This is a genomic window from Lutispora thermophila DSM 19022, assembly GCF_900142105.1.
Classification (GTDB): Bacteria; Bacillota; Clostridia; order Lutisporales; family Lutisporaceae; genus Lutispora; species Lutispora thermophila.
The window spans coordinates 232,404-290,074 of the sequence record NZ_FQZS01000003.1 but is presented as its reverse complement, the minus strand read 5'-3'; the positions used below and the strand labels follow the sequence as shown (position 1 = coordinate 290,074).

Annotated in this window: 56 protein-coding genes and 1 other annotated feature (2 of these 57 cut by a window edge); of the genes, 8 read left to right on the top strand and 48 right to left on the bottom strand. The window is 36.0% G+C overall.

Annotation, left to right across the window (positions count from 1 at the left end; all coding sequences use genetic code 11):
* The 4 genes from BUB48_RS01430 to BUB48_RS01415 all read right to left on the bottom strand — a co-directional run.
* On the bottom strand, positions 1 to 230 hold the 5' end (the start) of the coding sequence (locus BUB48_RS01430) for a MarR family winged helix-turn-helix transcriptional regulator (protein ID WP_073023734.1). 244 nt of this gene lie to the left of the window's left edge; the window shows 230 of its 474 coding nt (coding positions 1–230); its start codon is at positions 228 to 230; the stop codon falls past the left edge of the window.
* A 165-nt stretch (positions 231 to 395) separates the two neighbouring features.
* On the bottom strand, positions 396 to 1,379 hold the full coding sequence (locus BUB48_RS01425) for a M42 family metallopeptidase (RefSeq protein ID WP_073023732.1): 984 nt from the start codon (positions 1,377 to 1,379) through the stop codon (positions 396 to 398).
* Entirely contained in the window at positions 1,372 to 2,400 is a 1,029-nt protein-coding gene (locus BUB48_RS01420) for a M42 family metallopeptidase (RefSeq protein ID WP_073023730.1), read from the bottom strand. The genes BUB48_RS01425 and BUB48_RS01420 overlap by 8 nt, the downstream gene beginning before the upstream one ends.
* Entirely contained in the window at positions 2,391 to 3,440 is a 1,050-nt protein-coding gene (locus tag BUB48_RS01415; RefSeq protein ID WP_073023728.1) for a M42 family metallopeptidase, read from the bottom strand. Before BUB48_RS01415 ends, BUB48_RS01420 begins: the two co-directional genes overlap by 10 nt.
* A gap of 408 nt (positions 3,441 to 3,848) precedes the next feature.
* Between BUB48_RS01415 and BUB48_RS01410 the strand changes: the two genes are divergently transcribed.
* A complete protein-coding gene (locus tag BUB48_RS01410; protein WP_073023726.1) occupies positions 3,849 to 4,310 on the top strand; it encodes a superoxide dismutase family protein in 462 nt (153 codons plus the stop codon).
* A 155-nt stretch (positions 4,311 to 4,465) separates the two neighbouring features.
* On the opposite strand, the gene BUB48_RS01405 is transcribed toward BUB48_RS01410, so the two are convergent.
* The 9 genes from BUB48_RS01405 to BUB48_RS01365 form a co-directional block, all read right to left on the bottom strand.
* A complete protein-coding gene (locus BUB48_RS01405) occupies positions 4,466 to 5,416 on the bottom strand; it encodes a DUF4352 domain-containing protein (RefSeq protein WP_073023724.1) in 951 nt (316 codons plus the stop codon).
* Between the two features lie 294 nt (positions 5,417 to 5,710).
* Complete coding sequence (locus tag BUB48_RS01400; RefSeq protein ID WP_073023722.1) at positions 5,711 to 7,045, bottom strand: TldD/PmbA family protein; 1,335 nt, start codon at positions 7,043 to 7,045, stop codon at positions 5,711 to 5,713.
* A gap of 2 nt (positions 7,046 to 7,047) precedes the next feature.
* Positions 7,048 to 8,433: a TldD/PmbA family protein gene (locus BUB48_RS01395; protein WP_073023720.1), complete on the bottom strand. Its 1,386-nt coding sequence runs from the start codon at positions 8,431 to 8,433 to the stop codon at positions 7,048 to 7,050.
* Positions 8,434 to 8,469: 36 nt separating this feature from the next.
* Positions 8,470 to 9,426, bottom strand: a complete 957-nt coding sequence (locus BUB48_RS01390; protein WP_073023718.1) for an ABC transporter ATP-binding protein — start codon at positions 9,424 to 9,426, stop codon at positions 8,470 to 8,472.
* Complete coding sequence (locus tag BUB48_RS01385; RefSeq protein WP_073023716.1) at positions 9,419 to 10,447, bottom strand: ABC transporter ATP-binding protein; 1,029 nt, start codon at positions 10,445 to 10,447, stop codon at positions 9,419 to 9,421. Before BUB48_RS01385 ends, BUB48_RS01390 begins: the two co-directional genes overlap by 8 nt.
* 14 nt (positions 10,448 to 10,461) lie before the next feature.
* A complete protein-coding gene (locus BUB48_RS01380) occupies positions 10,462 to 11,382 on the bottom strand; it encodes an ABC transporter permease (RefSeq protein WP_073023714.1) in 921 nt (306 codons plus the stop codon).
* A gap of 15 nt (positions 11,383 to 11,397) precedes the next feature.
* Positions 11,398 to 12,333, bottom strand: a complete 936-nt coding sequence (locus tag BUB48_RS01375) for an ABC transporter permease (protein ID WP_073023712.1) — start codon at positions 12,331 to 12,333, stop codon at positions 11,398 to 11,400.
* A gap of 72 nt (positions 12,334 to 12,405) precedes the next feature.
* Positions 12,406 to 14,100, bottom strand: coding sequence for a peptide ABC transporter substrate-binding protein (locus BUB48_RS01370; protein ID WP_073023710.1), 1,695 nt, complete (start codon positions 14,098 to 14,100; stop codon positions 12,406 to 12,408).
* Between the two features lie 296 nt (positions 14,101 to 14,396).
* Positions 14,397 to 15,626: a S41 family peptidase gene (locus BUB48_RS01365; protein WP_073023708.1), complete on the bottom strand. Its 1,230-nt coding sequence runs from the start codon at positions 15,624 to 15,626 to the stop codon at positions 14,397 to 14,399.
* Between the two features lie 205 nt (positions 15,627 to 15,831).
* On the opposite strand from BUB48_RS01365, the gene BUB48_RS01360 reads away from it, so the two are divergent.
* Positions 15,832 to 16,887, top strand: coding sequence for an ArsR/SmtB family transcription factor (locus BUB48_RS01360; RefSeq protein WP_073023706.1), 1,056 nt, complete (start codon positions 15,832 to 15,834; stop codon positions 16,885 to 16,887).
* 298 nt (positions 16,888 to 17,185) lie between these two features.
* Here the strand turns inward: BUB48_RS01360 and BUB48_RS01355 are convergent, their stop codons facing one another.
* From BUB48_RS01355 to BUB48_RS01340, 5 genes are all read right to left on the bottom strand, one after another.
* Entirely contained in the window at positions 17,186 to 17,839 is a 654-nt protein-coding gene (locus BUB48_RS01355) for a flavin reductase family protein (protein ID WP_073023704.1), read from the bottom strand.
* Positions 17,840 to 17,886: 47 nt separating this feature from the next.
* On the bottom strand, positions 17,887 to 18,744 hold the full coding sequence (locus BUB48_RS01350; protein ID WP_073023702.1) for a helix-turn-helix domain-containing protein: 858 nt from the start codon (positions 18,742 to 18,744) through the stop codon (positions 17,887 to 17,889).
* A gap of 43 nt (positions 18,745 to 18,787) precedes the next feature.
* The gene (locus BUB48_RS01345; protein WP_073023700.1) at positions 18,788 to 19,489 is read right to left on the bottom strand and encodes a hypothetical protein; all 702 of its coding nucleotides are present in this window, start codon (positions 19,487 to 19,489) and stop codon (positions 18,788 to 18,790) included.
* A 16-nt stretch (positions 19,490 to 19,505) separates the two neighbouring features.
* Complete coding sequence (locus BUB48_RS17910; RefSeq protein WP_175548320.1) at positions 19,506 to 19,658, bottom strand: hypothetical protein; 153 nt, start codon at positions 19,656 to 19,658, stop codon at positions 19,506 to 19,508.
* Between the two features lie 82 nt (positions 19,659 to 19,740).
* The gene (locus tag BUB48_RS01340) at positions 19,741 to 20,646 is read right to left on the bottom strand and encodes an EamA family transporter (RefSeq protein WP_073023698.1); all 906 of its coding nucleotides are present in this window, start codon (positions 20,644 to 20,646) and stop codon (positions 19,741 to 19,743) included.
* A gap of 244 nt (positions 20,647 to 20,890) precedes the next feature.
* Between BUB48_RS01340 and BUB48_RS01335 the strand changes: the two genes are divergently transcribed.
* Positions 20,891 to 21,136, top strand: a complete 246-nt coding sequence (locus BUB48_RS01335; protein WP_073023696.1) for a hypothetical protein — start codon at positions 20,891 to 20,893, stop codon at positions 21,134 to 21,136.
* Between the two features lie 333 nt (positions 21,137 to 21,469).
* Here BUB48_RS01335 and BUB48_RS01330 read toward each other — a convergent pair whose 3' ends face one another.
* From BUB48_RS01330 to BUB48_RS18760, 4 genes are all read right to left on the bottom strand, one after another.
* A complete protein-coding gene (locus tag BUB48_RS01330) occupies positions 21,470 to 21,751 on the bottom strand; it encodes a hypothetical protein (protein WP_073023694.1) in 282 nt (93 codons plus the stop codon).
* A gap of 215 nt (positions 21,752 to 21,966) precedes the next feature.
* Entirely contained in the window at positions 21,967 to 22,128 is a 162-nt protein-coding gene (locus BUB48_RS18405) for a hypothetical protein (protein WP_242944136.1), read from the bottom strand.
* Positions 22,129 to 22,205: 77 nt separating this feature from the next.
* The gene (gene ftsH, locus BUB48_RS01320) at positions 22,206 to 24,035 is read right to left on the bottom strand and encodes an ATP-dependent zinc metalloprotease FtsH (RefSeq protein WP_073023692.1); all 1,830 of its coding nucleotides are present in this window, start codon (positions 24,033 to 24,035) and stop codon (positions 22,206 to 22,208) included.
* Between the two features lie 12 nt (positions 24,036 to 24,047).
* The gene (locus BUB48_RS18760) at positions 24,048 to 24,545 is read right to left on the bottom strand and encodes a TetR/AcrR family transcriptional regulator (RefSeq protein ID WP_278308933.1); all 498 of its coding nucleotides are present in this window, start codon (positions 24,543 to 24,545) and stop codon (positions 24,048 to 24,050) included.
* A 205-nt stretch (positions 24,546 to 24,750) separates the two neighbouring features.
* Between BUB48_RS18760 and BUB48_RS01310 the strand changes: the two genes are divergently transcribed.
* Positions 24,751 to 26,115, top strand: a complete 1,365-nt coding sequence (locus tag BUB48_RS01310; protein ID WP_073023688.1) for an MATE family efflux transporter — start codon at positions 24,751 to 24,753, stop codon at positions 26,113 to 26,115.
* Between the two features lie 35 nt (positions 26,116 to 26,150).
* On the opposite strand, the gene BUB48_RS01305 is transcribed toward BUB48_RS01310, so the two are convergent.
* From BUB48_RS01305 to BUB48_RS01235, 15 genes are all read right to left on the bottom strand, one after another.
* Entirely contained in the window at positions 26,151 to 26,966 is an 816-nt protein-coding gene (locus BUB48_RS01305; protein ID WP_084524294.1) for a glycosyltransferase family 8 protein, read from the bottom strand.
* Between the two features lie 45 nt (positions 26,967 to 27,011).
* Positions 27,012 to 28,547 carry a cardiolipin synthase gene (gene cls / locus BUB48_RS01300; RefSeq protein ID WP_073023686.1) on the bottom strand — a complete coding sequence of 512 codons (1,536 nt, stop codon included), beginning with the start codon at positions 28,545 to 28,547 and terminating at the stop codon, positions 27,012 to 27,014.
* Positions 28,548 to 28,642: 95 nt separating this feature from the next.
* On the bottom strand, positions 28,643 to 29,455 hold the full coding sequence (gene zupT / locus BUB48_RS01295) for a zinc transporter ZupT (protein ID WP_073023683.1): 813 nt from the start codon (positions 29,453 to 29,455) through the stop codon (positions 28,643 to 28,645).
* 112 nt (positions 29,456 to 29,567) lie between these two features.
* Positions 29,568 to 30,566, bottom strand: a complete 999-nt coding sequence (gene trpS, locus BUB48_RS01290) for a tryptophan--tRNA ligase (protein WP_073023681.1) — start codon at positions 30,564 to 30,566, stop codon at positions 29,568 to 29,570.
* A gap of 49 nt (positions 30,567 to 30,615) precedes the next feature.
* Positions 30,616 to 30,863, bottom strand: a binding site (T-box leader).
* Positions 30,864 to 30,952: 89 nt separating this feature from the next.
* Positions 30,953 to 31,711, bottom strand: a complete 759-nt coding sequence (locus BUB48_RS01285) for a YwaF family protein (protein WP_073023679.1) — start codon at positions 31,709 to 31,711, stop codon at positions 30,953 to 30,955.
* Between the two features lie 33 nt (positions 31,712 to 31,744).
* Positions 31,745 to 33,418: a Na/Pi cotransporter family protein gene (locus tag BUB48_RS01280; RefSeq protein ID WP_073023677.1), complete on the bottom strand. Its 1,674-nt coding sequence runs from the start codon at positions 33,416 to 33,418 to the stop codon at positions 31,745 to 31,747.
* Between the two features lie 77 nt (positions 33,419 to 33,495).
* Positions 33,496 to 34,101: a class I SAM-dependent methyltransferase gene (locus tag BUB48_RS01275; RefSeq protein ID WP_073023675.1), complete on the bottom strand. Its 606-nt coding sequence runs from the start codon at positions 34,099 to 34,101 to the stop codon at positions 33,496 to 33,498.
* A 33-nt stretch (positions 34,102 to 34,134) separates the two neighbouring features.
* Entirely contained in the window at positions 34,135 to 35,442 is a 1,308-nt protein-coding gene (locus BUB48_RS01270; RefSeq protein WP_073023673.1) for a patatin-like phospholipase family protein, read from the bottom strand.
* Between the two features lie 32 nt (positions 35,443 to 35,474).
* Positions 35,475 to 36,401 (bottom strand): DMT family transporter, encoded by a 927-nt coding sequence (locus BUB48_RS01265; protein ID WP_073023671.1) that lies wholly within the window; start codon positions 36,399 to 36,401, stop codon positions 35,475 to 35,477.
* Positions 36,402 to 36,503: 102 nt separating this feature from the next.
* Positions 36,504 to 36,785 carry a DUF503 domain-containing protein gene (locus BUB48_RS01260; protein ID WP_073023669.1) on the bottom strand — a complete coding sequence of 94 codons (282 nt, stop codon included), beginning with the start codon at positions 36,783 to 36,785 and terminating at the stop codon, positions 36,504 to 36,506.
* Positions 36,786 to 36,880: 95 nt separating this feature from the next.
* Positions 36,881 to 37,258 (bottom strand): CoA-binding protein, encoded by a 378-nt coding sequence (locus tag BUB48_RS01255; protein ID WP_073023667.1) that lies wholly within the window; start codon positions 37,256 to 37,258, stop codon positions 36,881 to 36,883.
* The gene (locus BUB48_RS01250; protein WP_073023665.1) at positions 37,251 to 37,520 is read right to left on the bottom strand and encodes a GIY-YIG nuclease family protein; all 270 of its coding nucleotides are present in this window, start codon (positions 37,518 to 37,520) and stop codon (positions 37,251 to 37,253) included. The genes BUB48_RS01255 and BUB48_RS01250 overlap by 8 nt, the downstream gene beginning before the upstream one ends.
* 200 nt (positions 37,521 to 37,720) lie before the next feature.
* Complete coding sequence (locus BUB48_RS01245) at positions 37,721 to 39,409, bottom strand: glycosyl hydrolase family 18 protein (RefSeq protein ID WP_084524292.1); 1,689 nt, start codon at positions 39,407 to 39,409, stop codon at positions 37,721 to 37,723.
* A 346-nt stretch (positions 39,410 to 39,755) separates the two neighbouring features.
* Positions 39,756 to 41,036: an amidohydrolase gene (locus BUB48_RS01240; protein ID WP_073023663.1), complete on the bottom strand. Its 1,281-nt coding sequence runs from the start codon at positions 41,034 to 41,036 to the stop codon at positions 39,756 to 39,758.
* Positions 41,037 to 42,287: an adenosylhomocysteinase gene (locus tag BUB48_RS01235; RefSeq protein ID WP_073023661.1), complete on the bottom strand. Its 1,251-nt coding sequence runs from the start codon at positions 42,285 to 42,287 to the stop codon at positions 41,037 to 41,039. It lies immediately after the preceding gene.
* 179 nt (positions 42,288 to 42,466) lie between these two features.
* Here BUB48_RS01235 and BUB48_RS01230 point away from each other — a divergent pair, with 179 nt between their 5' ends.
* The 4 genes from BUB48_RS01230 to BUB48_RS01215 all read left to right on the top strand — a co-directional run bounded on the left by BUB48_RS01230 (position 42,467) and on the right by BUB48_RS01215 (position 46,354).
* On the top strand, positions 42,467 to 43,000 hold the full coding sequence (locus BUB48_RS01230) for a chromate transporter (protein WP_073023659.1): 534 nt from the start codon (positions 42,467 to 42,469) through the stop codon (positions 42,998 to 43,000).
* The gene (locus tag BUB48_RS01225; protein WP_073023657.1) at positions 43,000 to 43,536 is read left to right on the top strand and encodes a chromate transporter; all 537 of its coding nucleotides are present in this window, start codon (positions 43,000 to 43,002) and stop codon (positions 43,534 to 43,536) included. Before BUB48_RS01230 ends, BUB48_RS01225 begins: the two co-directional genes overlap by 1 nt.
* 767 nt (positions 43,537 to 44,303) lie before the next feature.
* Entirely contained in the window at positions 44,304 to 45,263 is a 960-nt protein-coding gene (locus BUB48_RS01220; protein ID WP_073023655.1) for an acyl-CoA dehydratase activase-related protein, read from the top strand.
* Positions 45,260 to 46,354, top strand: coding sequence for a hypothetical protein (locus BUB48_RS01215; RefSeq protein ID WP_073023653.1), 1,095 nt, complete (start codon positions 45,260 to 45,262; stop codon positions 46,352 to 46,354). Before BUB48_RS01220 ends, BUB48_RS01215 begins: the two co-directional genes overlap by 4 nt.
* Positions 46,355 to 46,491: 137 nt before the next feature.
* Here the strand turns inward: BUB48_RS01215 and BUB48_RS01210 are convergent, their stop codons facing one another.
* The 11 genes from BUB48_RS01210 to BUB48_RS01160 all read right to left on the bottom strand — a co-directional run.
* Positions 46,492 to 46,791, bottom strand: a complete 300-nt coding sequence (locus BUB48_RS01210; RefSeq protein ID WP_073023651.1) for an AtuA-related protein — start codon at positions 46,789 to 46,791, stop codon at positions 46,492 to 46,494.
* 4 nt (positions 46,792 to 46,795) lie between these two features.
* Positions 46,796 to 48,145 carry an acyclic terpene utilization AtuA family protein gene (locus BUB48_RS01205; RefSeq protein ID WP_073023649.1) on the bottom strand — a complete coding sequence of 450 codons (1,350 nt, stop codon included), beginning with the start codon at positions 48,143 to 48,145 and terminating at the stop codon, positions 46,796 to 46,798.
* A 21-nt stretch (positions 48,146 to 48,166) separates the two neighbouring features.
* Entirely contained in the window at positions 48,167 to 49,462 is a 1,296-nt protein-coding gene (locus BUB48_RS01200; protein ID WP_073023647.1) for a CitMHS family transporter, read from the bottom strand.
* 248 nt (positions 49,463 to 49,710) lie between these two features.
* Entirely contained in the window at positions 49,711 to 51,093 is a 1,383-nt protein-coding gene (locus BUB48_RS01195) for a sigma-54 interaction domain-containing protein (RefSeq protein ID WP_242944135.1), read from the bottom strand.
* Positions 51,094 to 51,215: 122 nt separating this feature from the next.
* Positions 51,216 to 51,806 carry a hypothetical protein gene (locus tag BUB48_RS01190; RefSeq protein WP_073023643.1) on the bottom strand — a complete coding sequence of 197 codons (591 nt, stop codon included), beginning with the start codon at positions 51,804 to 51,806 and terminating at the stop codon, positions 51,216 to 51,218.
* A gap of 197 nt (positions 51,807 to 52,003) precedes the next feature.
* Positions 52,004 to 53,755, bottom strand: a complete 1,752-nt coding sequence (locus BUB48_RS01185) for a 5'-nucleotidase C-terminal domain-containing protein (protein WP_073023641.1) — start codon at positions 53,753 to 53,755, stop codon at positions 52,004 to 52,006.
* Between the two features lie 172 nt (positions 53,756 to 53,927).
* Positions 53,928 to 54,626, bottom strand: coding sequence for a PrsW family glutamic-type intramembrane protease (locus BUB48_RS01180; protein ID WP_073023639.1), 699 nt, complete (start codon positions 54,624 to 54,626; stop codon positions 53,928 to 53,930).
* A 21-nt stretch (positions 54,627 to 54,647) separates the two neighbouring features.
* Entirely contained in the window at positions 54,648 to 55,709 is a 1,062-nt protein-coding gene (locus BUB48_RS01175) for a CapA family protein (RefSeq protein WP_175548319.1), read from the bottom strand.
* A gap of 13 nt (positions 55,710 to 55,722) precedes the next feature.
* A complete protein-coding gene (locus BUB48_RS01170) occupies positions 55,723 to 56,004 on the bottom strand; it encodes a YkvA family protein (protein ID WP_073023636.1) in 282 nt (93 codons plus the stop codon).
* A 17-nt stretch (positions 56,005 to 56,021) separates the two neighbouring features.
* Entirely contained in the window at positions 56,022 to 57,239 is a 1,218-nt protein-coding gene (locus BUB48_RS01165; protein ID WP_073023634.1) for a 2,3-bisphosphoglycerate-independent phosphoglycerate mutase, read from the bottom strand.
* A gap of 84 nt (positions 57,240 to 57,323) precedes the next feature.
* A protein-coding gene (locus BUB48_RS01160; protein ID WP_073023632.1) for a manganese efflux pump MntP crosses the window boundary here: on the bottom strand, positions 57,324 to 57,671 show its 3' portion. It continues 237 nt past the right edge of the window; only the last 348 of its 585 coding nucleotides appear in the window; its start codon lies beyond the right edge, outside the window; it ends in the stop codon at positions 57,324 to 57,326.

Below are 57,671 nucleotides of genomic sequence, written 5' to 3'. Positions count from 1 at the left end.
GAATCAATCAATGTTGTGAGGCTTCCTTTTTGCATGTCCATTGCTTTTCCAAGGGAAGATGGCATTACTCTGCCCTTTTTTTGAATAATAAAAAGAGCTTTTTGCTGGCTTTTGTTTAAACTGGGCTCTATACCATAATCCTTATGATATATGCATCCTATGGTCTGATGATATAGAGGCATGAATTCAAACAAAGAATTAAAAAGCTCCTTAAATATAGTTTTATCCATAATTGCCTCCATAGAAAGTATTGCTTCCCATCCTTAGGACCTGCCTTGGATGGTTGCATTCCTCTACTGTAGAAAAATATATTTTCCTACACATAAAAATAGTTAGAATTCTTACTATTAGAATTCTAACTATTTTTATTCCTGCTGTCAATACTTTTCGATATGTTATTTTTCAAGTACTTTTACCAATAATTGTATTGAGTTTTCTACATCCTTTACTGATACCATTTCTGATGGAGAGTGAACATATCGGCATGGTACCGATATAACTCCAGAGGGTACTCCGGATTTTGTCAGATGAATTGCTCCTGAATCTGTACCTCCACCTTCCAATATTTCAAGCTGGTATGGAATATTGTTTTCCTGAGCTGTCTCTATCATAAGTTTCTTTACTGTTGGATGCGCCAATACACTGTTGTCCTTAATCTTTATAGCAGTACCTTTACCCATCTTTACTTCCATAGTCTTAGCTTTAGGAGTATCTCCTGTCAGAGTAACATCCAATGCTATACCCATATCAGGATCTACACCGTAGGCAGCAGTCTTGGCTCCTCTCAAGCCTACTTCTTCTTGCACTGTAAATACAAAGTATACTTCATTGGGACTGTTTTTGAGAGCTTTTAATGCTTCAATGGCAACATAGCAACCTATTCTGTCATCCAGAGCCTTGGACATGATATAGTCCCCATCCTGAACAAAAGGTGCATAGAAGCAAGCCACATCTCCTACATTTACTTTCTTCATGGCTTCTTCTTTTGAATAGGCACCGATATCTATAAACATTTTACTCAATGTAAGATCCTTCATGTTGTCAATTTTCTCCACGCCTACAACACCCATGGTGCCATCAGCAAACATTACTCTTTGATATAGTGCAGTATATGGTGAAACTCCTCCTATATTTGTGAAGCGAATGAAACCGTTGTCGTCTATATTGGTAACCATGATTCCTATTTCATCCATATGACTGGCTACCATAATCTTTTTACCGTTGCCCTTTTTTACTGCTATTAGATTTCCCAGGGCATCTACTTTTATCTCATCTGCATAGCCTTTTATTTCTTCCCTGATAACTTCCCTTATGGCTTCTTCGTTGCCGGATGGGCCAAAGGTTTCCAATAATCTTTTCAATAAATCTTTATTAATCACGGATGTATTCCCCCTCTTTTATATCTTCCAGGAATAGTTTTACTATTTTCTTAAGTCCCTCAAAATCATCCTTGCTCATTACGCAAGATGGCGAATGAATATATCTGCACGGTACAGAAATTGCTGTACAGGGTATTCCTTCTCTTGTGGTATGTATTGCTCCTGCGTCATTTCCGCCTGATGAGGGCAATCTATATTGAATATCTACTCCGTTTTTGACAGCGATGTCATATATTCTTTTAGCCAAGTTCTTAGGGAATATGGTTCTGGAATCCATAAGGGATATGGCAGGACCAGCCCCCAACTTTGTTATATAGGATTGCTCAGGCACGTTGGATACATCTGAGCATAAAGTTCCTTCAAGAACTAACGCAATGTCTGGATTAACTTTGTATGCAGCTACTGTTGCACCTCTTAATCCAATTTCTTCTTGAACTGTAAAAACAGCCACTACAGTAACATCATAATTATGTTTTAAAGTTTCTATCAATGCTGCGCATCCGGCTCTGTCATCCAATGCTTTTGCTTTTATCAGATTATTTCCGAATTCCACATATTCACTGTCAAAAGCTATATAATCTCCCGGCTTCACCAGCTTTTCCGTATCTTCCTTTGACTTGGCACCGATGTCTATATACAGCTGCTTTGTTCTTAATGGAGTCTCCCTTTCGCCCTTTTCCTGCAAATGTATTGCTTTGGCACCTATGACACCCTGTATTTTATTTTTTCCCACCAGCACTGGTTTGGATACCAATATTCTTTCATCCAATCCTCCTGCCTGTTCAAATCTTATAAATCCTCCATCATCTATGGACTTTACCATGAGCCCTACTTCGTCCATGTGAGCAGCTATCATAACCTTTGGGTATCCAGGCTTGCCATTTTTAGTTGCTATCACATTTCCTAATCTATCAACCTTTATATCGTCAACATATGGTTTTATTTCTTCCAATATTATTTGCCTTACTTCACCTTCGCCACCGGGCATACCGCAAGCATCAGTTAATCTTTTTAATAGCATAGCATTTCCTCCAAATCCTCGCCATTTAAGCTGACTATGAAATATGCCAAAAGCTTTCCGGCGTTTTTAATATCACTAATTTGGACAGTTTCTACGGAGGTATGCATATACCTTAGAGGTATGGATATCAAGCCTGTGGAAACTCCACCTCTGGTAACCTGCATTCCCCACGCATCTGTGCCTGTAGCTCCAGGATATATATCCTGCTGATAAGGTATGTTGTATTCCTTTGCTACCTTCACCAATCTTTCATAGACCTTTGGATGAATATTGGCACCAAAACCGATGCAAGGCCCTTTGCCTAAATCAGCAGTTTCATCTTTTGGCAGTTCTGGAGTGGACCCAAAACCTACATCTATAGCAATTCCTATATCGGGAGATATCTCAAATGTGGCAGGAATTGCACCTCTGTATCCAACTTCCTCCTGAACTGTAGCGACAGCGTAAACATCACAATCATGTTTCATATGGCTCAATTCTTTCAAGCATTCATACATGACTGCAACACCAGCCCTGTCATCCAAAGCTTTACCAGCCACCATATCATTCTGCAAGTTCAGCAACTTGCGCCTTATTGTGATTGAGTCTCCAATTGAAACATACTTTTCAACTTCTTCCTTTGGAAGACCTACATCTATCAGCATGTCTTCCATCTTAACGGATTTTTCCCTTTCACTGGCTTCAAGAATGTGGGGTGGCTTGCTGCCTATGACTCCAAATAAGTCCTTTTTTCCATGTATGATGACTTCTTGAGTCAGCAAGGTTCTTTGATCTACTCCCCCTACATTTGTAAATTGAATAAATCCCTTATCGTCAATTTTCTTTACCATCAAGCCTATTTCATCCATATGAGCTGCCAGCATAATCTTCTTTGGGTTATCAGCCTTTCCCTTTTTTATTGCATATAGGCTGCCCATTTTATCAATTTTTATCTCATCTGAATAGGGTAGAAAGTACTTTTCCACGACTTTCGCTGCTTCATGCTCGAAGCCTGTAACGCCATGGGCTTCTACCAGTTCTTTAAGCAAACTCCTAAGCAAAACATCTCCCTCTTTCTCTGTGTAATATGGTAATAAATCCCCACATATTTAATGTTAATATAATTTGATGATAATAGCAAAAGCTATTTGCAAAATTTTAAAAAATTATTCTAATATATAATTCTCGAAAACCATAATAGCGATATACTTACCACTTCCCGAACTTTTTAGCTCATCGTATACCAAATCTGCATAGTCAAAATCCTTAAGCATATTATATGCTTACCCGGGAGTCAAATTAACATTAAATTTCATGTAAGCCATTTATTTACCTCCCATCTTATCAATTTGTCAAAACTTATTCTAAAAGCTATATTTTTTATTCCTTCTTATTTATCTATTGTTCACACCACTATTATTCTGCATATTATGACTATATATCAGTATTTTTAAGAGGTGAACAAAATTATGGCAACTGCTTCAGCCATCATCAGAGGCGGACCTTTAGCACCAGCCTTGTCAGGTATGGTGTATTTCACAGATGTTCAGGGTGGTGTACAGGTATGTGTATCTGTAAGAGGGCTTCCCAATTACAAGCCTGCTATGGGAAATGAAGCTCCTATAGGTCCCCATGGCTTTCATATACACCTGTACGGAAATTGCGAGATCGGAGATCCTGATGATCCTTTTAAGGCAGCAGGAGATCATTGGAACCCGGATAACCAGCCCCATGGCAATCATGCTGGAGACTTTCCCGTAGTTTTCTCCAACCACGGAAGAGCTTTGATGTGTTTTTTCACTGATAGATTCAAGGTAAGAGATATAATTGGAAAATCAGTTATCATACACCAGAGTCCTGATGATTACCGAAGCCAGCCATCGGGAAACGCAGGAAAGAGATTGGCTTGCGGTATTATACAACCAATATAGGGCTGTATCCTTACTTTTCTGGACACAAGCAACCTTAAACTATCCTTATAATGAAACAAGTGTAAATGATTCACCATTTTAAGGTGCTGCATTTACACTTGTTAGCATCAAATGATTCTATATTTCAAGCTTATAGTCTTATTTATACTTATATACTAAAGGTTTATATCTACATACTCTTTTAGTTCTTTCATTGTCCATGGTTTTATTTCCAATTTGAACTTTCGTTCTCCTTCTTTTACTCTAAATGAAATTTCTCCACTTATTTCCTTTTGGGGTTTTAAGATGCCATTTATACCATTCTCCTCTGGGAGCACTATGTTGTATGCCTGATTATTCGCATCAACTAATTTAAATACCATATGTGAAGTCATTTGCTCTTCTTTTGAACCATTATTTTTCACAGACAAGTTAATATTTAAAAAGCAATATCCTTCACCTGCATCCCCTAAATTATTTCCCCTGGATACAGATACTTCTTTGATATCAAAAACCAAATTATTTATTGCTATATTAATCGCTGAGCCCGAGTCGCTTTCTTTTGCAATTTGCCCCTTATTGTCATTGGATTTGCCCACTGTTTCAATATCCAGCATTCCTTTTTTCTGGCTCATCCTTGGAGGTTCAATACATAATTCAAATTTATTAATTTTTTTCGGAACCTCAAACCAAACCGTTCCTTCTTTGCTTTCACCTGCTGAAAGCAATCCATTAATACTATCCGTTCCTTCAGGTAAAACAATATTATATATATTTCTCTTGTCATCATATAGCTTAAACATCATTTTAGATGTCAATTGCTCCTGTTTAACACCATCATTAGTGACTTTTAAGTTTATGCAAACCAGCTTATTTCCTTCTGAAGCTGTTTTAAATTTATTGCTCTTACTTTCACTTACACCGTTGATTGTAAATACCAAATTATTTGTCTTTGTGCTTTTCATATATACTATTATATTTGAAGTTTTATCATATTCCATAAATTCTTCGGCATTTGTAATATTACTTCCAGCCAATATTATGCTGCATGCAACAACAGTTAATATAAAATATTTGACAGCCACCTTTTTACACATACATGATCTTGCATATTTTATAATATCCATTATGCTTTGAATCCTCCTTCTATGATTGCCAAGTTACTTGACAAGCTTCATTTTGCTTCAAAATTTTATCAGGTTTAAACATACTTTACCAGGCTATATTAATATTATATATTACTTTTACAAAATTTACAACCTAAGGTAGTTCTTCGCAACATAAAGTATTAGACATTATAAGCACCTTTACTTTTGATTAACCTGCATAGGCATATTCATAAAATTTAATTCATAATAAAAATTAGAACTTAAGTGTTTTGAATTCTTAATATAAACAAACTAAGCCAGCATAAGCCTAGCTTAGTTCCCTGATACTGTTAATCTATCTATCATCATTGATGGAGAGCCGAAATAATAAATACCAGGTGTTGAAAATCTCACATCGTCTCCTAAAGCCTGAATTTCTTTTATCATATCATAGAAATTTCCTGCTATAGTAATTTGATTTACAGGTTTTATGACTTTTCCATGTTCTATCAAAAATCCATTGGAGTATAAAGAAAAATCTCCTGATATAGTATTGATCCCTGCATGCAACCCCTGTATATCAGTTATCAATAAACCTTTTTCCAGGGACATTATCATTTCTTCTAAAGAATAACTGCCTTTCTCTATATACATATTAATAGGCAGGACTCCTATAGAAGACTTATGGGAAATTCTAAAACCGTTGCCGGTAGAATTAACACCTTCTTTTTCTGCTGTTTTATTGTTGTGAAGAACGGTCTTCAAAACTCCGTTTTTGACAATATATTTAGTAAAAGTAGGCGTACCTTCATCATCAAAAGTTCTATATGAAAAACCTTTATCCATCAATGGATCCTCAATGATGTCTAATAAATCTGAACCTACCTTTTTACCTACCTTGCCCTTCATCAAAGATAGGTTTTCCTGAATCACATCTGCTAAGAACACCGGACACATGGTACTAAATAAGTTTGCTGCTACATTGTTTCTAAGGATTATTTTATAGTCCCCCGAAGGAATTGAACAGGCATCAAGCATATTTATTGCATCTCGAACAGCCTCATTTATCAAATCATTTTTATATTCTTGTGATAAATCATCTATAACCCTATGAATGTAGCCTGTTTGAGTATCCTCACCATTCTTAGCAACTACAGATAAATTTATAATGCCTGCGCCATAACTATCCTTTAATTCAAGTCCCTTTGTATTTTTAATATAAATGGATCTTTCATATTCCTCATAATCGCAATCTTCTACCAAATAGACCCTTTCATCCATAGAATAGGCCAGCTCTTCTATAGATTTCAAAAAAGCTATCTTCCTGTCTTCTTCATATAGTTTCAACCTATTGATTCTACTTTTCCTTTTTATTTCCACTGGTGCTGAAAGTTTTTCTGTATGTTCCCTTTCATTGCATTCGGCATATTGTATAAGATTAAATAACAAATCATCTATAGAATCATCTGCCAATCTTTCAGTATATGAATAGCCCATTTTGCCATTGTGAATACCTCTTAATGACAGAACCTCTTCCTTGGAAAGATTATAATTTTCAAGCTCTCCCTTATATACTTTAAATTTAGTAGAGCACTTTTCTGCCATATATACTTCCATTTCCTCAATTCCTAGTTCTTTTCCCCTGCTGAATAATTTATCTATGTCCATTATTAAGCCTCCCTTCCACCTACTGTCATAGATTTAACTCTGATAGTCGGCTGGCCTGCACCTATGAAAATTGCGCCGCTGCTTGCAAAACAATAGCCTTGGTCTATCTTCAAATTGTTAGCCACCATGTCTATATCCATCAATATCTTGCTTCCATTGCCAATAAGGGTAGCTCCTTTTACCGGTTTTGTAATTTTCCCATTTTCTATCAAATAGGCCTCGGAAAGGGAAAAGTTAAAATCACCGGTTGCAGGATTTACGGAACCAGCATTTATCTGTTTAGCAAATAATCCCTTCTCAGTATTTGCTATTATTTCCTCTTTAGTATTATTTCCACTGTCTATATAGGTATTAGTCATTCTTGAAGTAGGAGCAAATCTGTAAGATTGTCTCCTGCCCGAAGCAGTAGATTCTATCCCCATTCTTCTTCCATTCAATTTGTCCACCATATAAGATTTTAAAACCCCATTTTCTATGAGAACATTTTTCTGAGTTTTCTTTCCTTCATCATCAACACCCAAAGACCCCCAGAAGTTTGGAATAGAACCATCGTCTATCAAAGTTACCACATCTGATGCAATCTTTTGACCTAATTTATTAGAAAAGACGGATACCCCTTTTGCCACAGATGATGCTTCAAGGCTATGACCACAAGCTTCATGAAACATCAATCCTCCGAAACCATTATCTATCACCACCGGCATTACTCCAACCGGTGAATAATCAGCATAAACCATGGTTTTGGCAATTCTGGCTGCTTCCCTGGCATATTCCTCTATATCGATTGTATCATAGAATTCAAAACCCATTAAAGCACCTGGCCCTACATAACCCGTTTCCAATTGCCCTCCATATTCTGCTACTGCCATTATCAACATCCTGGTTCTAACTCTTTTATCTTCTACATATACCCCTTCAGTGTTAGCAATCAACACGTTTTGTTCTTGATCTATATAGTTTACCTGCACCTGAGTTATTTCTCGTCCATAATTTTTTGCCCCTTGAGTAGCTATTTTCATCAGCTCAAGTTTTTTTGACAATTCAATATTTCTGGGAAGTATGCTAAACTTATGAATATAAGGTCTTGTGGGATTATCAAATTTTAAAACCATATCTCTTTTGCTTTTCTTAAGAACCATAGTAGCCTTTATAGTCATTTTTATTAAATTATCTTTTGACAGATCATTGGTATAAACGTATATGCTATTAAGCCCATCAAATATCCTTATACCTATACCAAAATCCCTACCGCTCATACCTTTTTCAATGTGACCACCAATAGTGGATATTTCTGTAGTGTAATTGTCTTCCAGAAATATTTCTCCAAAATCTCCGCCATTGGAAATGACTGCATTAAATATATCTTCTATGATGTTCTTATCTAACATCCAACTCCTCCTTAAAATTCTAACCTCCATCAATCTCTAACATTGATGGCAGGCTACAAAGTGGTTTTTTTCTACTTCTTTTAACTGTGGACTAACATTTTTGCATTTATCAGTTGCTTGAACACACCTTTTGAAAAACTTACAACCTTCTGGCGGATTTATAGGACTTGGTACTTCCCCTTCCAATTTAATTCTTTTTCTTTCATCTTCTATCTTAGGATCAGGAATTGGTATAGCTGATATTAAAGCTTTTGTATAAGGATGCAATGGTTTTTGGTATATATTAAAACTTGGAGCCAGTTCTACCATAGAGCCCAAATACATAACTCCCACCCGGTCTGAAATGTGCTTAACCATAGATAGATCATGGGATATGAATAGATATGTAAGCCCAATTTCCTTTTGTAATCTTACTAATAGATTAACAATCTGAGCTTGGATAGACACATCTAATGCCGATATAGGCTCATCACATACTATGAATTGAGGTTCTACTGCCAGTGCTCTTGCTATGCCGACTCTTTGTCTTTGCCCACCAGAAAGCTCGTGTGGAAACCTGGAAGCATGCTCTTGGTTCAATCCAACTGTATCCAGCAGTTCATTAATCCGCCTTTGTCTTTCAATACGAGTTAATTTAAAATGCACATCTATGCCTTCTCCAATTATCTCTCCTATGGTCATCCTTGGATCTAGGGATGCATAAGGATCTTGTAAAATTATCTGGGCATTTTTCTTAAATTTAATCTTTTCATTAAAATCCATAGCATGTACATCTTTTCCGCAATAATAAACATGACCGCTTGTAGCAGCATAAAGCCCTAAGATAGTTCTTCCACAAGTGGTTTTCCCACAACCTGATTCTCCTACCAGCCCCAGAGTTTCTCCCTTTTTTATATTAAAGCTTACATCATCTACCGCCTTTAATATCTTATTTTTCCCTACATTAAAATATTTCTTTAAATTTACTACTTCAATTAGATTTTCATTACTCATTCATTTCACCTCGCAAAACTTCTGCACGATTAACTTTAGGCGCATCAGGATGCTGCAGCCAACAGGACAAACTATGGGTATTTGATAATCGGGTTTCTACAGGCTTTCTTTCTAAACATATTTCCATCGCGTATTCGCATCTGGAACTAAAAGCGCATCCCTTTAAAGGCAAAATTAAATCTGGCGGAGTACCTCTTAAAGCATATAACTGCTCTTTATTTTCGGTATCCAATCGTGGAACGGAATTTAGCAAAGCCCAAGTGTAAGGATGCATACTCTTATAGAAAATTTCTTCCCTGTTGCCTCTTTCCACTATCTCTCCGGCATACATGACCTGTATTTTATCGGCGAAATTAGCTACAACTCCTAAATCATGAGTTATAAGTATTATTGCAGTATTAAACTTATTTTTTAATTCGCCTAGCAGATCCATTATTTGAGCTTGTATGGTTACATCCAATGCAGTCGTAGGTTCGTCAGCTATTAGAATTTTAGGATTGCATGAAAGAGCCATGGCTATCATAACCCTTTGTCGCATTCCTCCGGAAAGCTGATGAGGATAATGATTTATCCTTTCCTCAGCATTAGGTATATTGACGGTTTCCAATAACTTTATCGTTTCCTTTTTAGCTTCATTCTTTTGCATCCCCTTATGAATCATTAATGCTTCCATTATCTGCTGTCCTATGGTCATTGTAGGATTCAGCGAGGTCATAGGATCCTGGAATATCATACTTACATCTTCTCCCCTAAAAGACCTTAACCTCTTTTTACTCATCTTTACAACATCTTCTTTTCCATTAAATATTATCTTAGAACCTTCCTTTATCTCTGCTGGAGGTTCCTTTAACAATCTTACAATGGATTTAGCTGTAACCGTCTTTCCACAACCCGACTCCCCAACCAATGCCAATGATTCACCTTTATTTAAATCAAAACTTACTCCTCTTACTGCCTTCACTTCCCCGGCATACGTATGAAATGATATATTTAAGTCTTTTACTTCAAGTATCTTATCCATTTTCTTTCCTCCCCCTACTCCCGCAGTCTAGGATCTAATGCATCTCTTAGACCGTCACCTAAAAGTGTGAAAGTTAGCATAGTCAACGCAATCATCAATGCTGGAAAAAACAATTGATAAGGATAAAATATAAAGTTTCGTTGGGCAGCTGATGCCAATGCACCCCAAGAAGTATTGGGAGGCTGAATTCCAAGCCCTATGTAAGATAGAAATGTCTCTGAAAATATATATCCTGGAATATCAAAGCTAATTGATACTATCAGTACATTTAATACATTAGGAATCAAATGCTTCATAATTATCTTTAACGGTTTTACCCCTAATGCCTCAGCAGCCAATATGTATTCTTGAGATTTTAATTGCAGCATTTGACCTCTAACCATGCGCGCTGTCCCGCACCATCCGGTCAAAGTCAAAGATATCATCATGGTACCTAAGCTTCTAGAATCGGTTATTATAGAAATAAGAATTACCACCAATAGATATGGAACGCTTATAAGTATTTCTACAATTCGCATCATTATTGTATCTACCCTTCCGCCAAAATACGCTGAAAAGCCTCCATACATGGTACCAACTACCGCAGATATAAGTGCCCCTGTAATCCCTATTACCATAGACACTCTGCCTGCTTTCCACACTCTTGCGAATATATCTCTTCCCAATTCATCGGTGCCAAACCAATTTTCCTTACTCGGTCTTTGATTTATTTTTGCAGAATCAATTTCTTTAAAATCATATCCGCTCAAATATGGACCTATTATTGTCATAAATACAATAATAACCAAGATAATCAACGATAATATGGCAACCTTATTGGACTTTAACCTTCTCCATACATCCTGCCAATAGCCGATTTGTGGCCTGGCTATCTTCTCTGATTCCTTATAGTCTATCTGAATCCTTCTAAATTTCTCCTTAGAAATCGTTTCCATAATTAAACCTCCCGCCTATTCATCTTTCTCTGATACTCGTATTCTTGGATCTACTATTCCATACAATATATCAGTTATCAATTGAGCTACTACAAACAATGCCGCATAGAAGACGGTAGTTCCGATGATCATTGTATAATCCCTATCATTGATAGAAGTTATATAATATGAACCAAGACCTGGGATTCCAAATATCCTCTCTATTACAAATGAACCTGTAAATATTCCGGCTATCTCTGGCCCTATAATAGTAATAACAGGCAAAATGGCATTTCTTAAAATATGCTTTATCACTATGTTAAAAGGACTTACTCCTTTTGCTTGAGCTGTAAGAATATAGTCCTGATTGATTACTTCCAGAACGTTTGACCTCATGTATCTGGCATAAGTTGCTATTGAACCAAAAGACAAAGCAATGGTAGGAAGAATTGTATGTTTTACTTTTCCCCATCCGGTGGTAGGCAATATTTTAAACTTAACAGAGAAACTATACTGTAGTATTGATGCTATTATAAATATAGGAACTGTTACACCAAGAATTGCGATAAACATGATGAGATAATCAGGCCATTTGTTCCTGAACAACGCAGCAACAACACCAAGAATAATGCCAATAGTTATCCCGATAATGATTGCTTGTGCTCCTAATCTTCCAGACACCTTTGAATGCTCTAATATGGTATCTGTAACAGATCTTCCAGGATATCTCAATGACTGGCCTAAATCCCCTTCTGTAATTAAATTTTTCAAAAATTTAACATATTGAACCATTACCGGTTGATCCAAACCATATTTTTTATAATAGTTCTCCTTAATTTGTTCAGGTAAATTTTTTGCCATATGAGCCAATGGATCTCCTGGTATGCTATGCATTAGGAAAAAAGTAATAGTAATTATGATGAAGAGGGTTAATAACATATAACCTACTCTTTTAATTATATATCTAGTCATTTCATTTTCTCCTTCCTCAAATTCTAAGATAGCAGTTTGTTAATTAACAAACTGCTATCTTGATTTTATCTATTACCTTCCTTGGGTATAGCCATACTTCCATCCAGATGTACCAAAAGGAGTAACTCCCAAACCATTAATATATTTATATCTGAATGTATTTGATTTTGGATATACTGATGGAGCCACAACCGATTCTTCGTATAATAGGATATGTTCAGCTTCTTTATAATACTCAAGACGTTTTTGCTCATCCATCTCTGCAGCTGCTAAATCTATTAACTTATCATATTTTTCATTTTTCCAGCCTGTTGCTATTGCATTAGAATCAGATTTCAATAAGCTCAACATGGATGCCGGATCATTATATTCTGCACCCCAACCCATATAACCTATTTGGAATTCACCTTTCATAACATTGGAATTAAATATCGGCCACTCTAACTGTTCGATTGTGATATTAACACCAAGATTTCTGTTATACATTTGCTGCAAATATTCACCATAAGTTCTAAACCATTGATCTGTTCCTCCCAGTGATATCTTCACAGTTAGATTCTTAGGATCGGTATCCATTCCTAATTCTTCTAATCCTTTAATAAGCAACTTTTTAGAATCAGGATTTTCTTCTGCAAGAAGTAATAAGGGTTCTTTAACCATTGATCTATACTCATCATTTCCCAATGATATGCTTGGTGGTACCCATCCATAAGCAGGAGCATTTATTCCATGGAATATTACATTTGACAGTTCTTGCCTGTCAATAGCCAGCGAAAAGGCTTTCCTTATATTTGCATTTTTAAAAACTTTATCATTGGTATTGAAAAACAAATAGTATGTTGATGGTTCAATAGTCTCAATGTGCTTCAAATTTTCTTCTGCACTGAATCTCTCTATCCATTCCGGGCTGCCTACACCTGCAGAATCAATGGAACCATTGGACAAGGAGTTATATATGGCATTTTCCTCGGCTATTATCTTCATGCTTATACTTTCCAATTTTACATTGCTTGTATCCCAATAATTTGGATTCTTGGTAAATTTAAGTTCACTATTATGTATCCATTCATTTAAAATAAAAGGTCCATTATATACTATAGTGTTTGGCTCTGTTCCATAAGTATCTCCATACTTCTCTACTATGTCCTTTCTCTGCGGCATCATTACCCTTTGGTATGTTAGTTCTCCAAAGTATGGGGTAGGATATTCAAGTTTAATCTCTAAAGTTTTATCATCAATTGCTTTAACACCAAGTTCATCTACCGGAAGCTTCCCGCTATTTACATCTGATGCATTTTTTATCGGCATCAAAAGGTATGCATAAGGTGAACCGGTAGCCGGGTCTAATGAACGTTTAATGCCATATTCATAATCATGTGCTGTTACTGGCTCTCCATCAGACCACTTATTATCCCTTAAGTGGAAAGTCCAAACAGTACCGTCATCACTAATATTCCAACTTTCAGCACCTGCTGGTGTCAATACATTGTTTAAACTTCCATCTTCTTCCAACCTAGTCAAAGGTTCCAATACATTATTTAGCACTGTATTTGAATAATTATCCGCTCCTTTTGATGGATCTAACGTACTAGGTTCTGCAACAAGATAACCATTAAAATATTGCTCACTATCAATACCTGTCTCAACTTTTGCAACCTCTTGGTTAGCTTGTCCATCTTTTTGACCATTCTGACCACCGCATCCAGCTAACCATGTTACAACTAAAATTAATGTAATAAATAAAGACAAATACTTCTTAGCTTTCATCAAAATACCCCCTGCTTTTCTATTTTTAACATATCAACTATAACCATGAATTAACCTATTGCGCCAAGCCATTGAATTTTGAGCAATATAAGTTCTTTTTGCTTTATCAAACCTGTACTAACGCTATATTGGAATTTTATTCATAGATTTTTGGCAAAGTAAAACTAACACAATAGGTTAATTTAGTTAATAGTCTAAATATTTATTCAATTATAGAATTTTTTCTAACTTGTGTCAATATTTTCTAACATACTGATTACCCATTACATCACATTAGTATTTCAGTAATACAGCATTTAATCTTTTATTGCCGCTTGAATACACGCATCTTTAGTAAAGTCTTCATTTGGAGTAGCATCTACGCGAATATGTGGTGTTGTCTTGGTTTCCATATTGATGGTGCCATCATTGTTTATACCCAGTTCAGCACTGAACCTAATAACAAGACCGCTGTTTGGCAAATAAGCAAAAGGTATCTCTGCAAAAACTCTGTCTCCTCCGGTAGGCTCTCCTATCAATATGGCAAACCCGGAATCTTTTGCAAACGAAGCAAACTTCTCTGCTGATGAAAACACATATCTATCTACCAACAAGTAAACCTTGCCCTTGAAATCAAGTATATTCCAAGGCTTGACTATAACTAAATTCTTAGTGTAATAATCATAATCTTCCTTTACTTCAGATGGGAACTTTCTCAGTGCTTCTTCATCTAATTTTCTAATGGGTTTACTTAAAGGAACTTTGTATAAATCATATTTATCTCTGTAATTCCCTCTATAAAAGCAATAGTATTCGGCTTTCAATGTATCATCTATTAAAAAACCTACAATATTCTTCCAATAATCATCAAAGCCTCCCGTATTGCCTCGAATATCAATAATCAGCTTTTCATAATCTTTCACTTCTTTTAGAAATTTCTCTACTTTTGCATAATCTTCTTTTATATGGTTATAAGACATAGAATCTATCTTCATATAAGCCACTTTATTCTCAATCAATATGGCTGTTTTCAATACTTCATCATTTGTAGCCAAAAAATCAAAATCCGAATCTAAGCCTATATTCTCAACATTCCCATCAAAACCATAGCGTTTCATTGATTTTTCGTAATTTAACACCGGGTGTTCATCAGGATAAAAATGTTTATAATAGCTTCTATATACATTGCCATTAAAGACATGGGTATGAGGATTGTTTAAATCGTTTAAAATCTTGTCTATAGCCACAAAAAATTCAGCATCATTTTTTGTGATTTTAATCATTTTCTCATATTTCTTCTTATTCTTTAACCAATCTACGTTATATAGCCTTTTATTAACATTGAAAAAGGGATAGTTATCCTCTAAAAGCTTATACATATAATAAAAATCCTCTAACTTTTCTTCTGTAGACATATGGGTTTCTATTATTCCGTAAGTTGCAGCATCCTCTGCAGCAATAGCAGTCTCTTCATCAGTGCAGGCCATTAAAATAAAAACAGTTATCAATAATACAGCGCTAATACCCATAAATCTCTTTCTAACCATAAACATCCCCCTTCATCAATTATATAAATATTGAATGATACAAGAGCAAACTATAGTTTTAATCTATTGTCTGATTATAATATATATTAAATTTTATTTATGTTCAATATTTTTCTTATATTATTAGAAATTTTTCTATTATATTTTTTCTTTCTTTTTAGAATACGTTGTGATATTATTTAATAAATCGAAAGGAGATGAACAGATGGATTATAAAATTGAACATAATAGAGCTATTGAATTTGTGGAATCTATGTTCAAATATACAATCAATAGATATCATAAAATCAATTGGGATAAAAATATACTTCGGGAAAATCTGTCTAGAGATATATTAGATTTTGCCCCAAGCAAAAGAGTAAAAAATTGGCTTAAATATGTTGATGACAATATATCTCCCATATACAGAAATGATTTAATATTTATCGCTAACATTACTATAGAAATGATAGATGCTTCCATTGAAGTAATACTTGAAAAAGGTTTTAAAGAACCTTTGATGCTAATAGATTATATAAAATCCTTAGAACCAAACGAGTTAGTTGAGCTTATATACAATCGATTCGATTTAGAGTTGCCTTTCGACAGTGAAGATGTATTAATAAAAAATGCTCTAATGGATACATATGATGAAGAGAAAGCTTTACTTTTTATGCAAATTAAGAATCATCCTGAGGAATATAAAAATAAGGTTATAGAAGTATACGAAATCTTTTATAATTTATATTACCAACCCTTTGAGGAAGAAGTATATACATTTATGGAGAGTAAATGTGAAAAGCACAATAAATTATTTCAAAATGATCCTATCGAGTTTTTAAACACCATAGGATTAGCAGATTATACTGAATTTATAACTAAAGAAAAAAAATTAAGGATGATTGAAAGCTTTTACATAGATTTAGGTCTTTTTCATTATTATGTTGACGATACTTTCATAATACTGTTTGGTCATTCCATCGAACACAAATTTAATCATAAATTAAATCAAGAGCAATGTATAAATTTGTTCAAAGCACTCTCTGATGAAACCAGGCTGGAAATTATCAGTATGACCAGCAAACGTCCCTGGTATAACAGGGAGCTGGCTAAACATTTTAATCTATCAACAGCAACTCTATCCTACCATTTAAATCTACTTTTAAATCTCGGCATACTTAATTTTGAGCCTAGTATAAAAAATAGATATTATTACACTACAAACAAAAAGAATCTTAAAGAATTGTTTGATATAGCCTATAAAATAATAGTAGAGCAATAGAGACGATTGAAACTCTATTGCTCCTGTTTATCTTATTTACAATATCAACCTTTTGTTCTATCGACATTGCCTACTCAAAAGTGTTTTTATCAGTTGTTGCGCTCTGTTGATCGGAATTTACTGAACTATTGCTTTTATCCTTATAGCATCTGGATAAAATTATAATCACCTTATCATTATGTGCATGATTCTCAAAGATATTTTTAATGATTTACTCTTTTCTACCTGTGTCATTAAGCTAATGACATTTTCATAACCAAATCATATGATTTTCTCCCTTCTTTGGGAACATTATCTCTTATTTTACACTATCATATCTCACAAAGCCTAACCCGCTTTCCAATGTTTCTCCTGTTATAGGATTCATGGGAGAATGTATATTCATAATATATCCGCTTTCGCCGTAACGACCTTTTCTATTTTCATCAAAATATTCCTCATCCATAGCTATATGATTTATGCGTCCACATATGACACCATACTGGCTGCCTTCATATAAAGGTTTAATCCATTCTAAAGTACATTCCAGATTTAAAAAGCACTCTTTAATCCTAGGCGCATTAATGGATATGGCTTTTTCCACCGTCAGTCCGCTTTCCGTTATCTCATCAATTTCATATATATTATTTTCAATTGTTTTATGGCAGCTTTCCCAGATGTCCTTGTTGGGAAAATTGATGCAAAACTCCTTATCTCTTAGTATGTTCTCGATGGTATGCCCATATTTTAGAGGAATGCCAGACATTATGCAAAAATGCCCTCCCCCATCCCCTGAAAAACAAGACCAGGAGTGCAAACAGGCATTAGGCAATCCATTTTCTTTATAGGTGGTGATTACAAACATAGGCATAGGTATGCCAGTAAGAAACTCGACCCAATTAAAAACCTCATACTGTCCCTCCCAGCTGGCAACAAATGCTTCTGGTTTTTTGTTTTCAAACTCATACTTCACGTTACACTTCCCCTTTACTGAATAAGTTTATCTGACTTAAATATATCTCAATATTTAAATGGTTCATTGTAAAAAACAGACATATTTTTTATGAAATTGCTTGGGGTAGTCCCACAAAATTCATTAAACTCCCTTATTAAATGAGATTGATCAAAAAAACCAGATTCATATGCAATATAAGTAAAATTTGACATGATACAATCCTTATATGTTTTTATTGCTTTATTTATCCTGACCAGCCTGGAAAACATCTTAGGACTTAACCCAATAGTTTCTTCAAATACCCTATTTAACTGTCTTTCACTGATATACTCACTTTCTGCAAGCTTTTTTATGGGAATTGTTCCACCTGTATGCTTGATTTTGTCTATGACAGATAAAATATATCTAAGATTTTTTCTGTTTCCCTCCATTGCCTGAATCAAAATACTATCTACCTTAAAAACAAGTTCATCTGCGGTTTTTGAAAACTCAATGGCATTTCTCAAAGATTTTGAAAGCTTGCTATCAATGTCATAAAAAGGACATTGCATATCTTTTAGTTCCTTTTGATGAATACCTGTCAAGGCATGCAATCCACCAGGTAAAAATTCAATGAAGAACATTCTTTCATCATGGCTTGAATCAACCTGCTTTACTCTCACAAGCTTTGATGTTGGCCCCCAGCATATTCCATCTAATTCTCTTCCATCAAATTCAAATATAATACATCCGCTTCCGTCAGGTATAATCGTAAGTTCATCAGATGGCTCATTATTTGTGCTTCCATTTAGGCTATATGAATAAGTTATAGTGTAATGGGATATATATTTTCTTAAGAGAATATGCGGCATAAAATAACAGTGATTTTTATATTCAGTTATGATAGCCTTATCAGAATTGATACAGAAATCAACATCTATCATGCTATTCACCTGCTTTTATCCTCTTATATGCTTTCACTATATTTTATATTGCTCCTGCTTTATCATTAACAGCTTCTTCACATTTTGTTATTCTTTCTTGTAAAATACTATCAGCCTTTTCGTAATCTTCTATTCTGACAGCCAAATTTACTTTCATTTCATCCTTGCCTGTTAACATTCTGCTTACTTTACCATTTTTTATGGATATATGTAGTTTTTTTAAACCCTTATTCCCTTTATAGTAATGTTCTCCCCATTCATAACAGCTAATTTTATTCCAGCTATATAATGATGATCTGCCTAAAAAAATTGCCTTATCACAAATCCCCTTTTTCCCAAAGTAATCATAGGCATAGATAAAAGTTATGATTATCCAGGAAATGAATAACATCAAATACATAAAACCGCTGAATTGTGCAATAATTTGTGATTCATACAACATTCCTTTTTCCACAAAGCCTTCCCTTATCCTCTCTAAAAGCTCACGATTAAATATTTGATACCACTTATCCAAGTATTGAGGATAAAGTAAAGGTACTACTCTCTTTAATTGCTTATATAAAATCCATAAATATAATAATACAATAATAAAACCACCTATTAGATTAAATGGTTCTGATGCTCTGCTTTCATATGTTGCATATATAAGCATTTCTCCTGCCTCTGACCTTTTTTTGATGGTTGTTATGACTTCAATCAAGAAAAGAATGAAAAAAACTATAAATACTATAGGAAAATATCTCATATAACTCCCCCTAGTCTCATAAATATTTTATCTGGCATCTTGGAGTATCTCCTGCTTCCCAATGCTTTATTGCCTTTATACCCATCATGGTCTTTATTCCCTCACTGAGCATAATTCCTAAAAGTATATTGTCAGCCAATTTGAATTCTACTATTCCGGTCGCATCCATAAATGCCCCCATGTTCAAAGCCTCTTAATAAGAGTCTCTGGATTTTTCTTGGTTTCCAACAAAGATTATCATCATAAATTGGTTATTGACATATTACTTCTTCTGCTTTCTTCTGCACTACCTTAGATTTCTGGACTATTACTACTCCAGCCAACACTAAAACTGTAGAAACAATCATTCTCAATGTTACAGGCTCTTTAAGAATCAACCAGCCAAGTATCATAGCCACTATTGGATTTATATAGGCATAGGTTCCAGCCTTAGAAATAGGCCAAACACTTATTAGATAGATATAAGATGTATAACCTATCAGAGACCCAAATATCACAAGATAAATCAAAGCCAAAATTCCTGTAAATTCAGGATGTAATCTGGATAGCTCACCAGTAATGATGCCCATGATGGTCTGGGCCATACCACCGGCCAACATCTGAACACCGATATGTATTATAATAGATCCACCAACAACAGTTCTTTTTGAATGTATTGAACCGCAAGCCCAAGCAAGGGCAGCAAGAATTACAAGCATAATTCCTGCAATATCTGTATCGAAACCTTCTCCTCCTAAAGACAACACCCCAACCCCCGCAAAACCAATAAGCATTCCCATCCAACCAAACAAGCTTATTCTGCTCCCTCCCGGGATAAATAGCTCAATAATAGCCATAAATATAGGTGTTATGGCTACAAGAAGTGCCGCTGTGCTTGAATTTATCCTCATTTCAGCAATTAGAATGAGGCTGTTGCTTAATCCAAGCATAAGCAAACCTGCTATGGAAATTTTAATATAATCCTTTTTGTCATTAGGAAATTTCAGTTTTTTTATGTGCCCGTATAATAATATCAATGAACCTGCTACTAAAAATCTTATGCCCCCGAAAAGAAACGGAGGAAAACTACGAACTCCTATCCTTATTGCAATATATGTAGAACCCCAAAGAATACATACCAATATATATGCTAATAATCCTTTATTTTTGCTTTCCATTACCTATCCTCCAACTACAGTAGTCATATTCTACAGTTGATCATAGATTTTTAATTCTAACCCAGTAAAATGATGAGTCCTCATATATAGCTTTTATAGCATCAATACCTCAACCTATTATGTCATAATTAAATTAGCCTTCTAAAATGTATAATATCATATGGTGAGAATATTTTACAATTATGCCATGTAACAAATCACATTTATATCCATAATATATTATTGAAGATAGGGGGGCCAGGCTATGTCAAATTCTTCTTTTATTAATTCCAATCTTTTTATAATAATAGCTGTTTTAATAACCATATGTGTTGGAGACGAATTAAGTGAAGATGATAATAATGTGTTAGGCAATCTTTTCACTGCTCTTGGTTCCCTATTTGTGACTAAAGCAGCTCAAAAGGCAAGTAAAGAAAATCAGGAAGAAATTAGGCGTCAAATCTCTGATTTGGAAAATCAGCTGCAAGCTTTAAAAAGCAAACTGAAATAAAGATAAGAAAGGCTTTTAGCAAAAAGTGTATATTATGGCAAACAATACGCCATAAATAAAAATCCATATACCCCATACCATTTCTTGGTTGGCAATAGAAATAATAGAACCAAAATAAGAAAATGCTGCAATTATGCTTCACCTGACATTGCATGAAACAGCTTTGATAAGTATATAAGTAATATAACAATGGAATCAATTTGAAATATATGAGTCTCATAATCGATGCCAAAAAGACTATTGAGTTTTGACAGTACTAATTTAAAAATAAAAAATCAGAACCTTCTACCTCTTTATATGAAAGTAGAAGGTTCAATACTTGTAGAACAATATTTATCTTAACTCCCAATGCCCCCGATATGTTGTATGGTCGTTATCTAAATAGTCAATATCAGCATAAATCCTCACTATATTATTGACATCATCATGTTGTATGCGGACATTTGACGGTCTTCCGTCATCACTTCTGTACTGCAAGTAATTATTTACTATCTCCATGGCTATATCATCGCTGTATCCGTCATATATGGTGTTATATTCAGAGTCTGCAATTTCAAGAACCATGCTGTGGCCATCATAATCTACGATTCTTCTTTCCAGAATGCTCCCATACATCGGCTATACTCCTCCCTATTTTAATACTATGCTATTATATATCTTCCCCCAAAATATGCCTTAGTATTAGCAATCCTTTCATAATTTTGGGGAAATCACAGGTTGGAATCACAAGCATCATTGCATGTTCTATTTTTCCGGAGTACAGCCACTTTTAATAACTTCCTTTATATGGGTTTCTAATGCATATTCATACTAGCATTCTATAGACAAGACTATCTTAATAAGCCATCGTGTTTTTCATCTAGTGGGCCACCCTTTTCATGTACTAGTCTGCCATAGTTTTCATAAGCCTCACATATATCACTATTGCTTTCCATAAAATACTTCAGATTCTTTTCAATTACATCCACATTGTCAAAATAAATCTTCCACACTATCTCCACCTTACAACTAATATATCTAAGGTGCATTATGTGTGAAAGTCTTAATAAAAAAAACATCATATTTTCATTTAATCCTCTTTTTGGGAAATAGAATTCAAAATTTCCATAAACTCATCGCCCATTATGGTTTCTTTTTGAATAAGGTATGAAGCTATCTTACCTAAGGCTTCCATATTATCCTTAAGTAGAGTCTTTGCTTTTTCATAACATTCTTTCAGGATTTTTTGCACTTCATCGTCTATTTCTGCAGCTGTCTGATCAGAACAATTCATAACAGGCCTTCCGTCTAGGTACCTGTTCTGTATTGATTCCAACCCCATCATGCCAAATCTTTCAGACATACCATATATGGTTACCATCTGCCTTGCCAGTTGAGTAGCTCTTTCTATATCATTGGAAGCTCCTGTGGTTATTTCATTGAAGACTAAATCTTCAGCGGCTCTCCCTGCAAGAAGGACAACTATTTGCTCTAATATTTCGTCCTTTGACATAAGGTATTTTTCTTCTTCGGGCATCTGCATAGTATATCCTAAGGCACCCATGGTTCTTGGAATTATAGTAATCTTGTGGACAGGTTGCGTCTTCTTTTGCAATGCTGAAGCTAATGCATGGCCTACTTCATGGAAAGCAACCAGATTCTTTTCATTCTGCGTCATAACCCTATCTTTTTTCTCTTTACCGGCTATTACAGTTTCCACCGCTTCAAACAGGTCATCCTGGCGTATCTTGTCTCTTCCCATTCTTACTGCCCTTAAGGCTGCTTCATTGACCATATTGGCTAGATCTGCTCCTACAGCACCTGCAGTTGCTAAAGCAATTTCTTTCAGGTTTACGCTTTCATCCATTACATAATTTTTTGCATGAACTTTTAGTATTTCTTCCCTGCCTTTTAAATCTGGTTTATCAACTATTACCCTTCTATCAAAACGGCCAGGTCTCAACAGCGCTTTATCAAGAACCTCCGGCCTGTTGGTGGCTGCAAGTATTACAACCCCTTTTGAAGAATCAAAACCATCCATTTCTGCAAGAAGCTGATTTAATGTCTGTTCTCTTTCGTCGTTGCCTCCTATGGTACCTTCTCTGCTCTTGCCAATAGCATCTATTTCATCAATGAATACTATGCATGGCGCCTGCTTTTCTGTTTGTTTGAACAAATCCCTAACCCTTGCTGCACCTACACCAACAAACATTTCTACAAAATCTGATCCTGATATGGAGAAGAAAGGAACCTTGGCCTCTCCTGCCACTGCCTTTGCCAAAAGAGTCTTTCCCGTACCGGGAGGTCCTACCAAAAGGGCACCTTTGGGCAACTTAGCTCCTATCTTTGTATATTTGCTTGGGCTGTGAAGAAAATCTACAATTTCCTTAAGAGATTCCTTAGCCTCTTCTTGTCCGGCCACATCATCGAAGGTAACACCTGTGCTTTTTTGCACATATACCTTGGCATTGCTTTTGCCTATGGACATGGCACCTCCTCCCATCCTTTTGCTCAATGATCCCATAAGCATGGAGCTGAACAAATAAAATATTGCAAATGGCAATACCCAGGAAACTATAAAGTTCATGATGGGAGATTGCTTCTCATTGACCGGTTTAAAGCTTACTCCTGCATTATATAACCTATCTACAAGTCCTGGATAATTCAATATACCGGTATAGTACACTTTTCTCTCCACTAATGGAGTATCCTTATCTGCTTTTGGCACTATTATTATCTTATCCTCAGTAATCTGTACTGACTCGATTTTTTTCTCATCAATCATTTTAAGAAATGTGCTGTAATCAATTTCTTGAAATGCGGACTGTGAAATAAAAGATGTCAACATATTTATGGCTAATGTAATTATAAGCGCAATAGCGATATATTTAGGCAAATTTTCTTTTTTGTTGGGTAACATATGCTCCCCTCCTTACAACAATTCTTGCGACAAATCCATCAATTTATCATGGATTCTTCGCATATCTTCCTTAGAAAATACATCAATGCAAAATAGTCTAGAAAATGCCATACCATAACAGGCAAGACATATGATCATTCCCATAATTGGATCTTTAAGCTTATAAACATTATCCAGCAACTCTTTGCGGTTTTCTTTTACCGGTTTAAGTAATTCCTGATTCATTGCTACCGCTGCCAGCAATCCTGTCATACAAGTGCTACCAATTGAATCATAACTGAAATTCTCCTCTATTAAAGATGTGAGCCATCTGTTACTATCAAATCTTTTATCAAACTGTTCCATATAATATTGTATTAATCCTTGTATCAGTTTATCCTTGCTAGGATAATGATACAACAATCCGCCCTTGCTGATTCCAGCTTCCTTAGCTACCTCTTCCAATGTGAAACAGCTTAGGCCTTTTCTTTCGATGACTTTGTTTGCAGCACACAGTATTTTTTCCTTCAAGGAAACCTCCATGGCTTTCAAACTCCTTTCTACCGTCTGGACGGTATAGTTAATTCTATCAAATAGTATATCATGTGTCAATATACGATAATAAATTTACCTATTTCGTACTATTGTGACAGATATATGTTATAATATTTGATGATTTTATATTTATTTTTATATTTATATTATAAAAATCTAATATTCTGTGAGGGTTTATATTATGGAACATAATGAAAAATTTACCATGATGACTCAGACACCTATACATATACTTATTCCCAAATTAGCAGTACCAACTATTATCAGCATGCTTATTACATCTATCTATAATATGGCAGATACTTACTTCGTAAGCCAAATCGGCACAAGTGCAGCAGCCGCCGTAGGTGTTATGTTTTCCCTAATGTCAATAATACAAGCCATCGGTTTTACCTTTGGTATGGGCTGTGGTAGCTTTATTTCTCGTAGCTTAGGAAAAAAAGATGTAAAAAGTGCAGAAAAAGCAGGTGCAATAGCTTTTTTCACTGCTGTGGTCATGGGGTTACTGCTGGCTTTATTTGGGCTATTGTTTATAGATAAGCTGGTTGTTTTACTTGGTGCTACTGAGACTATCGCACCTTATGCCAAGGATTACGGCAAATACATATTGATTGGCGCACCCTATATGTGCGGCTCTTTTGTTTTGAATAATATATTGCGTTCACAAGGAAATGCTGTGAGATCAATGGTCGGAATAACTACAGGCGGTGTCCTAAATGTAATACTGGACCCAATTTTTATTTTTGCATTTGATATGGGAATATCCGGTGCTGCCATAGCTACAATCATCAGTCAGCTAATCAGTTTTTTTATTTTATTTTCTCAATGCAATTACATAGACGGAAGTATTAAGATTAAAATATCTAATTATGAATTCTCACCAGAGATGTATAAAGAGATAATAAAGACAGGTATGCCCACTTTCTATAGGCAAGGCCTCGCAAGTTTGGCAGCCATTTTTATGAATATATCTGCCTCACCTTTTGGCGATTCTGTCATTGCAGCTGTATCCATTGTGACAAGAATCGTCATGTTCATTAACTCTGCATTGATAGGTTTTGGTCAAGGTTTCCAACCTGTATGCGGATTTAACTATGGAGCTAAAAAATATGACAGGGTTTTAGAGTCCTTTTGGTTCTGTGCTAAGGTCGGTTTTATAGCACTAGCTATTTTTGGTTTCATCGGCTTTATATTTGCTCCAGATATCATAAGCCTATTCAGAGCTAATGATGTGGATGTAATCAATGTAGGTACACGCACAATGAGATTTCAATGTTTGGTTATGCCTCTCAGTTCATTTACAGTAATAGTCAACATGACTCTGCAATCTCTGGGTTATGGATGGAAAGCCTCTCTCATGGCATCAGGCCGTCAAGGCTTATTCTTCATACCTACCATATTAATATTACCTCGCATAATAGGCATTACAGGAATACAAACAAGTCAGGCAATAGCAGACTTCTTTACTTTTATATTGGCAATCATAATGATTAGAGATGTGTTAAAAGAGCTGAAACAAGCAGGCAAGCTTCAGGAAAAGGAATAGAAAAAGTGCAACTTATTTGCGTTGCACTTTTTCATTCATACTGCTTCGAAAGTTAATTTTTCATAGTGTTTATACAACGAATGGAACACTCCACTGTAACCTTTTTGCCATGGCTTTCTCTTACCACAGAAATGAAGAATTACAGTATTTCTTATTACTCGGTCCATATCCCATTCTCCGCCGCTCATTATCTTATAATAGCGATAAAATCTGGCATCGTAATTATATAACTTCTCATCCAAAGCCTTTATTTTCTTTCCATATAATGCATTAAGTATATCCTGGTCAGGCATGATAAGCTTAGTCCTATGCTCCCGTACAAATTCATATATTTCTTCCTCATCAATAAGTTCCCTCTGATTATCCAGGTTCATCAGCAATATTCCAGAGTTATAATAAGCATCTATTACATATGGATAAAGCCTTAGTTTGTTTATCTCTTTAACCGTTACCTTATCATGATATGCTGCTCCATACAAATAGTCACTTATATCAGTATTATACAATTTATCAATAGGATTGATTATAAGGGTATCAGGATCTAAATATAATATCCTATCCATATCCTGAGGCAAAAACTTAAACGCCAGCAATCGATAATACATTTCTTTTGTATAATGTAAAAGTATAGGAGCGTTTGCAAAGCAATTATCATCAATATGGATTACATGTAGTGAGCTTCCATGGCTTTCGATGTAATTGTCCAGATCCTTAATTTCATCATCACTGATTCTTGAATGCATTAAATATATATCGAATTTCTCTTCTTTATTATTCATAAAAAGAGATTTCAACATAATTTTCAAAGGTTTTATATATGTTGAATTTAAAGTAACAAGCAGATTCATCATAATCTTATCCCCTCTTTACACACGCTGCTATATCATTGCCTTTAACTACATCAATGGAGCAAATATTCTCAAAATCATTCTTATGAGAGTCTTGTGCCACTTAACTTGTTTTAAATCCTTTAATGTGATTTCCTGACACATTTCTAAAGTTTTGATGAAATCTTCTTTTATGTCACCTACGCTGCTGCAATTATACATCCAAACTCCGCACTCGAAATGAAGAAATAAGCTTCTGTAATCCATATTTATTGTACCTACTACGCCGTATTCATCATCTACCACAAAGGTTTTGGAATGGATGAATCCGGGAGTATACTCATATATTTTAACACCACCCTCAACTAGAATCTTATAATAGGATCTGGTAACCTCATGAACATACCACTTGTCTCCACAATGTGGAGTAATTATGCGTACATCAACGCCTCCTTTTGCAGCGGAAGTCAACGCAGTTATCATTTCATTATCAATGATTAGATAAGGAGTTGTAATATAGACATATTTCCTCGCCTTGTTTATTAAATTCAGATATACTACTTCACCAACAGTTTCATCATCTAAAGGACTATCAGCATAAGGCTGAACATATCCATCCCTACAGCCTTTCTGGCAAGAAGCAATATCTGGCTTGAATTTCTCGAAATCTTCATCTATACCTTTTAAATAATCCCACATGGACAGGAACATGACCGTCATGCTCCAGACAGCTTCTCCTTTAACCATTATGGCCGTATCCTTCCAATGTCCAAACCTCTCATATTCATTTATATACTCATCCGCCAGATTTATTCCTCCGGTAAAACCTGTATGTCCATCTATTATTGCAATTTTTCTATGATCTCTGGTATTAAACCTGGTAGATAGCAAAGGCACCAAGGGATTAAATATACAGCACTTTATACCCAAGCTTTCAAGCTTTTTATCGTAGCCATAGGGCAGCTTGAGTATGCAGCCTGCATCATCATATATTACCCTTACATCTACGCCTTCCTTTACTTTCTCCTTTAGTATATCGAGAATACTATTCCACATAATACCTTCTTCAATAATGAAATATTCTAAGAATATGAATTTTTTGGCCTTTTTTAACTCTTCCTTCAGCCTCTCAAATTTTATCTCGCCTATGGATAAGTATTCGGTAAATGTATTGCAATAAGGAGGATAATAGGCATAGTCTTGTATATACCTTGATTGATTGGCTGCAATTTCATTGCTCAGCTTCATTTCATCTAGAATTTGCTGCTTTGGTTTCAGAGCCTCTCTTGTCTTATCAGATATTGACTTCATCCTCTGCCGGGCTCTCTTACTCAACTTATTGTTGCCGATGAATATATAAAACAATCCCCCAAAAATCGGAAACAACAAAATAGGAATAATCCAAGCTATTTTATATACTGGATTACTCTTGCTGTTTAATATGAACAATATGACTACTAAACTTATTATTAAACTTGCTGCATAAAAGTAAGCAAAATAATCATAAAATTTAACTATTACACCTATGAAAACAAAGAGTTGTACTAATATGGCCAGAACCAGAAAACATGCTCTATGAAATAAAAACTTAACTATATACTTCATATCTGATCATCTCTTAATTGCAGATTTCTTACACTTTGCTCTAAGTTCAATCATATTCTACTCATTTATTTTATTAAAATGTATCCATTGGATCTTCATGCAAACAATAAAAGGCTAACAGCCATAACCATCATGCCAAGAATAAGACCATAAATCGCTATATGATGTTCTCCATATTTTTCAGCAGTAGGAAGAAGTTCATCCAAGGATATATATACCATAATTCCTGCAACTGCTGCAAATATTATACCGGAAATTGCATCATTAAAGAACCTCATAAGAAGTAAATAGCCTACAATTGCTCCTACGGGCTCAGACAAACCTGAAAGGAAAGAGTACATAAATGCCTTCTTTCTATCACCGGTAGCGAAGTAGACAGGTACTGAAACAGCTATTCCTTCCGGTATATTATGGATAGCTATTGCTATTGCTATGCTATATCCTAAAGCAGGGTCATGCATAGCACTTGCAAAAGATGCTAATCCCTCAGGGAAATTATGAATTCCTATGGCCAACGCAGAAAACAATCCTAACCTTAACAGGTCTGACTGCTTTTCCTCGGACTTATCCATTTCTTTTACATCTCTCATTTCATGAGGATTTTCAGTGCTGGGTACAAATTTATCTATCAATGCTATCAAAGCTATACCTAAGAAAAATGCTATAGTTGTTACCCAATATCCTTTTGGTGATCCATAATAGGCCTCTAAGGATTTTCTGGCCTCTACAAATATTTCTATCATGGAAACATATATCATCACACCTGCAGAAAAACCTAAGGCCCCGGATAAAAACTTCTTATTTGTCTGCTTTGTATAAAAAGCTAGTAAACTTCCAATACCGGTAGCCAGACCTGCAAATAATGTGAGTCCAAATGCCAAAAATAATTGATTCGTATCAGTATTCATGATAAACCTCCACATGCAGTAATTTGAGACTCTTCATTTGCTTTAATTTTATCTTTTAGAAAAACTTATTTCAAGTCCCAACTGTGGAGGCTTATCACTTCTTCATTATACCCTATCTGGGTATTAATCCCAATTTCTTTTGCATCTTTCTCAACGTCTTATTTGCAACATAGCTTGCCTTTTCTGCTCCGTTCTTATAGACGCTTTCCATATATGGCTTATCTTCTAAAAGCTGTTTTACCTTTTCCTGAACCGGGCTAAGCTCTTCTACAATAGCTTCGGCTACATCAGATTTAAATTGAGCATACCCTATGCCTTCATACTTTTTCTCTATTTCCTGAGGTTTTTCACCTGTTATAGCGCCCAATATGCTTATAAGATTCGATATGCCCGGCTGTTCTTCGCTGAATCTCACTACACCTATATCATCAGTAACAGCTCTGCTTATTTTCTTTCTGATAACATCAGGCGGGTCCATTATCAATATATAAGAGTTAGGATTCTCCGAAGACTTAGACATCTTCTTCTGAGGTTCCTGCAGATCCATTATCCTGGCTCCCACATTTCCTATATATGCATCAGGTACTTTAAATGTGGGGCTATATAGATTGTTAAATCTGATAGCCAAATCCCTTGCCAATTCTATATGCTGCTTCTGGTCGCTGCCTACAGGCACCAAATCCGTATTATACAGCAAAATGTCCGCAGCCATCAGTACCGGATATGTGAACAACCCTGCGCTGACGCTTTCACCTACTTTTTGAGATTTATCTTTAAATTGAGTCATTCTGCTCAGCTCGCCCATATAGCAAAAACAATTTAACAACCATGCTGCCTCACTATGAGCAGGTACATGGGACTGAATAAATATTGTATTCTTAGCTGGATCAAGACCGGATGCCAGATATATTGCGATGTTTTTTAAAGTTCTGGCTCTCAATTCTGCTGGATTCTGCCTTACTGTCAATGCATGCAGATCAACAACGCAATAGTATGAGTCGTAATCGTCCTGTAAAGAAACCCAGTTTTTTATAGCTCCCAAATAATTTCCTATGGTAAGATCTCCAGAAGGTTGGATTCCACTTAATATGACCTTTTTTGCATTTTCCATAAACTACACCTCCGTATATTAAGTAATTAAAAAGCCCTATAGATAAAATCTATAGGGCGTAATAAACGCGGTACCACCTAATTCAAGAAGCAAAATGCTTCTCCTCATTACAGATACTCCATCCCAAGGGACTTTATATCCTGCTTCTATAACATGAAGCCCACGTTATTGGCTACTGCCATTTCGCCAAAATCCTCAAGGACCCATTCGGCCTAGACATAATTACTGCAATTCCACCCTCTGCAGCTCTCTGTAAATCTGTTTCCAAGCTTACTTGCTTCCCTTCATAGGATTTATCATATTGATTTGTTATATTATATGATTATCAAGAATTTTTGTCAATATACTTTCCGCCATAACTATTATTACAGATATATTTTAAGTTATCATAACCCTGAACTCAATCCTGAACCGGCACTTTTATACCTATCCACATGATCCTTTATAGCAAAAGGTAGATAAAAGGCAAAAAACATGGCCAATACTACTAATTCCATAGGGATAATATACCAAGGCCATGGACCTAAATAATCAAGAGGTGTTATAGCATCCGGCTTTCTGCATAAAAACAGGTAATTACCCCCTGTAATAATATCTACAGGTACCACAACCAATGCAAAAATATTTATGTATGCAAATGCTCTAAAAACTGACTTTATATCAAGCCTATATTTGTACACAAAAGTCATATAAACTACTGCTATAATTATTAATCCGTGGAGTATGAAAAATTTAAAAAACACATAATGCGGATAACCATATCCACTTAAGTCCGGTGTCAAAAGTGCCGGTATAGCTCCTCCCAGTCCCCAAAAGTAAGCAAGTCTATATATCTTATAGCTATTTTTATATAACATTATGGCACAGATTATTGTAGAAATGGTGCAGAGATGAAAAGGAAGATTGTATTCCACTGTCCAGACGCCTTTAATCCCACACCACAATTGAAAGGACAATTCCGTAGCTATCAATCCTGTAGCAATAAAATTTCTTGCAAATCTATCAACTCTGCTCTTTCTAAGTCTCTCAGCGTTAAAATATATAAGAAGTATAATAATTAGAATTATTGATAGTGAAACTATATGTACTCGTGAAAATATCTGAAAAGGTTCTCCGCTATAATATATACTGAAAAACTTATCCATATATCATCATCCTATAAGTCACAAAACTCCAATCTAAGCTTCTACTGCATTCTTATCTGTAGATCTGGCTATGCCTTGAAGCTCATCTTTTGACAAAAGGGAAACTTTATAAATATGATCTGCTATTCTCTCAAAATGGTTTATTATATCTAAGTAGATTACCCCTGCCTCCACATTGCATTTTCCTGCTTCCAACCTAATTATATGATTGTTTGCCAATTCCTTGCACAATTCATCCACTTTATCTTCAAGTTCTGCAGTGGATTTTGCCAGTTCTTCATTTTTTTCCTTTAATAAGTTTATGATATTGTCATACATCCATATGATCAATTCTTTTAGCTGCTTGAGTTCATCAATGGCCTCATCTGAAAAGACCAGATTTCTGTTTATCTTACTTTCTACCAATTTTGCTATATCTGATATGTGATCTCCCATTCTCTCAATATTGTTGATACTGGTAATCATAGCATGCACTATTATTGAATTTGCATCGGAAAGAGGTCTTTTTGACAATTCCACCATATAGACAGTTATATCCTTCTGTAACTGATTTACAACTTCTTCATCCTTGTTAACCAGCTCTATCTTATCCTTATCATTTTCGAACAGAGCCTCCATAACATTGTTCAGCATTACTCTTGTTAGCTCAGCACCTCTTGTAATCTCCGATATTGTAGCTTTAAAAGCTGCTGCAGGTGTATCCATCAAAAGTTTATCTAAATAGATTGATTGAGGTTCATGATCCAATTCCTTGCCTCTAATAACGGTTTCAAGAAACTTAACATAATATTTTGTAAGAGGTAGAAAGATTGACGCGCTGAAAACATTGAAAAATGTATGAGAATTAGCAATCTGAGATCCTATATCTCCGTTAGGTTGAAAGTATAAAGTTATAACTTCAATTGCGCGAACAAAATAAGGTAATATCAAAGATACTAATATGACGCCGAAAACATTATAAAGTGTATGTGCCCAGGCCGTCCTTCTGGCATGAATATTACCAGAAAAGCTTGCCAATTGTGCTGATATGCATGTTCCAATATTATCTCCAAGCATTATGGTCACTGCTGATGTAAGGTCTAGCAGGCTTGCTTGACCCAAAATCATTACCAAACCTACTGTGGCTGCACTGCTGTGCACTAAAGCAGTTGCCACTGCCCCAAGCAGAATACCTACAATTGGAATAGAAGCGTATGTTTCGAAAAAGTATCTGAGAGTTGGATTGTGCTGCATGAAAGGTATTCCTTGATTCAAAATCTTAAGCCCTAAAAACATCATTCCAAAGCCCATAAGAGCATCGCCAAAGTTCTTAAGTGTCTTGTTTTTTGAGAAATATCCTATTGCGAATCCTATGCCTAAAACAGGCAGCGCTATCTCCGTCAATTTGAAATTAAAGCTGAAAGCCATCAACTGAGCAGTTATAGTGGTTCCAATATTTGCGCCGTAAATGATACCCACTGCCTGGGGCAGCTTCATAAGACCTGCATTTACAAATCCTACTGTAAGAACTGTCACCGCTGTGCTGCTTTGTACCAGTGCAGTTATAATTGTTCCCACCAAAAAAGCGCTCCAAACTTTACCGGTCAATATAGAGAGCATTTTCTTCATCATTTCACCTGAAGCTTTTTCTAGCCCTTCTCCCATCTTGTCAACACCATACATGAGAAGAGCAGTTCCGCCTATTAGGCCAAAAATTAAATCTCTCATATTCGCCCCCATACCATAAATTTTTTCTGTCCACCATGATTCTATCATATCAAATTATTAAAAAAAACACATCTTTACTATAATTCAAATATTTTTTCATCTTGGTCTAATTTTTGACAACAAAAGTAAAAGTACTCTGTATCATCTATTATAAATTCCCCAAATCCATGCTTTTGGCAAAGATTTATAAGTGTTTCATCTGTTGGTATAGGCTCTTCCTTATCTGAAACGTATCCAATTTTTCGCCTGTGCTCTTTTAGTCCAGCTCTTGTCCTTGCATGGCAAATTACGAATTTTCCTCCTGCTTTTAGATTATTATATGAGTTTTCAAATATAGCATCATAATCATTAAAATGATGTATACTATTGAATATAATTACAAAATCAAAATCACATTCAAACATCAATTTTTTCTCATAATCAAGACATCTTACATCTGTTCCTGGGTAAATATTCAGAAATTCTTCCACCATTTTATCTGCAATATCCACTGCCACATAATTTGATAAACCTTTATCTTTAAGAATAGAATATAGTATTCCTGTACCTGCCGCCACATCCAATACATTATGGCCTTCTCCGATATTAAGCCTTTCAATTATATCAGCTGCAATTTCATAGTTTTTTTCCGGTATATTCTTTGTCCAATCTTTAGCTAATATATTAAAGTTCTCTTCCATCATTGATCCCTCCTACTTAGCTAAAGAAATTCTTCATTACTTAATCATCATAGCGATAAATATGTTTGTGATACATATTTTGGGAAAAGTAAGGGCCAAAAGCCTTCGATATAGTATTGCTCTATCAGATAAGTCATTAATATCCGCACTGTATAAAGCCGCGAACTTGCTTTCAGATATGATTTTTTTCATCTTCTCTGTAAAACTATAGTTATTAACGTTCCATATATCTTCTTCCATTATTTTTGAAAAATCCGCTAAGGCTATATCAGCTTTTTTCGAATTGTATTGTTCTATGATAATATCTATCAGCTCATTTAGAGAGTACTCCCTGCACCTGTCTATTCCCATGACTTCTGCTGACACTTCAGCTGCCGCAGAGATTATTCCGTCAGTGTCTTTTAATTTCCTTTCAGAAGAGTAACTTTTTAGAACCTTTATAAGTTTATATATTATAAGTCTGTTTTGAGGACTGAGCCTTTTATCCCAATCCATTCCAAGAAAGGCATATATCAGTTTTATATGGCTTTCATCCAGTTTTATATGGTTCCTTGTATCATTAAAAAAATAATACTTGCCTTTATATTTTCCAAAAACCTTCATGGCATCATAATAGCCTATTTCCATGTTTCTTTTTGCTCTTTCCACATCAAAAGCCAATGTTGGACCCAGGTTTTCAGAGTTTTTTATTTGTATAATATTCAAGTCATTGGTCTTAACTTTTCTCACCCGTCCTATGCCAGAAACATCTACTGATATTACATTGTATATCTTTTTTTGAAGCATAAGCGATACAGGCAAATTGTCATATACGGCTCCATCAATGAATTTCTTCCCGCCTATCTCCATAGGCTTGAAAGCAGGAAAGGATGCGCTGGCTAAAAGATAATCCACAATTTTTCCTTCCGGTATATCTTCTTTAAAGATGACTACTGGTTTTCTGTCTGTCAATGAAAAAGTCACTACTCCAAAATCCATAGGAGATTTTCTGATTCTTTCCTCATTTACAGCCATATTTAGAAGCTTTTTCAAAGGAGTCACATCCAATCCACCGGAAGTGATGGCAGCTTTTATAAGGCTTATGGTGTCTTCTGTCTTCTGCCGAGTATCCAAATCCGATAGTCTTTCATTCACACTTATTATGGCTTTAATTGAGATACTGGTCCATAATTCAAAAGCCTTGTCATAATCATCCTGAACAATCATGGCCCCGTTTAACGCCCCTATAGAAGTTCCTGCAACGGCTACTAGAGGTATTTCCAGCTCCCTAAGAGCTTTCCATACCCCTATCTCATAAGAACCCTTGGCTCCTCCGCCGCCCAGAACAAGACCATAGCCTGTCATTCATTTACCACCTATAATATGAATATCATTCACTAATCAGATACCGATGATGAAACTTCTAATTTATCCTTTTTAAAGTTGTCATATTGTGACAATAACATACCAGCCAGCATTAATGCACAACCTAAATATCCTCTCAATGACATCACTTCACCAAGCAATAGCAATCCGCCTATGCTGGCAAATACAGATTCCATGCTCATAGCTATTGCTGCATGAGAAGGCTTAGCATGCTTTTGAGCAACAACCTGCAATGTATATCCAACACCGACAGACATGATACCTCCATAAAGCAAAGGAACTATGACCTGAGGTATAACACCCAAACTGATGTCTTCAAATATAAATGCAGTAATAAGACTTAGGATGGAACATGTAACATACTGTACAAAGGATAATTTTAATGCTTCCACTTTCTTCGTAAAATGGTCAACAACAAGAATATGAACAGCCCAGAACACTGCACCTATTATTTCAAGCAAGTCGCCAAATTCAATATAAAAGCCTTCGTTTACACTCAAAAAATATAATCCAACAGCTGCAACTAGAACTCCCAGCCAAGTAGCAACATTGGTCTTCTGTTTGAGAAATAATCCTAAAATTGGAACGAAAACAATATAAAGACCTGTGATGAAACCTGCTTTACCTGCTGTTGTATATATCAAACCTACTTGTTGTAGAGATGCTCCAAAAAACAAAACGCTTCCGGCTATAAGTCCTGCAAAAATAACACTGGTATTGTTAGAAACTTCCTTTTTATCACCGTCTGATTCTTTTGATTTACGACTGCTAATATACAATAATGGCAACAAGGATATACTTCCCAATATAAACCTAAGACCATTAAATGTAAATGCTCCCACGTGCTGCATGCCAACTCTTTGGGCAACAAAGGCAAAGCCCCATATAGCCGCTGTCAGCAACAAAAGTACGCTGGACTTAACCTCTTCTTTTTTCATATTAACCCACCTTTTCATAGACAGTTTAGCTCTCTATCCAATTATATCACATCTAATGGAGCTTTTAAGCAATTGATAATTTCCAATTAACAGAGCTCTCTTCTACAAAATTTCAACTTCAATATTTTGCACTACAGCTTCAGTGTTCTGCTCAATGTATTCAACTACACTTTGAATGCATTGATTGGAATGCTTTGTACTATTGCTAACACAAGCAATTCCAATGACTATAGACTGATGCACATCCAAATCTTCTACTTCAGCAATTGATACATTAAACTTATGCTTTACTTTATCGATAAGGCTTTTTACTACCATTCTTTTTTCTTTAAGGGAATGTACCCAGTTTGCATGCAGATATATTTTTGCTGTCCCAACTATCATTATTTTGCACCTCCATAAAAAGAAACTTCCTTAAGCGAAAAATTCGCCTCGGTGAAGGTCAGTTGAGTAAGGTATTCCCAATCATTTGCCAAATTTTATTGATTTGTAGCAACAAGAACACAACCTAAGAGCATTTCCATGTCTTTATCTTTTGCTAAGCGTAGAATTTCATTATCATGAGTGCCTGGCTGGAACCAGACATATTTAATCCCCAATGCAGCTGCCTCTTCAATATAAGTCTTTCCTTTTTCAGGTGCCACAACCATATTTATTACTTCCGGCACCTTGGGAAGAGAAGAAAGGTTTTTATAACATATGTCACCGTCAATGGCCTCGCAAACCGGATTTACCGGATATACTTCATATCCTTTTTCCTTTAGCCTCTTGTATATCTTGTATCCGAATTTTTCAGTATTTTGGGTAGCACCTATCACTGCCCAAATTTTCTTTTCCAGCATTGTTTCTTTATTCATGACCATTCCTCCTCATTATATTATTGAACTTAATTAATTCTTCCTTTTTCTTGCGAGATAATCTTTTTATTGCAACTTCTCTACGCATGGCTTCCTTATCCGAATCGAAATATTCATAGTATATAAGATTTACCGGAAGCCTTGTCCTTGTATACTTTGATGCTACGCCTCTATTATGGGCTTTAAGCCTTTTCTCCAAATCTTTTGTCCAGCCTGTATAGTATGTGTCGTCAGAGCATTTTAATATGTATGTATAAGCCAATTTATCACTCTCCGATTTCAATGCTACAATTATATCATACTATAAATCAAAAAAATACCACATGTGATGATTAGTCACTGTGGTATTCCTTTTCCGTCCTGCTTCAGACGTATATCCTAGCAAATTTTTATATCTTTTAGTGTTCTTAAAAAATAACCCTCATTGTTAATCGTGGATAAATCCATGTGAATCCGTATTCTTCAATTAGCCTGAGCTCTTTGGCTGCTACTATCCGTCTTCTTCAGATTTTTAGCTATAACAGGCCAGATATCTTCAGTCTCAAAACCTCTCCTCCAAGCTGCGGCTCCTGCCAAATTATACTTGTTAACCAAAGAGGATTTTAGTTTAATGGATTCCGCATCTTCTATCCAAACTTTATAAATTTTTCCACCCTCTGTATACTGAGCATAGCGCTGACCGCTTTCTTCATCCCATATTATCTCCGGTTTTTTCTCATCAAGTATTTTCTGTATCGCTGACATAGATAAAGCTTTTGATGTAACTTTCACCTTTCCATCCACTTTTTCTTCTTCCCATAGTCTTGTGTAGAAAGGCATTCCAAGTATAACCTTTTCTGCTGGAACTTGTTCCAGTATCTTTTTAAGATTGCTTTCAACCCATTTATACTGAGCAACAGAACCTGCCTTAGGGCTTGAAGCCCAATGCTGATCATAGGCCATTACAGCCATATAATCTACTGCTTCTGCCAATGCCTTTCTGTCATAGCATTTGGACCAAGTGCTGCTTCCTGATATGAAGGTAACATCCATAGAAAGCGTAAGGCCTTGCTCTCTGCAAAGGGGATATAGCTCTCTCATGAACTGCGTAAGCATGTTCTTGTCTTTTTCGTATATATTTTCAAAATCAATGTTTATTCCATCCAACTTATAAAGCTTTGCATATACAAGGAGCTGACTGATTATCTTTTCTCTTGTATCCGTATTATTCAAAAACTCATGGGTTATGTCGGGATTAAAATCGTTGGTAGCCAACCCCCACACCTTATAACCGTTTTTATGCGCCCATTTCACATACTCCATATCCGCATTATTTGATACATTTCCTTTTCCATCTATTACGGCAAACCAAGTAGGAGACACAATATCTAATCCTTCCATGGCTTTAAGCTTGCTCACATCAGGATTCTTTTTGATAACATGCTCCCACACCATGTTTATTTTGCCTTTCTCTGGCTTAAAGGGTTCTATTACTGCTTCCTGAGGCAATGGCTCAGTAACGGTTTCCTCATTTATGCTTAAATATTGTTTTTCTATATATCCGAATATACCATTCTTCGTCCTGACCTTATACCAATCCCCCACTTGCTGGAAGACCCTTACCTTATCTCCTTCTTGCAAAGGCTTTGTAACATATGGAGAGAACAATGTGCTATCCTTTTTAAGTCCTCTTTCCTTCAAAAGTCCACCTGTGACTACAGTATCCTTGGTAAAATCTATTATAGCAATTGTATCATCAACAAGCTCTACATGAATATTCAATATATCCTTCAGAAATTCTATAGGTATATATGGTATTCCATCCACAACCCTGGCAGGCACATTTAAATCAATGGGTTTTTGATTTACCATGGCTGTAAGCTTGTCCGTTTTCATTGTAATAAGCTTGTCCTTAGTGGTAAAAACCACCTTCTCCAATTTTTCATCCCAATATGCGTTGGGGTCAATATGTTTCTTTATTGCATTGAAAGAGAGAAGTATATATCCGTTCTCTATCAATGGTTCTTCTACATCTGTTATTATTTCAGAGCCTATTATCAAATAATTCTTATCCTCTGCGTATGGAACCTGAGTCCATATAGACGTTATATAAAATACTGTTCCGGCAACTAATACTGCCATACACAGAAGCACTGCCATAAACTTTCTCAACCTTACTTCCCCCCTTTATACATTATTGGTTGCGGTGCCTAGGGTATTCCTTTTCCGTCCTGTTACGAGCTACGTGCTGCGTGAACTTAGGTATTCCTTTTGGGGCTTTATTAAAAAACACTAAAAGACACAAAAGGTCCACTAAAATACACTAAAGGCTAATATAAATAATAAATACCTTAGTGTGAAGTAGATAAGATCAAATACCAAAGAGAAATACTCTAGACAACACAATCCATCAGTAATATCACTTAGATTTGATTTATTGCAATTATAATCATTGTACGCATATTATTTATAATCTTTGGTGTCCTTTAGTGAAATTTTAGTGTCTTTTAGTGGTTTATTAATAAGCTCTTTTTTGGACTTCGTATAATATACGTTCTTCATCCATAGTCAATATTTGACCTTTTTCCATTACAATATTCCCATCAATTATGACGAATTCGACATCAGAAAAGTTTCCCGAATATACTATGGCAGATTTTTCATTATACTTTGGATAATACCAAGGTTTATCTGTGTTTATCACTATTAGGTCTGCAGCCACACCCTTCTTTATCTCTCCAACGTTATCAAATCCCAATGCTCTGGCACCGTTTACAGTTGCCATTCTAAGAACCTGATCTACAGGAAGTGCTGTAGGATCCTTAGTGATAACTTTTTGAAGATAGGTTGCTGCCCTCATCTCCTCCAGCATATCCAAATTATTATTGCTAGATGCACCGTCCGTTCCCAAAGCTATGTTTATTCCCAAATCTGCCATGGCTTTTATGGGAGCTATCCCGCTGGCAAGCTTCATGTTGCTTCCTGGATTGTGCACCACATTGACCTTTTTTTCTTTCAATAATTCCATATCTTCCTCATCAACCACAACACAGTGAGCAGCTATGGTTCTCTCACTCAACAACCCTGCTTTATCCGCAAGTTTAACAGGTGACACACCGTACTTTTCTATGCAGTTTTTTACCTCATCTGTTGTTTCAGAAAGATGTATATGTATATCAGCCTTGATTTCCCGAGCAAGGCGAGCCACCTTTTCAAGATAAGGAAAAGAGCAGGTATAAACAGAATGAGCTGCCAGATTCACCCTAATCCTTCCATTGCAACTGTTATGAAAATTCTTATATAGCGCAAGGGCTTCAGATACTCTGTGATCAGGACCTTCAACAGATTCCCCCTGCAATCCTCTTCCCAAAGCCGCTCTCATACCGCACTGAGCTACTGCTTCTGCAGTCTTGTCCATAAACATATACATGTCACAAAAGGCAGTTGTGCCTCCTTTTATCATTTCAAGCATGGCCAAAGAAGAAGCCCAATAAGCATCTTCCTCTGTTAGCTTATCTTCCAGAGGAAATATTTTATTGAACAACCAATCCATAAGCTTCAAATCGTCTGCATAATTCCTGAACATGGTCATTGCAGCATGATTATGAGCATTGACAAATCCGGGCATTATAGCTTTGCCCTTTATATTAATGACTCTTTCATAGTTTTCTGCTAAAACGCCCTGTACTGGACCTGCATAATCTATGATTCCATCCTTTATGCCTACTGCCCCATCCTTTATTACAGTTCCATTTTCATCGCATGTTATTACTGAGGCATTTATCAATAACAAACTCATTTATTCTCCCCATCCTTTTAAGTACTCATCTTGCTCTTGAGTCAATTCATCAATCTTTATGCCCATACCTTCAAGCTTCATAAATGCGACTTTCCTGTCTATTTCATCAGGCACATCATATACCTTCTTATCCAGACTATTATAATTATCATTTATATATTTAGCACTCAAAGCCTGTAATGCAAAACTCATGTCCATTATTTCTGCCGGATGTCCATCTCCTGCTGCTAAATTCACCAGTCTTCCTTCTGCCAAAAGGTTTATAACTCTGCCGTCTTTCATTACATATCCCATTATATTGTTTCTCATTATTTTCCTTTCAACAGCCAATCTATCCAAATCAGGCTTCCATATTTCCACATCAAAATGGCCTGCGTTGGCAAGTATGGCTCCGTCCTTCATCTTCTCATAGTGTTCTTTTGTCAACACTTTAGTACATCCTGTCACAGTTACAAAGAAGTCTCCTATGGAAGCAGCTTCAATGAGAGGCATTACCCTGTAACCATCCATGTATGCCTCTATAGCCTTTATAGGATCCACTTCACAGACCACCACATTGGCCCCTAAACCCTTTGCTTTATTTGCTACTCCTTTTCCACACCAGCCATAACCTATGACCACCACAGTTTTGCCTGCTACAATAAGATTGGTGGTTCTCATTATTCCGTCCCATACAGATTGACCGGTACCGTATCTATTGTCAAAAAGGTATTTGCAATAAGCATCGTTTACTGAAATCATAGGAAACAAAAGCTGACCTGCCTTCTCTCTTGCTCTCAGCCTTAACACACCTGTTGTTGTTTCCTCGCATCCTCCCAATATATCGCGTACTAACTCCTGTCTTGTGCTATGTAACAAATGAACCAAATCTCCCCCGTCATCTATGACTATATGGGGTTTTATGTCAAGAGCTGCATTGAGATGCTCATTATATTCTTCAGCAGTGGAATTATACCAGGCATATACATGAAGCCCGTCCTCTGCCAAAGCTGCAGCCACATCATCCTGAGTGGACAGCGGATTGCTTCCTGTTATGGAAACCTCTGCTCCTCCTGCTTTTAAAACTTTTGCAAGATATGCAGTCTTGGCCTCTAAATGTATTGACATCACAATTCTTTTACCTGAAAAAGGCTTATCCTCAATAAACTCTTCTTCTATCTTAGAAAGCACAGGCATATTTCTTTTTACCCATTCAATCTTCCTATGACCTGATGAAGCAAGTTTAATATCCCTAATTATGTTTTCCTTCATTTAAGCAACCTCCTGCATAAAATTTGATTATGTACAAAATGATACTTATATTATACTTCACATTTCTCAATAATACATTCTTTTTGTGCAAAATAGGAAATTAGCCACCCAAGGAAGTTTGACAGTAAACATCTTATGGCATAATATTAGAGTGTATATCAATAAAAGTAGGTGATACAATGCTATATCAACTGTTCGTCACATTTTTTAAGATCGGCTGCTTCACCATAGGTGGCGGCTATGCCATGGTTCCTGTAATACAGAGAGAAATAGTAGAGAATAAAAAATGGATAAGTGAAGATGAATTTCTTGATGCTATTGCCCTTACCAATAGCCTACCCGGACCACTTGCAACCAACACTGCCACTTATGTAGGATACCGTATGGCAGGAATACCTGGAGCCATAACAGGAGTTGTGGCAACAGCTTTACCATCTTTCCTTATAATACTTGCCATAGCAGTCTTCTTTACCACCATAAAGGATAGTGCAGTGGTTCAGAACATTTTTAGAGGTATAAGGCCTGCAGTTGTATCTTTAATAATATTTGCAGTAATCAAGCTGGCAAAGTCCATAGGTTTAAAATCTAAGAACCTTCTCATATCACTGGCTACCCTTCTGGGCATGACATTTTTAAATATTCATCCCATCGCAGCCGTAATAGTATCTGGCATATTAGGCTTCTTCTTTTTCAGAGAGGAGGTTGCTAAATAATGAATAATATATTGTGGAAAATATTCTTCTCTTTCTTGAAAATCGGAGCTTTCAGCTTCGGAGGAGGATATGCGGTAGTATCCATGATTCAGAAAGATATAATTCTGGATAAAGGCTGGATAAGCCCGGAAGAGTTCATTGATATAGTGGCAATAGCAGAAATGACTCCCGGACCTATTGCAGTTAATTCTTCTACATATTTAGGCTACAAGCTTGGAGGAATTTGGGGTTCAGTCCTGGGTACAATAGGAGTAGTTTTGGTTCCTACAATATTGGCACTTATTGTCTCCATATATTTCAATAAGTTTAAGCATCTTGACTGGGTCAAATGGGTATTAAAAGGAATAAGACCTGCAGTCCTTGGCATCATAGCCGCTGCATGTTTTACAATAGGAAAAGTATCCTTTGTGGATATTAAAAGTATAATCATCGGTGTACTGATTTTTCTAGGAGTATATAAGCTGAAGATAAGCCCCATACTGGCAATAGTTATATCCGGCGGACTTGGATTGATATTGTACGGATTTCCTATTTGATGTTCACGTGCCGAGCCTAAGGATTCCTCTTCTGTCTTCTCTCGAGTTTCTGGTTGCGAGTTAGTTAGCATTTCTCTGAGGTTTTTATTTACTGCTTCGATACTACATCGAATCAGAATAAGCATATGTGCAGTTCACAAAGGTATTGATTTTATTAAACTCTAAAGCTCATACCCTAAGAAAAATCTAACGCCTCCCAAAGGGCCTCCATGCCCTGGAAGGCTTGGGCAGCATCCGTGCTGCCCATACGATTTTTCTAAGGATATTTTGCAAAGAGTTTGTGCAAAATCAATAAATATGTTCACTTGCACATATGCTTATTCTTTAGTTACTATAGCGGTTAATATAACATTGATTGCGAGGCCTAGGGTATTCCTTTTGGTCCTCCTGCGGGCTGCAGAACACAAGGGTTTGGACATTCCCCTTAAGACTGGTCACTAGCCGCTAGTCTCTAGTGTTATGGCATTTTTTAGGGATTTGATTCTTTCTGCTTCATGCAACTATTTGTAAACTTATATTACCCTTTAGTGTATTTTAGTGAATCCTTAGTGTCTTTTCGTGTTCTCAAAAAATAACCCTCGGTATTAATCCGCGGTTACCGCCGTGTAAATCCGTGTTCATCAAAATGACCCAGAAGGAATACCCGAGTCCTCGTAGCCCGTAGCACGCAGCAGGACCCTATAGGAATCCCCTAGGTCGCGCAACCAAATCTATGTTTAAAAAACCTCTTCACAGTCAATAATACTAGCTGTGAAGAGGTGATTTTTTTGAGTGTTAGAGTAGGTATACCTAGAGGTATGTATTTTTACAAATTTTATCCCTTTGCCAAGAGATTCTTGATGGAACTGGGTGCAGAGGTGGTACCGTCTCCACCTACAAACAAGGAAATATTGAATTTGGGGTCAAGGTTTTGCATAGATGATGCCTGTCTCCCCGTTAAAGTATATCACGGCCATGCAGAATATCTCAAAGACAAGGTTGATTATATGCTGATACCCAGGCTAACCAGCATTGTTCCAAGAGAATACATATGCCCCAAATTCGGGGGTTTGCCTGAGATGGTGAAGTACTCTATTAACGGATTGCCTAAACTTATTGATGTAGAGATCAACATGTATAAGAGCAGGATAAGCCTAATAAATTCTTTGTATGAACTAGGTACGGTATTCACAAAAAATCCTTACAAAATAAAAAAGGCTGCCGATAAGGCCGCTAGAGAGCAGATAATATATGATAACTGCCTTCTGAAGGGAGAATTGCCTTGCAAATATATTGATGGAACTGATGTATCCAAGAACAATAGCGGTCCTTTGGTGGGAATAGCTACTCATCCATACCTTCTTTATGACAGCTTCATCAACATGAACCTTCTGGACAAACTATCCGATAGAGGTATTAAATTTATATTGCCTGAAATGTTGGAAAAAAAGACTATAGAAGAAAAATGCCGGATTTTTGAAAAGAGAATGTTCTGGAGCAGCAGTAAGGACCTGATAGGAAGTGCCTTATACATGTTTGAAAACAATAATATAGATGGAATATTGATGCTCACGTCCTTTGGTTGCGGCATTGATTCATTATCCATCGAGCTAATCCAACGATTGGGTAGAAAGAAATATAACAAGCCTTTCATGGTTATGACCCTTGATGAACATACAGGTGATGCAAATTTCAATACCAGATTGGAAGCTTTTTTTGATCTTATAGATAGGAGGCAAGCTAATTGAAATTGACTTATCCCCATATGGGCGAAGCATATATTGCAGTAAAAGCTATGTTTGATGATTTAGGTATAGAAAGCATTATACCACCTTATAGTACGGACAACACCCTTAGAATGGGTGCAAAAGAATCCCCGGAAGGAATATGCCTTCCTTTTAAGATAATGCTTGGAAATTATATAAAAAGCATAGAAGCAGGCGCAGACACAATTGTCATAACCGGAAGCTGCGGACCATGCCGTTTCGGTTATTATGGACCTCTGCAAAAGCTCATATTGCAAGATATGGGCTATGATGTGGATATGATAATTCTGGATCCTCCAAAGGAAGGCATAGGAAAGTTCATCAATAACTTGAGAAAATTAGGAGGAAAAATAAGCAGCAAAACTTATAAAGTATTTATGGATGCCTATAAGGTTTGTGAAAAAATCGATGAATTAAATCAGGTACAATATTACGTAAGACCTAGAACAAAGGACAAGGCGAGAGTCAACAGCATAGTCCATGACTTCAAATCCAAGGTGCTTAATGCAAAGGGCACAAAGGAAATTTCAGGACTAATAGATGCTACAAAAAATCGACTCTTAGCTTTAGATATAGATAAAGATGTGAGTCCAATAAAAATCGGCATAATAGGAGAGATTTATACAATAATAGATCCTTTCTCCAACCTTAATGCAGAAGAAAGATTAGGAAATATGGGTGCAGAAGTTCACAGATCAATGACTGTTAAAGATTGGGCGGAGAACAATCTTATTAAGCCGCTGCGAAGAGAAATACCTTATGAACTGGAAAAAAGACTATCTAAACCCTATCTTCCGGTGCTTATAGGAGGTCATACCCAGCAATGTCTAGGGCATGCTGTAAATTATGCTCTTTCCGGCTATGATGGCTTGGTTCAGATTTATCCAATGGGATGCATGCCTGAAATAGTATCCCGTTCTATACTGCCCCAGATAGAAAAAGATTATAACATACCTATTCTGTATCTCATCGTTGATGAACAGACTGGAGAAGCCGGCTATCAGACAAGGCTCGAAGCATTTTATGATTATGTGGAAGCACGGTCACGCAGAAGACAGACTATTATTTCCTGATATCCATAATACCTGTCCACATAAGAACGTCTGCATATAGAACTTTCACCAGAATGTTACATCCATCCTTCGTCGTACCTGCCAATAAAAAGAGGCGTTTCATAGCTTATTTAAAAGCTATAAAACGCCTTCTGGTTTTATATTTCCATTTCCAACAGTGCTGAGCTTAAGGATTTACCATGCTTATCTAAGGCTAAACTTCTAGTTACTCCACCGCCTAAAGCCTTATCCAATACGAAGTTTAATACCCCAATGCTGTCTATTTCATAACGTTTTACTTCGCCATGACATATTTCCTTGAAATATTCTTTCACTTTTTCTGCAGTAACTTTTTCCTTAATCAATTCATAATCCTTCATATCATATACTATCAATGATATATTTGATATGTCTCCTTTGTCACCGGTTCTAGAATGGGCTATTTCTTTTAACTTCATTTTTCTATACCTCCTCATATATCACTCTTACATCAACAGCGTCTCTAGGTATAAATATTGAGCAAATCGATATAACTTCACTTACTGCTTTAGTAGCTCCTCCGCCTCCAGCAGGGCCATTGGTATATAATGCTTCAACTTCATTACCTATTAATACAGCATCTTTTCTTTCCTTAGTTCTACCACTGATTCTAAGCCTTATTTCTGAAAAGCTCTCAGGTTTAATTGGGCTGGATATGCTATCTTTATACAATGAGTTATATCCTATATAATCTACTCTGTATTCTTCTATGTTAGCTCCAATTAATTTCAATCTTTTTTCAACAATATCTGCTGCCAGTTTTGCTCTATTTATCGCATTAGTCCCTCCATAGCTGATTTCACCTTCCCCTATGAAGCAATCCTTGTAGCCGATACTCACCTTAAGGGTTTCAGGCTGATGTTTGCTGCTTGCTCCAGTTACCTTCACCACATCGTCTTCTATATCTTCAAAAGTTACTTTAGAGAAATCTGCTACTATATCAGGAGTAAAATAGGCTGATGGGTCATGAATCTCATATAGCATTTGCTCTTTACATGTGGCTGATGAAACCTTTCCACCGGAACCTTTTACTTTAGTTACAATGAATTCACCAGTTTCATCTATCTCCACTATTGGAAAACCTAGTAGATGTAGATTTTCCACATCTTTATATCCAGGATCTGCATAATATCCTCCCGTTACTTGGCCGGCGCATTCCAATAGGTGTCCGGCTAAAACCGCCTGTCCCATTTTAAATTTATCCTCTAAACTCCATTTAAATTCGTATATGATTGGAGCCATAAACAGAGCAGGGTCTGCAACTCTACCTGTAATTATTATATCTGCACCATTTTCCAATGCCTCTACTATACTTTCAGCACCCAAGTATACATTTGAAGATAGTATTTCCCCATCCAGGTCTTTTAACTTGCATCCAAGCTCCAGAATTTCATTGTCCTTATATTTATCTATGCTGTCATATATATCATCACCTAGTATACCGGCTATCTTTAATCCTGTTATACCTAGCTCTTTTGCTATGTTTTTAGTAACTTCTACAGCAGCTTTTGTATTTGCTGCACCCATATTAGTAATTACCTTAATGTTTTTCTCTTTAGTAAGCTTCAATATCCTTCTCATTCTTTCAGGTAATAGCCCATTGTATCCCTTAGTCGGATCTTTCATTTTTTCCTGTTGAGCTATTGCTATTGTTCTTTCTGCTAAACATTCAAATACAATATAATCAATATTGCCTTTTTCCATTAATTCTACCGCAGGTTCAATCCTGTCACCGGCATAACCTGCACCAGCGCCAATTCTAATACTTTTCATCGTCTCTTCTTCCTTTCAATATTACAGACTTATTGCACCGATAATTAATGAAACTGCTAGCATTATTATCGATATTAAATATGCCCATGGTATAGTTTTCTTTTGGTGATCTCCTAAGTCTACCCCAGCCAAACCAATTAACAGGAATGTTGCACCAGTAAGAGGGCTTACCGGGAAACCTACAGTCATTTGACCTAGAATTGCTGCTCTACCAACATCTACAGCGCTAACTCCAAACTCTGCTGCAGCTGTGGCTATTACAGGTAATACACCAAAATAGAAGGAGTCTGGATCAAATAACAAGCTTAAAGGCATAGCCAATATACCTATTAACAATGGCAACTTTGATCCTAAGGAAGCTGGAATAATATTTACTAAAGATTCAGCCATGGAAGAAATCATTCCAGTTCCACTCATTATTCCTATAAAAGAACCTGCTGCAAACAATAAGCTAGCCATCATTAGAGCTTCTTTAGCGTGTGCATCTACCCTTTCTTTCTGATCTTTTACTTTTGGATAGTTTATTAACAAAGCCGCTGCGGTAGCCATCATGAATACAACAGCAGGCGGGAATGTTCCTTTGATTAGCAGAACTAAAGCTGCTACTATTAGTAAAACATTAACTGGGAAAAGCTTTGGCCTTTTTAGTTCATTGTTTTCTACATCATATTGTACATCTACTTTAATATTTTCTAACTCACTTGCAAGTCTTGCCTTTTCCCTTTTGCCTAAGATAAATGCAATAATTAATACAGTTATTATACCAGCAACCCACGGAATAAGTATTGGCACGAATAAATCTTGAGTTGAATCAACACCCAATGCACTTCCTGCTCTCAATGTAGGACCACCCCATGGTACTACGTTCATTGTACCGGCACCTAAAGCTACTATGGTAGCAAGTACACTGTTACTCATATTAAGTTGCTTATATAATGGCAATAAAGCAGGAACAGTAATTACAAAAGTAACTGCACCTGAACCGTCTAAGTGTACTAACATAGCCAATATGGCTGTACCTATGGCAACTTTTACTGGGTCTTTGCCAACGGTTTTTAAAATTTTTGAGATTATTGGATCAAAAGTTCCTGCATCTGTCAATACTCCAAAGAAAAGAATGGCAAATATGAACATTACTCCTGTTGGAGCAATACTTTTAATACCATCTACCACATAAGTACCTAACTTTGCTCCTTGGCCTATTACTACAGTTGCTATAATTGGTACTATTATCAAAGATGCTAGTGGAGAAAGTTTTTTAGTAAGAATTAATACCAGAATTAATAAAATTGTTAAAAATGCGACTAACGAAAGCATATAGTCATCTCCTTTTTTTATATTTCATGAAAATAAATCGCAAATATGATGCCAAAAGCAAAACCGCTGAAATAGGCTAAATACTTAAGATCAGGGCTAACTTAATTTATAAATTTATAGAAATTTAGAATATATTATTTTCAATCCTGTATGAAAAAACCTGAAATGCAACATATCTACAAAAATCAAACATTTCTAAAATAATAGAACTGTATTTCTAATGCTTTAGAAATACAGTTCCTTGCTTTTTAATAATTTAGCTTATTATATAAGCTAGCTAAAGAAATACCCAAATATTTTGCAGCCTTTTTCTTACCTTCTACAGTATTGCCAAATAAATCTAATGCTCTTTCAATTTCATTTTTTTCGAACTCTTTAACTCTTTCTGCTAAGTTTTTTTCATTTGCAGCGTTGTAACTATAAGAATTAAGAACACTTCTTTGGATAACTTCCGGTAAGTGTTGGACTTGAATAGTTCCATTTTGTGCAAAGGTAGCTGAAAACTCCAATACATTTTTAAGCTCTCTAATATTTCCCGGCCAATTATAATTCATTAAAACATTAAGAGCATCTGAGGATATTTGAATATTTCTTTTCAAATTTATACTTATATTTTTTAGCATTAAATCAGTAAGAGGTAAAATATCTTCTTTTCTTTCTCGTAGAGGACTTATAAATATGGGAAAAGTAGAAATTCTAAAATACAGATCTTTTCTAAACTTGCCCTCATTAGTATATTTTAGTAAATCCACATTGCAAGCGCAAATTATTCGAACATCTACCTTTATTTCATTAGTACCACCAATTTTTCTTATTGTTTGCTCTTGAAGTACCCTTAGCAGTTTTGCTTGAAGAGAATATTCCATTTCTGATATTTCATCCAAAAATAATGTACCATAGTTTGCCATTTCAAATAGGCCAACTTTTCCCTTCTTCTTAGCTCCTGTAAAAGCACCTTCCTCATAGCCAAATAATTCACTTTCCAGCAAATCAGGTGACAATGTTGCACAGTTAACAGCTATAAAAGGGCCGTCTTTTCTTGAACTGCCACTATGTATAGCTTGAGCATATAATTCCTTACCACATCCGGTTTCTGCTTGTAGCAAAACAGGGTTGTCTGTTTTTGCAATTTTCATGGCAAGATCTTTAGTTTTTAAAGATAACTTGCTTTCTGCTATTATGTCATCGAATGTATATTTTGCACTACTAGAATATTGAAGGGCTTTTAACAAAAATCTATTTTTGTCTCTTAACTGGTTTAGTTTTTCACTTAAATAATAAGCATCGTCAATAGCAGTTACTATGGATATTCCTCCTATAATTTCTCCTTCAAATACTATAGGATACATATTAACAAAGTATTCGCTATCCTCTTCTTTTCGTAAAACCCTTAGAATCTCTTTTCCTGTTTTTATTACAGTAGGTAGTTGAGCACCCTTTCTTACAGAACTTAAAGGTTTTCCAATAATGTCATCATGTTTTACCCCAGTGATTTTAGTATATGCATCATTAATATAAACAACTTTTGAATCTTTATCGATTATCAAAACTCCTTCAGACAGAGAATTTAAAATTAATCTTATCCATCCGACTATCTCCAACATTTTGCAAGCTCCTTTAACAAAATCCATATACTTCATTGTATAACAATTAAAATATAATTTCTATAAAATTAGAAATTTCCAGCATCTAGCCAAGCTATGTCGGAAGCATGAAAAAAGGCGAAGTTGGTGTCCTTCGCCCTTCCCATCCTTTATTCAAATATAATACCCCAAATACTTGCTTTCAACTTTTCAATATTCCAAAGGCTATCTGTTTCAATGATTTCTTTCAAATCACCTTTATATATTATATTGCTCTTTAAAGCAAGAAAATTCTGTGGTCTGATAAGATTTCTTGATATGCCTAAATTCACAATACCGCTTTCTTTAAGAACATGATATACAAATTCCGAACACAGAAACCTATTGTGATAGCATGCTTCCTTATTTAAAATGCTATCTATTAACCCTCTATAATTATATTTATAATAACTATCATGAACAATGAAGTGTTCTATCAAAGCTTTTGCTTTCGCATACTGTTCTTCTGATACTTCAATCTCCAATATTATGCCCGGCAACTTCCTACATAATCTATATATACCTTTATTAAGATGTTCTTTTTTGAACTTGCCGATGAATGGATTAAATGTATGCTTCCTCCCAAAGCTATACATTTCCTCAAGATCCTTGTCCAATGAAATGGCAGCATGAGTATACTCATCCTTTTTAATAAATCTTATAATCTTTGATATTATAGTGTTTGGCCTTGTAAGCACAACATATAAATATTTCTTCCCCATCGTCTTCCCCCAAAATGTATTAATATACTCATTATACTAGATAATGATTAATATGCAACAAGAAGATATAAATTAAGGGTCAGGCTTGAATTCCTCCCTTTTTTTGAAAAACAGGGCATATCAAACCTGACCCAAAAGTTTTGTTTATAAACTTTTTTCACTACAAAACTCTAGAATTATCTTCAATTATTGAAACATTAATTTGCAGGTACCAATAATTTCTGTCCAGGGAAAATTAGATGAGGATTATCCAATTTGTTAAATTCAGCAAGCTTTTCCCAAGTCAAGCCAAATTTCTCAGCTATCTTCCACAGTACATCATTTGGTTTTACCACATATGTCTTTGTAGCAGCTTCTTCTTTAGGTTCTACTACTGTAGGTTTTTCTGTAACAACATTTTCTACAGCTTCTTCTGCTGTAGCTTTCTCTATAACATTCATTCTCGGTCTTACCTCTGCAGGTATTGCTTCCAGCCCCTTTATATATTCAATAAGTACTTCATCAAGACCTGGAAGTTGGAACAGCAATTTCCCTTCCTTAAGCATTGTATAGTCGTCTCCGCCTGCTGCCATAAAGTCATTTGTTGCCACTTTGTATGTTTTCTCCAAATCTATAGGTTGTCCGCCTATCTTTACATCTTTTACTCTCTTTCCTGCTTCCTCATTTAGATCAAGTGTAAATGTTACGCCTGCAACCTGTGCAAAGCCGCCTGCCAAATTAGGATAGTTGGCTGTTCCGTGCTCTAAAGCCGCAACTATCTGAGCTCCTGTGTATTCATTTACTACTACATAATTACCAAATGGAAGAACTGTTATAATATCCTCCATTGTTATATCTCCTACATCAATGGATGCTCTTATACCACCACCATTGGTTATGGCCATGTCTGCGCCTGAAATTGCCAGCATAGCATCGGTTATAAGGTTGGATAAATTAGTTTCTCCTCCTCTTACATGTTCTCTTTGTCCATCAAGTACTACATCTGTCTTCCCTACAACAACTGATGTCAGCTCTTTGTTTGCTGCATTTAATTCTTCTATAATAGCTGCAACACTAGCATCAGCTTCCAATGCTGCTGCATCTTCAGTGCTGAAGGATGAAGCTTCAACACTTGTCAATTTTCCATCTACAAATGTCATGTTTACTATTCCTAAGTTATTGTTGTATTCGCCTGTTGATACTATTTTCGTAGCTTTTCCTTCATTGTTTATTGAATCCAATGTTGAATGGCTGTGACCATCTATTATCAAATCTATTCCTTCTACATTATCTCTAACAAGATAAGATGTATCTTTCGATTCCTTATCAATTCCGAGGTGAACCAATGCAATTATAGCATCCGCGCCTTGCTCCTTAAGTTCTGCTACCATTTTCTTAGCATGTTCTACGGGATCAGCAAAGGTCAAGCCTTCCACATTCTTTGGATTAGTCTTGTAAGCTGTTTCAGGAGTTGACAGACCAAATATGCCTATCTTCAGTCCTCCTACTTCCTTTATTACATAGGGATTCAAAAGAGTTGTTCCATCAGCTTTTAACAGGTTTGCTGAAATGATTGGGAATTGAGCCATATTAGCCAATTCTAAAAGTCTATTCTGACCATAGTTGAAGTCATGGTTTCCTGGAGTCATTACATCGTAACCAATGGCATTCATAATCTTTACTATGCTTTCGCCCTTTGATATAACAGCAAAGGGTTGACCATGGAATGTATCTCCTGCATCAACTACTAATGTGTTTGGATTTGCTGCCTTAATTTCTTTTACTTTAGCAGCAACTTTTGCAAATCCAATACCTGCTTCAACTCTTGAATGTGTATCATTGGTATGTACTATTGTTATGGTAACTTTATTGTCATCTGCGTATACTCCGGCAAAAGAACCGAATACTAAGCTAATTACCATTGAAAGTACTACCAGAATACTTAGTTTCTTTCTTAAGTTTGTATTCATTTTACACTCTCCTTCTCATGTGATTTTTAACACCAAATTATCATATTCTACGCTAGGTAATAAAATCCTTCATGTTCCCCTTCAAAGTTTATTTCAAAAACACAAAAAGAAACCTTCCCACACATTAATTCTGAGAAAGGCTTCTTTTTATTGCTAGAAAAGCATACTTTCATTAGTTATTTTCATCTTCATCGTTTTCCAAGTTCTTATAGGGTGAGCACTCCACCAACTCCTTCACATTGCTCATACCTCTTTTCCAAAGGTATCCGATGTATATTATAAATACAGTCAACATATAGTATCTCTGGCTCATAAGTATAAAGTCATATATCCCATGAAGGATCACAGGAACTAATAATGCCAAACCAAGATACTTTTCCCTGTGCTGGACTCTGGCAAATCTGGCTATACCTAAATAATAACCCATGGATACGCCAAACAAGGCATGGGCAGGTACTGCAGTGATAGATCTTAACAGTGCCACGCTAAATCCGGTGGACAACACATAACCTATGTTTTCAACAGTAGCAAAGCCAAGAGATACAAAAACACTATATACTATACCGTCATACATTTCATCGAACTCATGATTTCGCCAGATAAGCATATAGAAAACCAGAAACTTAAAACCTTCTTCCACAAGTCCTGCCACAATAAAAGCAGTATAACTTACGGCTACCAAGCTTCTATCCGCTTCCATATCAAACAGGTTCAATCTCATTTCTACCAACAATACAGGTATTACAGCTATGACACCTAAAAGAAAAGCTTTTATAAGAAGATGTCTTGGTTCTTTTTCATACTTATCCTTCATATAGAAAAAGTACATGAGCGCTGCTGATGGGGCTATAGAAACCAATAATAGTATCATTTTCTACCTCCCAGGCGATAATCAATGCAATACATAGTTTACGTTTAAACCATTTAAATATTTAATAAAATTATCCCTTTCAATGCCTTCCATGGGAGTAGGTTTTCCATTTACTATAGTCCCTGGAACAACATGAATATCTAAAACATTCCCTTCTTGGTCAACTCTAACATTAGCCATTATGGTTTTATTGCTTATATCCATCTTAGATGTGGTAAATATGAAATTTCCCAAACTGTAGAAAATAGGCTTATCTTTGTATATCTCAATCCCTTGAACTACATGAGGATGATGTCCCATGACTATGTCTGCTCCTGCATCAATCATACTATGTCCTATGTACCTTTCCTCATCCCTTATGGTTGTAGTACCTTCTTGACCCCAATGAACAGATACCACCAGCACATGGCAATTTTCCCTCATTTCCTGGATGGTTCTTACAACCTCCTGTTCATGGACTTTGTATGCACCAATAATACCTGGTTTATTTTTTCCCGCATACCAATCCACAACAGGAACAACTTTTGTAAAAGCTAGAAAACCGACCTTTATTCCATTCTTTTCAATTATAGTCCCCTTCTCAGCTTCCTCTCTGTTCCTGCCTCCTCCGGCATAGAGAATCTCGTACTTTTCCAAGTTATCCAATGTATCTAGGAATGCTTCTATGCCAAAATCCAATACATGGTTGTTGGCAATACTTACAGCATGGAAATTGCTTTCTTTTAATACCTTCAATACTTCCGGTCTGCCTCTGAAGGTATATTGCTTATCCTTCATAGGCTCACCTCTGTAAGATATGGATGTTTCCAAGTTGCCCAAAACTATATCGCTCTCTCTCATTAAAGGCCCATATCCCTCCAGGACATAGCCGTCTCCATATTTCTTCATGTAGGAATCTACAGTTCCATAAAAAAGCATATCTCCGACCATAGATATTGTAATTGAGTTTATCTCATCAGGCTCCTCAACCTTTGTCTCTTCTAATTGTAAAACCTCCCCATGGTCAACTTCCGTAAAACCTGTACATGAAACTAATATAATAATAAACATTAATAGGTATAAGGCCATCAGCAACCTTTTCACAAAACCACTCCTGCTAATCATCATCTTCCTTTCTAAAATCCACCTCTATAACCTTACTGTGGTCTACATTCATACCTGAAACCTTCTCAGCATATTCCTCTAACTCGGATTTAATAGCATTCCAGATAAACAATAATACAGCTGCATCATCCAATATGCCAACACCTATTAATACATCAGGCACAATATCCATGGGGAATATGAGATAGAGAAAACCTGCGAGAATTAATAATTTCTTAAAAACAGAAACTTCTCTATCTCCTATATATCTTATGAGCAACTTGATTTTGTTCATAGTGGAAAACTCCTTTATCAGGCTCCAAACTTAGAGAGTTTCATAGCATTGGCAAGCAGATAATTAATCAGATACTTGCTCTGGAACATGCCAAGGCTTCCCTTGTTGCAGTTCTTTTCTGTAAATCTGTCTGCATCATCAAAACCGCAATATTCAGAATGTATCATTACAGGCACTGGATGCCAGCTATGCCCTTTAATAGGTACTGGCGTTGAATGATCTCCTGTTATGCACAACACATTAGGCTTTTTCTCCAACAAAATTGGAAGAGCCTTGTCTACCGCTTCAATGGTCTTTACCTTTTCTTTGAAGTTTCCATCCTCTCCGAAGCTATCTGTATATTTTATATGTATAAATAGAAAATCATATTTGGAACAGTTTTCGGAATATACTCTAAATGCATCTTCCGGTGTATTCCCCGCATCTAAGACATTCATGCCCACAAACTTTGATAGTCCTCTATACATTGGATAATGGGCTATACAAACAGGGTTAAGTCCAAATCTATCTTGCATCCTTGGAATCCTAGGCTTAGCCGAAAATCCTCTCATCAAAAGTGAGTTTGCGGGTTTGAGATCCCTGATTACCTCGCGGGCTTGACGATAGAATTTATTTGCAATTTCTGCGGTAAACTTAGCCTGTTCATTAAGAGGTTCAACGGCTAACGGTTCTTTACCCTCCATCAGTGGATCAGAATCGGTAAGCTTATCGCATAGGTTCTCTCCCCTGAACATAACTACAAATCTATGCTGCATGCCAGGTTTTATAATTATTTCAACCCCATCTATGGACTTAATGTTTTCGCTAAGTATCGAACATATTTCCTGACATTTCTCTGTAGAAATTCTTCCTGCTCTTCTATCGGTTATAACACCATTTTCATCGGCTGTAGCAAAGTTGCACCTTGCTGCCACATCTCCATCTTTTATATCCATATCCATACCTGCAGCTTCGAGCATTCCTCTGCCGATCTCATATTTTATGGGGTCATAACCAAACAGTCCCAAATGCCCCGGACCACTTCCCGGAGTAACACCCGGCAATACGGGAATATGTCTTCCAAGAGCAGATTCTTTGGCCAATCTATCCATATTTGGTGTTATGGCATACTCTAACGGAGTCTTCCATCCAAATTCCTTGTTTGGAATATCTCCTAAACCATCCATAACAAGCAATACTATATTTGCATTATTAGTTTGAACCAATTTCTCAATCAATTCTTCATTAATATCCATGAGCAACCCCTTCTTTCATATTGTTGTTGCCTATATTATAACAATATACTATCTAATTTTGTACATTAGTCGTAAAAATTATTCTTATCTGAACATATTGATAACTATTGTAGTCAATCCTGTATGTTCAGCCAATATCTTGAAACCTATGAGAACAAGTATTAATCCTCCTGCAATCTCCGCTTTTTTCTTATATATACAACCGAATTTGTTTCCAAGATAAACACCTATATAGCAAATCATAAATGTTATGAGTCCTATTATTATAGCTGAACTGAATATGGAAGTACTCAGAAAAGCAAAGCTTACCCCTACCGCCAGAGCATCGATGCTTGTTGCTATAGCCAACATAAGCAAAACCTTATTGTCCAATGGGTCTGAAACATACTCACACTCTTCATCCATAGACTCTTTAAGCATTTTAATACCTAT

What these genes read in the sequence shown, in the direction of transcription:
- BUB48_RS01420 (WP_073023730.1), bottom strand. Translation starts at nt 2,400, where the DNA reads ATGCTATTAAAAAGATTAACTGATGCTTGCGGTATGCCCGGTGGCGAA.
- BUB48_RS01410 (WP_073023726.1), top strand. Translation starts at nt 3,849, where the DNA reads ATGGCAACTGCTTCAGCCATCATCAGAGGCGGACCTTTAGCACCAGCC.
- BUB48_RS01405 (WP_073023724.1), bottom strand. Translation starts at nt 5,416, where the DNA reads ATGGATATTATAAAATATGCAAGATCATGTATGTGTAAAAAGGTGGCT.
- BUB48_RS01400 (WP_073023722.1), bottom strand. Translation starts at nt 7,045, where the DNA reads ATGGACATAGATAAATTATTCAGCAGGGGAAAAGAACTAGGAATTGAG.
- BUB48_RS01395 (WP_073023720.1), bottom strand. Translation starts at nt 8,433, where the DNA reads ATGTTAGATAAGAACATCATAGAAGATATATTTAATGCAGTCATTTCC.
- BUB48_RS01390 (WP_073023718.1), bottom strand. Translation starts at nt 9,426, where the DNA reads ATGAGTAATGAAAATCTAATTGAAGTAGTAAATTTAAAGAAATATTTT.
- BUB48_RS01385 (WP_073023716.1), bottom strand. Translation starts at nt 10,447, where the DNA reads ATGGATAAGATACTTGAAGTAAAAGACTTAAATATATCATTTCATACG.
- BUB48_RS01380 (WP_073023714.1), bottom strand. Translation starts at nt 11,382, where the DNA reads ATGGAAACGATTTCTAAGGAGAAATTTAGAAGGATTCAGATAGACTAT.
- BUB48_RS01375 (WP_073023712.1), bottom strand. Translation starts at nt 12,333, where the DNA reads ATGACTAGATATATAATTAAAAGAGTAGGTTATATGTTATTAACCCTC.
- BUB48_RS01370 (WP_073023710.1), bottom strand. Translation starts at nt 14,100, where the DNA reads ATGAAAGCTAAGAAGTATTTGTCTTTATTTATTACATTAATTTTAGTT.
- BUB48_RS01365 (WP_073023708.1), bottom strand. Translation starts at nt 15,626, where the DNA reads ATGGTTAGAAAGAGATTTATGGGTATTAGCGCTGTATTATTGATAACT.
- BUB48_RS01360 (WP_073023706.1), top strand. Translation starts at nt 15,832, where the DNA reads ATGGATTATAAAATTGAACATAATAGAGCTATTGAATTTGTGGAATCT.
- BUB48_RS01350 (WP_073023702.1), bottom strand. Translation starts at nt 18,744, where the DNA reads ATGATAGATGTTGATTTCTGTATCAATTCTGATAAGGCTATCATAACT.
- BUB48_RS01345 (WP_073023700.1), bottom strand. Translation starts at nt 19,489, where the DNA reads ATGAGATATTTTCCTATAGTATTTATAGTTTTTTTCATTCTTTTCTTG.
- BUB48_RS17910 (WP_175548320.1), bottom strand. Translation starts at nt 19,658, where the DNA reads ATGGATGCGACCGGAATAGTAGAATTCAAATTGGCTGACAATATACTT.
- BUB48_RS01340 (WP_073023698.1), bottom strand. Translation starts at nt 20,646, where the DNA reads ATGGAAAGCAAAAATAAAGGATTATTAGCATATATATTGGTATGTATT.
- BUB48_RS01335 (WP_073023696.1), top strand. Translation starts at nt 20,891, where the DNA reads ATGTCAAATTCTTCTTTTATTAATTCCAATCTTTTTATAATAATAGCT.
- BUB48_RS01330 (WP_073023694.1), bottom strand. Translation starts at nt 21,751, where the DNA reads ATGTATGGGAGCATTCTGGAAAGAAGAATCGTAGATTATGATGGCCAC.
- ftsH (WP_073023692.1), bottom strand. Translation starts at nt 24,035, where the DNA reads ATGTTACCCAACAAAAAAGAAAATTTGCCTAAATATATCGCTATTGCG.
- BUB48_RS01310 (WP_073023688.1), top strand. Translation starts at nt 24,751, where the DNA reads ATGGAACATAATGAAAAATTTACCATGATGACTCAGACACCTATACAT.
- BUB48_RS01305 (WP_084524294.1), bottom strand. Translation starts at nt 26,966, where the DNA reads ATGATGAATCTGCTTGTTACTTTAAATTCAACATATATAAAACCTTTG.
- cls (WP_073023686.1), bottom strand. Translation starts at nt 28,547, where the DNA reads ATGAAGTATATAGTTAAGTTTTTATTTCATAGAGCATGTTTTCTGGTT.
- zupT (WP_073023683.1), bottom strand. Translation starts at nt 29,455, where the DNA reads ATGAATACTGATACGAATCAATTATTTTTGGCATTTGGACTCACATTA.
- trpS (WP_073023681.1), bottom strand. Translation starts at nt 30,566, where the DNA reads ATGGAAAATGCAAAAAAGGTCATATTAAGTGGAATCCAACCTTCTGGA.
- BUB48_RS01285 (WP_073023679.1), bottom strand. Translation starts at nt 31,711, where the DNA reads ATGGATAAGTTTTTCAGTATATATTATAGCGGAGAACCTTTTCAGATA.
- BUB48_RS01280 (WP_073023677.1), bottom strand. Translation starts at nt 33,418, where the DNA reads ATGAGAGATTTAATTTTTGGCCTAATAGGCGGAACTGCTCTTCTCATG.
- BUB48_RS01275 (WP_073023675.1), bottom strand. Translation starts at nt 34,101, where the DNA reads ATGATGGAAGAGAACTTTAATATATTAGCTAAAGATTGGACAAAGAAT.
- BUB48_RS01270 (WP_073023673.1), bottom strand. Translation starts at nt 35,442, where the DNA reads ATGACAGGCTATGGTCTTGTTCTGGGCGGCGGAGGAGCCAAGGGTTCT.
- BUB48_RS01265 (WP_073023671.1), bottom strand. Translation starts at nt 36,401, where the DNA reads ATGAAAAAAGAAGAGGTTAAGTCCAGCGTACTTTTGTTGCTGACAGCG.
- BUB48_RS01260 (WP_073023669.1), bottom strand. Translation starts at nt 36,785, where the DNA reads ATGATAGTTGGGACAGCAAAAATATATCTGCATGCAAACTGGGTACAT.
- BUB48_RS01255 (WP_073023667.1), bottom strand. Translation starts at nt 37,258, where the DNA reads ATGAATAAAGAAACAATGCTGGAAAAGAAAATTTGGGCAGTGATAGGT.
- BUB48_RS01240 (WP_073023663.1), bottom strand. Translation starts at nt 41,036, where the DNA reads ATGAGTTTGTTATTGATAAATGCCTCAGTAATAACATGCGATGAAAAT.
- BUB48_RS01235 (WP_073023661.1), bottom strand. Translation starts at nt 42,287, where the DNA reads ATGAAGGAAAACATAATTAGGGATATTAAACTTGCTTCATCAGGTCAT.
- BUB48_RS01230 (WP_073023659.1), top strand. Translation starts at nt 42,467, where the DNA reads ATGCTATATCAACTGTTCGTCACATTTTTTAAGATCGGCTGCTTCACC.
- BUB48_RS01225 (WP_073023657.1), top strand. Translation starts at nt 43,000, where the DNA reads ATGAATAATATATTGTGGAAAATATTCTTCTCTTTCTTGAAAATCGGA.
- BUB48_RS01210 (WP_073023651.1), bottom strand. Translation starts at nt 46,791, where the DNA reads ATGAAGTTAAAAGAAATAGCCCATTCTAGAACCGGTGACAAAGGAGAC.
- BUB48_RS01205 (WP_073023649.1), bottom strand. Translation starts at nt 48,145, where the DNA reads ATGAAAAGTATTAGAATTGGCGCTGGTGCAGGTTATGCCGGTGACAGG.
- BUB48_RS01200 (WP_073023647.1), bottom strand. Translation starts at nt 49,462, where the DNA reads ATGCTTTCGTTAGTCGCATTTTTAACAATTTTATTAATTCTGGTATTA.
- BUB48_RS01195 (WP_242944135.1), bottom strand. Translation starts at nt 51,093, where the DNA reads ATGGATTTTGTTAAAGGAGCTTGCAAAATGTTGGAGATAGTCGGATGG.
- BUB48_RS01190 (WP_073023643.1), bottom strand. Translation starts at nt 51,806, where the DNA reads ATGGGGAAGAAATATTTATATGTTGTGCTTACAAGGCCAAACACTATA.
- BUB48_RS01185 (WP_073023641.1), bottom strand. Translation starts at nt 53,755, where the DNA reads ATGAATACAAACTTAAGAAAGAAACTAAGTATTCTGGTAGTACTTTCA.
- BUB48_RS01180 (WP_073023639.1), bottom strand. Translation starts at nt 54,626, where the DNA reads ATGATACTATTATTGGTTTCTATAGCCCCATCAGCAGCGCTCATGTAC.
- BUB48_RS01170 (WP_073023636.1), bottom strand. Translation starts at nt 56,004, where the DNA reads ATGAACAAAATCAAGTTGCTCATAAGATATATAGGAGATAGAGAAGTT.
- BUB48_RS01165 (WP_073023634.1), bottom strand. Translation starts at nt 57,239, where the DNA reads ATGGATATTAATGAAGAATTGATTGAGAAATTGGTTCAAACTAATAAT.